This window comes from Shewanella sp. SP2S2-4, assembly GCF_031932025.1.
In the GTDB taxonomy this organism is placed as follows: domain Bacteria; phylum Pseudomonadota; class Gammaproteobacteria; order Enterobacterales; family Shewanellaceae; genus Shewanella; species Shewanella baltica.
On sequence record NZ_JAUOER010000033.1, the window covers coordinates 1 to 57671 of the forward strand.

The window sequence follows — 57671 nt, forward strand, 5'->3', positions numbered from 1 at the left end:
CTAGATTTCAACGGTAAATTTAAACCTTACAATTTGGGAATTGAGATCCGCCGTGTGCTCGATTGTATCTTCCTAGAAGACGCTTTCGGATAACTTTTGGTAGGGCAATGGCACATTAATAATTTGTGAATGAGTTCAGACTCTAAGTAGAAATGGGGCAAAAATTGGTTAGCCAGAAGTTCATTAAAAATGATCGTGTGCAGGGCGTGAACCAGACTAGGCAAGTCTGATTCACGGATTTAACGAGGCTAGATGTATACGCAGGTCTTAACTAGATTAAGCACTCGCATGGATGTGACCGTCCGCGGCATGGATGCCACGTTCGAGCATACACGGACGTACTTGCTGCGAGTCACAGTAATGCGAGTGTTTAATCTCCGAGTCTGAGTTCAAGTCCCTACGATTTTGATTTTAATAAGCCACAAACTAACATTCTAAATCCCCTATCGACTCCCAACTTTTTCCTTGTAATATAACGCTTTCACTCATGTTGAAACCCAAGGACGATAATGTATACACCTAAGAATATGGCGATGACAGATCAGCAGGCCATCACAGCCTTTATCACGCAAAACAGCTTTGGTTTACTGGTTTCGAGCTCACTGAATGCGACCCATATTCCTTTTGTCCTCGATGCAACTGTGGGAGAGAAAGGCGTGTTGTATGGCCATGTTTCGCGAGCAAACGCACATTGGCAAGAGCTTGAAAGCCAGCGGGTATTGGTGGTTTTCAGCGGCGCACACGCTTACATTTCACCGACTTGGTATGACGCTAAACCTGCGGTGCCTACATGGAATTATGCGGCGGTGCATTGTTATGGCGTCGCAAGCCAGCTGAGTGATACCGAAACTCAAGACATGTTGGACAAGCTAATCACAAAGTATGAACCCAAGCTATTGCAAGATAAACAAATTATGCCAGATGAGTATCAGCAGAAACTGCGCCAAGCTATAGTCGGCTTTAAAATTGTGATTGATGAGATTCAAGCAAAAGAAAAGCTCGGCCAGCATAGATCCATTAGCGATCAACAGGGTGTGTTCAACGGCTTAAGTGCCAGCCCCAATGCCGATGCGGCGCAATTAGCCCACTATATGAATCAACGAGATATTGGCAGGGGTAATAAATCAGATAACTAACCTCGCCTTACTCAGTTTCAAATCTGTTAGCTTTTCCGTATATAGGCTCTATAAATAGTCTCTAAGTAGAATCACGCTGGCCAATCAATTTACCGCCAACTTGTTGAAATACGCCTGAGGCAAAGGACTTAAATTACTAGGCTGTCTATAAATAGACTCAGCCAGTCAGGAATGAGATTGTGGTGATTGATAGCCTGATCTTGGAAGAACAGGCTATCGTTTCATTTGAGCAGTGTGTTAATTAATGCCATCCGAACTAGATGCGAAAGAGTAAAATGCCTAAGAAAATCGAGTTAATTTAGCACTCTCTGCTCATCATCTGCTTGATGATAAAACTTAACTTCTTTAATCTTTTGCTCTGACTCTTCTTCCGTTAGCACTTCTTGTTTAACTAGCCATTTGAATTTGTTGATCTCATTATTCAACTCATTCTCAGGGTTGATATCTGCATACCAATGGGCAAGCTGTGCTTTGCGGCGCGCCATTAACTCTCTAATCAACGCATCATGATGTTTGTCTTTGATAATAAAGATATTAGCGCCATCGGCTTTAAATACTGTGTAAGTTACCTTAGTCATGAGTGCCCACGTTAAGCAGGAAGCCCCAATAAATATCCACATGGGGTCAAAGTAAAAAGCACCTCGCGTAAAACTGCCATAGCCACTTTGAAACAGGCCAAGCAAGATCCACAATACACCTACGTTTCTAAGCCAATCATTTTGCTCAATTTGTTCGGAGCGCTTAAGAGGCAAATCACCGTAATAAATCTCAGCATCTCCTTTACCTGACGCATCTTCATAGGCGTATTCAAACTGTTCTTGCCCTAAACGAAAGGTATGTTTGTTTTTTCCCTTTTTCTGTATAACTTCCATTTTTTATCCTTTTATCATTCGCTTATCCAAAACAAAGAGATTTAAGCAACTTACGCATCGAGTCGTCAACAAGTAAGCAATAAATAAATGCTTTTCAACATCCAACAAAAACGATAACAGTGACTTATAAATTGAGCAGACTTAACCATCCCCCCAATAAAACTAGCAACAAAAATTTTTGCGGTTTGGTTGCAATAAACTGCTAGGATAACCGTTCAAATTTGAGCTTGATCACACTAATCACGGATTAACACTTGAGGTATAGGTTCAATAACGGATTTGCCTCAATGTCTTTGTATGAGTAACCCGATGAAAAGAATAATAAATGCGTTAATGCTGGCCATGTTAGCAACAGGTTGTAGCGATCCAAACCCAACGCAGACCAATCAAACCACCGAGCAAGCCAAGGCCGAAACCGTTCAGGTCCTGAGCCTTAAGCAGCAACTCGCGCCAATCACCCAGCGTTATTTTGCCCTAAGACCCGAAATCGCCACCTATTATGGCGTGGCCGAGAATGAGGCAGGCAAGGATGTGCTTTCTAAGCTGACCGATTACAGCCCATCGGGGGAAAATCATCGCCGTAAAGTGCTTAAGGCCATATTAACCGAACTCAATGCTATCGATGCCAACCAGCTTAGCGCCTCGGAGCAAGTGAGTTTAGGCTCGATAAAATCTGAAATCGCCGGCGCCCTGCTGCCAGCCGAAACCGTGGCCTATGGCACTATGCTCGGTGAATACGGTGTTTGGTTTTTACCATATGTTGTCAACCACTTATCTGGATTACATGTTGAATTTCCGGGGTATATGGAAGATAAGTTTGCGGTCTCCACCCCAGAACAAGCTAAGGCCTATCTCAACCGCTTAACCATGTACCCAGCCGCCATGGGCACAGTTATCGATAAGCTGGATCAAGATGTGCAAATGGGGGTGATCCCACCCGACTTTATTATCGATAAGACCATAGCCGTGTTGCAGCAACAGTTAGTGCACCATGCTAATGAGCATCCCTTAGTCAGCAGTTTTAAAGCAAAATTAACCGCCGCCCAAGTACCTGAAAGTGAGGCGTTGGCGAACTCTGCCGCCGAACTGGTGGAGACCAAATATTACCCTGCGACGCGCCAGTTGATTTCCGCACTGCAAGCCGTTCGCCTTAAGGCCACCCATGTGGCGGGACTCGGACACCAACCTCAAGGCGCTAAACTCTACAAGGCGATGATTAAACACCTCGCCAATTCGGAGATGACCCCAGATGAGATCCACCAACTAGGATTAGACGAAGTTGCGCGCATTACCGCCGAGATGGATGTGTTACTCAAACAAGTGGGTTACCGCAAAGGCACAGTTGGCGAGCGCATGCAGCGATTGCTCAAGAATCCTAAATACATCTACCCCAACACCGCCGAGGGTAAACAGCAATTAATGACGGACATTCACGGCTATCTCGCCAAAGTGAATACCAAATTGCCGTTATGGTTTGGGCTGTTACCGAATCAAGACGTCGCGATTGAAGCAGTGCCCGATAGCCGCGCCGCCGCGACCAGCGGCGCATTTTACGATGCGCCTTCACAGGATGGTTCGCGTAAGGGCACCTTCTGGATAAGTCTGTACGATATGGCGGCGCTGCCCTCCTATTCGCTGCAAACCTTAACCTATCACGAGACCAACCCCGGCCATCATCTACAGACGCTCATCGGTCTGTCGGATACCTTGCCGCTGCTGAGTACCATTTTTTACTCTAATGCCGCAGGAGAAGGTTGGGCGCTGTATGCCGAGCGCTTAGCCGCCGAGATGGGAATGTATCAGGATAATCCAATTAACGATCTTGGCCGCTTGCAGTCTGAGCTGCACCGCGCGGTGCGCTTAGTGGTCGACACGGGTATGCATGCCAAGGATTGGAGCCGTGAGCAAGCCGTTGATTATGCGGTGGCTACTGAGGGAATACACCTCTCTGAAGCCACGGGTGAAATCGAGCGCTATGTGGTTTGGCCTGGGCAAGCCTTGGGTTACAAGTTAGGTGAACTGAAAATTATCGAACTGCGGGCCAAGGCCAAAAAAGCCTTAGGCGATAAGTTTGATATTAAAGTCTTCCACGACAGGCTGCTCGAAAACGGCGCCTTGCCCTTAGATCTATTAGAGCAAAAAATCGATCAGTGGCTCGAGTCTGCGAAGGCGGCCAATGCTGCCGTAGAGACCAAGGTTTAGTTCGGGTAAAACCGCTCACATCATCTCAAATCGGGGCAGCTTAGGCGGCCCCTGTTCTTTTTACGGCTCCCTTTGTTTTTACGGCTCCCTATGCTTTTACGTTTCAGGTTAATCCGCAAAACGACGCTGATACTTGCCGCTTAAATAGCGGATCACCACAAAACCGACAACACCAGGCAGTGTCCACGACAGCAGGCGCAAATTGCCATGGTCGATAAACAAGCGGCTGCCACCAAAGGCGAAAAAGGCGGTGTAGCAGGCGATACCCGAACCAATCATGGCGCCTAAATGCTCAATCCACCATTCTAATTTGGTCAGGGTCGCCTTAAAGCTATAGCGTAGGAATCCCGCCCCAACTGTTGTGCCTAACAGGCCGAAAATCATCGCAAGGATCAGCTTTTCTTGGTATCCCCATAGCGCCATCACAGGGCCAAGTAGCGTCAAGGTAAGCATTAACGACAAATGCAGCGGCGATTTTAATTGCTGACGCTGCGCCTTATAACGCAGAACCAACACGCCATGCCTAACGGTCACTAAGGTTAATAAGCTGATATAGATGAGAAATATCCAAGCATTTTTACGATCCGCAATCTGCGCTGCTAAGGCGTCCGCGCTGGCCGCAGGCTGTTTAATCACGGCGAGCGGATCAATGAGGCCCGTCGTTGCCATCGCCACACCAGTCGCTGCCACTGTATACATGGCATAGACATAATAACGGCCAAAACGACTATGGTTCGCGCTGCCCTTTTTCAGCATGGCAGGCATCCAAAATAACACTAATGCCAGTGCGCCGGCGGTAATATGCACAAATTGCGACAGGGTGAAAATCGTGTTCATCATCTTGCTCCATCAAAGTTTGAAGCTTGATATTAACGAGCGTGGGAGTCACCCATAAGTGCCAAAAGTCATGTTTTAGGGATTAGCAGAAAGCAGCCACTGGGTGTGGCTGCAATTGGGGCGCTTATAGTCCGGTATGTTTATCAAGTTTTAAAGTGTCGATGATCGAGAAGGTGTAACCTAACTCGGTAAACATTTGCTCGATATTACGCTTAAAATCGATGGGGCGATCTAAATCGAGTTGATTAATAAAGAAGTGGTGTTTTGTCGGGATCTTAATCAGCAACTGTTTTTGATAAAAACAGGCTTCAACCTCGGCATTTAACTCGCGGCTCAAAGCCAACAAATTTTCCATCATCAAGGGATTGAGTAAGTAGCGCGCCTCGACTTGGTCGCTGCTATAAACCTCAAAGCGCCGCTCGAACCTTACGTCCTCAAGCTTGACGCGCGACAGCTTAGTCTTAAAACCCTCAAGGCGATTTTTTAAACTGCCCTTATCTGTGACTAACAGCGTAGTACTATTGAATCGCTTAGGAATATTGCAAACCAGTAGCACACCATTGAAGATGATCTCCCGCTGAACCGAGCCATTATCGTTCGCTTTAGTGTTATAAGCATCGACCTCATAAAACTGGAACGGCACCTTGTTATAGGTTCCCTTAAGGCAATTTTGCGCATACTGCTTATCGGTTTTAGGCAGCAGCCCCAACTCAAGGAAGGGAGAGAAATCGACCTTAGGCTCCCTCGTTAGCGCAAAGTCATCGCCAAAATACTTAAGGCTAATGGGATAGAGTTTTTCAAAGGCGGCATTATAGAGCTCATTGCTTTCCTTACCCGAGGCAATGACCGCTAACGCTATCACGGGAGCGGGCAAGAACGCGACAATCATCAAAGGCACAAAATAATCCATAGGCACCAGCATAAACTGGACCCCGAGCAGCCCGGCGAAGGCACCCAAAATAATAGTGATACCTATGTAGTAGATTGGGGTGGTGAACTTGGCATTTTCACGCCGCCTTTGGTTCACGCCTTCACGTTTAGCTTCAAACGGTGCGCATTTAGGGGCGACTTTTTGTTTGTAATACTTCTGAAAAGCAATACGGTGATCTTCGGGAATATCAAATTCAATCGAACTCATTGGCTCCTACTCTTACGATTCAAATCCATTTAGGCCAATGATTTTACATAATTTAGTGACCGAAAAACAGTTAAGCAGCCTGAGGTATATGCTGAACTAATCGTTAACCGTGGCTAAAGACAAACGACGTGCTCTACGCTGCAGTAACCAGAAGATGACTAATACCCCAAAGGAAGCGGCGAAGGTGGTCAGCGTCAGCGCAAAATCTTTGAATGATAATAGGTTTAAGCTAAAACCGTCTAACGCCAACACAGCTAAACCCAGTGGCATTTGGATGAACACAGCGGTGAACCAATCGAAGGGAAGTTTTGGAAAGATCCTGTGATAAGCGTAAAGCACTAAACCTGCTAGCAATATCAGCAAACTCGCATCGTGAGCCCCTAACAACAGGTACTCCACACTGTTCGGCGTAATCTTGGGTACAGCACTTAACATATCTAGCATATAACCCGCGCTAGCAACTAATGAGAAACTGATAAAACTCAATAACGCTAATAAGATACCAAAACCAAATGCGGGTAAATATTTCATTTATCTCTCTCTATTCGCAGCTGAAAATACGCAGTCTCATCTCCCAAAAAACCACTGCATGTGAGGCATAAGGTAGAAAAGAGACTTAAGTTACAATAGCAGGCTAAATTTCCCTTATCTATTAAGACCATAGTCTTATGGCTAGCACAAACCCGTGCGCGATATACGGTGAGCAAACAGGTAAAACGCAAGCGCCAAATGTTAATTCACTTATTTATCCGCCTGATATTCAGCTAACTGTTTACGGTATTTGTCTTGGAAGAATGGATGGTCCGTTAACTCAAGCGCTTGCTTTTCATACTTAATCGCTTCAGTTCGCTGACCTTGGCTCGCATAGACACTTGCCAATGCATGGCTGGCCTCGAATGCTGTTGGGATCGCCTTTAAGGTTTGCAGATAAATGTCGATAGCTTTGGCAGGATCAGTCGTCTCGCAGGAACTTGCCAACGCGATAAGCGAATCGATAGCGGGCACGTCAAAACCATATTTGTCGTTCGACAGGGTTTTATAATGCGCCAAAATAGCGGCTACGCCTTGACGTGATATGGTCGAGTCAGGCTTAAGCACTTGGTGTACATCGTTAAAAATAGCTTCAATACCATAAGCCGTCGCCAAAATAGGTTGGGTCATATAGTAAGTGCCATCGAAGCGCTTGATGCGGTAGTCGAGAGAATCCGTGGCGTTCGCTTTGATGATGGCTTCAAGCTTGGCAAAGTCAGCTAACTGATTTTGTTCGAAATCACTGTCGCTAGTGCTCATAAAAAGGAATCTTGGCTTCCCTTTCATCCCTGCGAGCTTCTTTGCAGCATCTGCCATTACAAAAGCGTAGTTATCATCCAGTACCGGACTTGCGGCGATGTAAGCATTAAATAAGCTTGGGCGATTCAAAAGCGTGTAGAGGCTAAAAGTGGCATTGCCAGTGAAGCCATTAAGGATCCGAAAACCATTTGTGCGATATTGTTTGTCGATGGCGGGCAGTAGATCTTGTTCCATAAAATCCAAAAACTGCTGATTTTCTTGCTGCTTAATGGCTAAAGTTTTTAACTCACCTAAGCCTGCATGACCATCTGGCGCCGTCACGATAATGGTTTCCAGCCAAGGCCAGCCACCGTTATGACTCATCCAGTCTTCCATTCCAGCGAGATAGCCATGGCTACGAGGGTGTAAATCCACCAGCACCACATAGCGTTTATCCGCTTTCGATTGGTAACTCGCTGGTAATGTCACCTTAAAGTCAGCAGGCTCAGTTAACAGGCTCGAACTGACCTTTAACATCTGTGGTTGAGCGGGAAAGGTATTATCGGCATTTGCTGACACACTGAAGAATGCAAAGCAGTAAATCATCAGCAGAATTAATAGCGTACGCATAAATTTCATTCCTTGAAAATCAACTATATAAGTATCAGCCGAAGTTAACACCCGTATTCTTGAAAGTAAATCCGATATCACGGCCTAACCCTTTCGCCAAACACATACCCAATATTAGCCATTCCCATTTTGGTTGTGATGGCGGTGGTAAGACTCGCGAAATAGACTAGCCAATTTCACCAATAACGCTTAGGATCGGAGTTGCATTTTTAAGCCAACATATTGTGGAGTATCAAAACATTATGGGTATCAGAGCCATAGTCGTAGACACAGCAGGCACCACGACAGACCTAAACTTTATCCAAGATGTACTATTCCCCTATTCTGTCAAAGCCTTACCAGACTTTTTAGAACAGAACCAACACAATGTATTGGTTGAAAACTGTATTTGTGACACCCGAGATATCGCCCTAGAGCCAGATGCGGACTTAGCACGCGTGACTGAAATTTTGCAGCAGTGGGTCAGCGAAGATCGTAAAGCAACACCACTCAAAACTCTGCAAGGCTTGATCTGGAAGCAAGGCTACGCCCATGGCGAATTTAAGGGCCATATCTTCCCTGACTTTATTGAAGCAGTGAAACGCTTTAGCGAACAAAATCTGCGTATTTATAGCTTTTCATCGGGTTCGGTCGATGCGCAAAAACTGTTGTTCAGCCACAGTGACGGCGGTGATTTAACCGAGATGTTTAACGGTCATTTTGATACCCGTACCGGCAACAAATTAGATAAACAGGCTTACTGCAATATCCTCAACACTATCAGCTTAAGCCCTAAGCAAGTGCTGTTTGTGTCTGATGTGATTGAAGAATTAAAGGCTGCCGACGCTGCAGGCATGATGACCTGCCAAATGGTACGCGATAGCAAACAACGCACGGGTGAGTTCCGCACCATCAGCAGCTTCGATGAGCTACTGATTGAATAACGTGATTGTTGAATAACGTGATTGTTGAATAACACGATAGTCGACTCACTCAGCCAAGCTGATTTAGCCAAAATGAAAGCGACCTTATGGTCGCTTTTTTATGGGGCAGCTTATTTGCCCTTTTCCGTCAAAGGAAATGCGGCCGAGATACACTTTTTCACCTCAAAACGATAACCATAATCCGCTTTCTTATCCGGCGTTATCTGCAAAATCTCATAGTCATTTAACTCGATCACATTCGACTCGGCTGGCTTTTCACAACGCGAACGGCTATTGGCTTCAAGCGCAAAGGCAAACGTCGCTAACCACTGCCGCACGAGATACTGATATTGCGCCCGCACCGACGCATAGGTTTGCTTGCGTTCCGCTTCTTCGCGCTCATCGGCGGTTTGTTTGTCAGCCGGTTTGTCGGCTTCAAGCTCGGGCTTAATCTTAGCTAACTCAGCAATCGGTGCCGTCAGCACATCGGTCGTATGCGGCATAAGCCCTAATGCTGGCTCGACGGGATTATGTTCAGAGGCTTCTTGAGTTGTTGTAATAAAGTCCGCAAACGAGGTTTGAAGGCGGGTTTCTAAATCAATCAGTAAGCTCAAGTGATACAAGACCACAGCCGCCAACACGATACGGATCGTAAAGGTCGTTTTACGAAATGATGTATGTGAGGTGATCCGTAACGATTTGACACCCAAAGGTTTAAGCAAAAAAATTAAGACTAAATAGATGGGAATAATCAACTGCAATGCCAGCAGCACAATTGCGCTCACCATTAAAAACCAAGCGGGCATATAGAGTAAAATCGCTAAGTTATGGGTGTAATCCAGATGACTTGCCGACACCCCAACCACTTCATTGACTATGGCGCCAGACCAACCTAAGGCAAAGTTGGCAATAATAGCGTAAAACAGTAACAACACAGCCTTGCCTGCCAAACTGTGCCAGACCCGCTCGAACACTGGCCAAAACTCGATGGCCATCGCGATAACCGCAATCACGGCGACCACACCCATCAAGTCGGTACTAAAGGCCAATATCAAGGCAATAAGATACAGCTTTTGCGCAAAGGATAACTTAGCAAACCCTTGGCTTAAGTAGCGCCACAACTTGCTCAACCCTAGCTGGAGCTCGCTAGGCAAAGGCTTGATGACTTGCCGTAAGTGCTGGCGGGCAGATTCAGTGTAACGACCTAAATTCATTATAATTTTAAATTCCGGTTACGATTAAGACACGCTTGAGTTGCCGATGTAAGCTGCAAAATCTATGGCGACACTCGCGTCACCTATGCCAGTGTAGCGACTAACTTTGGCAATTCACTAGCAAAATTTGCCGAGTCCTCCCTTACGGCGAAATGAATCTCCCACGAGATTCTATGTCGATGATGCGGAGCAGACATATCGTTTAAAGGGATTTAGAAGTAATAGCTATGAGTAAATCAAAGCGACCTTAAGAACACCCCATAAGGTGTTATGAACCTAACTCAGAATAGATTCAAACGACACTTAACTCCCGCTCGGCAAAGACAGCTTTCGCGACAAACATGCCATTCAGTGCTGCGGGGAAGCCAGCATAAACCGACATTTGCAGTATCACTTCGACGATTTCCTGCGGCGTACAACCGACATTCAACGCGCCGTTGATATGGACGTTAAGCTGCGGCTGGCAATGCCCTAATGCTGTGAGCGCGGCGACAGTGACTAACTCCCGCGTCTTAAGATCGAGTCCTTCACGCTGATAAATATCCCCAAAAGGATATTCGATAATGTACTTGCCCAAGTCGGGGCAAATATTTGCCAGACTGTTGATCACTTTCTCGCCCGCCTCGCCGTCGATTTCTGTCAGCTTAGCTAAGCCCTGCATATACCTTTGATTACCCATTTTTAACTCCTGTTGGATTGGACCACAGAAGTCAGCTTACGCCTTAGAGTTAACTCTAAGTCAACGGCTGATTGATGAATAGCATAGGCAGCCCTTTGATTGAAGTAAAAAGACAACAGAGGCAGATATAAGTTAATACTATTAATAAATTATGACCTAAAAACACAACTTAGCGACTCAGCCGAATCTCTAAGCTTAATCACTGAAATGCGTTTGGTAATAACGGATTTTTTGCTCAAGGGCGCTTAGATGCGCCTGCTCTTGGCGAATACGCTCAGCCAATTGTGCGGCATGTTGCTCAAGTAATTGCTGCCGCTGTCCTGCGGTTGTATCGCCTTGAGCACGCAGCTCGGCATAGGTCAAAATCTGCTTTAGCGGCATGCCCGTTTCTTTTAAGCGATTGATAAACCCAATCCACTGCGCCTCTTTCTCAGCATAATCGCGGTGCCCGCTCGCATTTCGCACCACAGACTGCAGCAGGCCGATTTTCTCGTAATATCTGAGCGTGTGCGCCGACAAACCTGTGAGTGCAGCAAACTGACCTATGTTCATAATCTAACGATCCGCAGGATGATTAACACCATCATTAGTAGGCACCTCACCCAGTTCATAGGGATTCACACCTTCGAGGCAACCAATATTGTAACCATATTCATGCGGATTGGAGCGCCGCTGGTGATGGGTGTAAATGCCACAAACGGAGCAGAAGTAATGCTTGGCGGTTTTGGTATTAAATTCATAGCATTTCAGCACATCTTCACCCTTGAGGATCTTAATCCCCGCCAGCGGAACCGAGCCGACAATCGCGCCCTTACGGCGGCAGATAGAACAATCGCAGCGGCGAGGATTTTCAATGCCATTAGGCAATGACAATTCCAATACCACAGCACCACAATGGCAAGACGCTGTGTGTTTTGGCTGAATAAGAGTATTGCCCACTTGTTTAATCACACTCGACTCCTTGTTTCGCTTAATGTTATCGCTAAATGTCCATAACGCTATGGCTTGTCGCTTGTTCTTTATGCTGCTAGTCTGACCATCTTAAACGAGCGTTTCAACTCGCATTTTTAGATGGACAATTCAATGCCAAACACAATGGAAAAGTTTCTCGCACAGCACCCTATAGTGACCGAAATCCCTGTGGCTTGGGGCGAAATGGATGCGTTGCAACACGTCAACAACGTCGTCTATTTCCGCTATTTTGAAACAGCCCGTATCGACTTCTTCAATCGCCTCTTCCCGCTAGATACCCTATATCAATCAGGTATTGGCCCAGTTATCAGCGAAAATCAGGCCCGCTATAAACGCCCAGTGACTTTCCCCGATACTCTATTAGTGAGTGTCAGCATTAGTGATATTCACAGCGATAGATTTACCATGCATTATCAAGCTTTTAGTAAACAGCAGCAGGCAGTAACCACCTTAGGCACTTCAGTCGCGGTAATGTTTAACTTTAAAACCGGCAAAAAAGCCGAGTTACCCGCAGAACTGCTGACGATTCTCAAACAGCACGAAGTCGCTTAAGCTATTCAAATCGATAACGAATTGCCAGCACACTTTAGGCCATACCTTGAGGGAAGCATGTATGTCAGATAACGAAAATATCGAGATAGCCATTGAACATCAACAGGATAAACAGCGTTTTATTATCCCTGTCGATGGCTATGAAGCCGTGTTGGAATACCGATTATCAGGCCAGGATATCGATTTTAGCCGCACCTTTGTCCCCAACGAACTGCGCGGTAAAGGCCTTGCCGAACGCTTAGTTCGCCACGGGCTTAAATGGGCCAAAAGCCAAGATTTGACTATCCAAGCCAGCTGCTGGTATGTGCAGAAGTTTTTGAAAAACTAAATCCAATACACAGGGTAATGGCGCTTGGGATCGGTGGAGAGGTTATTGACCACCAGCGCGACCAATAAGAGTAATACTGAGCCGAGAAATACTGGCATTAGCGCGTAGAGAAAGCCGAGTTGATGCACGTTTTCACCGCCAATCACAGCGATCAATGCCGTTGCGCCACCCGGAGGATGCAGAGTGCGAGTCAGGTACATGAATGCGATAGACAGGGATACCGCTAAGGCACTGGCCAGCACTACATAATCGCCACATACTTGGTACACGGCGACCCCAATTAAGGCTGATAACACACTGCCACCAATCAAGTTGCGCGGTTGAGAAAACTCCGCCAGCGGTGCGCCGTACACCAGCACAGCAGAAGCGCCGAATGAGCCAATCACAAACATAGTACCGACGAGGTTTTCGCTCATATAATTTGCGAGACTCGCGACCAAGTAAATGCCACAGAAAGCCCCAATCCATGACCACACAATCTTTTTAAGTGGCTGTCTTGGTGGACAAATGTCCTTCGAGCGCATGCGGGTAAAATAGAATCTCATGATTAATCCGAACCGATAAAAAGTAGGCGATACAGGTAAGTGATCTGCATCACAGTTAGCGGGTCGACAAATTAACGCTTCAGCAGCGCAATTGCAATTGCGCTGACCGAGAGATAGGGCAGATTAAGCGCTTTCACCATTCAGCTTAGCGAGCATTTCGCGGATATCTTCAGGAATAGGGCGGCTTTTTTCGTGGCTGTAGTCGTAATGTACCAGTGTAGTTTTCACTTCAGCGGTTTTATTGCCGGCTTGCCAACAGGTTTGAGTCAGTTCGAAACTGCTGTTGCCGATGCGGCTGACAAAGGTTTTCACTGTCACGCTTTTGCCGTAATAGGTTGGCGCGATAAACGCCACGGTAAAGCCCGCGACAATTAAGTTCCATTGCTGCAAATCCAACTCTGGATTAAAAATCTCGAAAATTGGCGTGCGCGCGGCTTCGCACCATACGGGGATCACTGTGTTGTTGATATGGCCTAGACCATCGGTTTCTGTGAATCTTGGGTGGATTTCGAGGCTATATTCAGTAACTGACATTCGGGCTTCCTTTTTATTGTTATTCTATAAACTGATGAATTTAATGCTTATCGCGATTAAGCTACCCGCACCAAATTCATCCTTTATCCCAAGCCTACCAGACCCTAAAGGCTAAACAAACCTAGACCTTAGAATTGGCAACTGGCAGTTTCTGCCGTTTGCTTGCCATTGGCATCATACTTTTTAAAGCATCCCGCCTTACCCATATCATAAATTTTTTCATATTCTAACTTGCCACTACGATAGGACTTAAACACACCATGGCTTTTTGGGTTTTCTAGGTGATAAATTTTGCGCCCTTTGGTCACATGCGAATAATCGGAAAAACCCGGCTCTTCCTGATAAATCACCCCATTGATATAGCGCTTATGGACCACATGTTGTTCATCGATACGCAGCATTTCACTCGATAACTTGCCATTGATGTCGTAACACACTTTATCTACGGCATAATTGCTATCTAACTCTTCAATACAATTCACGGCACCATTATCAAAATACTCCCGCTGTATACCACAGCGCGCAATGGCGTTATCCCAGTAGTAAGGTTCACCGTTCCAGGTTTCGCCTTCTTGCTGGCAGTAGTTCCAAAAATGCTTTAACTGGCCATTCGGATAGAAGCTGTAATGGGGGCCAGAGAGACGGTTATTCACCAGCTGACCATATTGAGAGAGTGAGTATCCACCATCTGTGGAATAACTGATACTTGGGCCATATTCCTTACCCGCTTTAAAGGCCTTCATATACTTTAAACGGCCGTTAGAATCGAATCGATATTCTTTATCAACTGACCCATTAGTGTAATAAGTTAATTCGGATAGTAGACCGCCGCGATACACGCGCTGCTCACCATCTTTAATCGAGCTAGTCTCAGCATTTTTTGAGTTTAACACGCCCTCACAATCGCCTGTGTAAGGCTCTTTTCGCATCATGCATTCATCCTGCGAGGGTTTAAGCTTAACGGCAGCATTAAACTTATACTGACTCAACTCATTGAGATCGCCGTTAGGCTCGAGCCACATTTGTGGGCCATCTAACTCGCCATAACGATAGTTAGCAACATTGCTGACGGCATTTGGGCCTGAATACCATAAGCTTTCACCGTGGAGTCTGCCCTTATCGTAATGTTTAAGGGAGAACATAAAATTATCTTTATTGAATAACTTAGCCTCACCTTGGCGTAGGCCGTTCTCATAGTTGACTTCGGTCTTGTAGAGGTAAGTCACTGATTGCTTAGTGGTAAAAGCATCGTTGGCATCTGGCGTTCGGATATATACCCAAGGGCCTGAACGTTTGCCATCGAGGTAGTTGCCTTCACCCGTTTGAAAGCGATAGTCCCCTTGGGTGACCTTTTCCACCCAAGCACCTTGTTTTACGCCCTTTTGGTATTGGCCTTTACTGCCATCGGACTCGAGCCACTCGCCATCTTTTACGCCATTGAGATAAATGCCCTTTTCGGACAACTTCTTCGCGCCTTCTGTGCTGGAATCGTAATCTGGGGTATAGATTTCACTCGGGCCATCGGGCACGCCCTTGTTGTAGTGAATAAAGCCGTAGTTATCGGCGTCATCCATCATGGACTGCAACACCCATTTACCCTGTTTTTGGCCGTCGAGGTACTCGCCTTCCCAATAGGTTTCACGGCTGTCGGCTTCAATCCACTTACCCACTTGCTTACCTAGTTTATAGTCACCGGCATACATCACACTGCCATTACGGGCATCGTAGGCGGCAAAGTGACCATCAAGCTCACCTTGCACATAATGGGCTTCACTGGCAACGCCAGCCCAAATACTGCCCATGCTCATATATTCATAGAAAGCGCCAGTACGCGGAATTTTTTCACTGCCATTTTTAAGCCAATCGATGTCGTCGGCCTCGTAACCAATGGCCACCAGCATAAAGCCGCCATCTTCTTCGACATAGGCACTGCGATCAAAAGTCGCGACTAGACTGTATTTTCGTTCACGCCCCTCGGCATCTTTATCGGTGCGAGTCACGGGATAACGCAGCTTGTATTCCACTGCGGTTTTCACATCCGTCGACGTACCTTCAGAGTTTCGATAACCGATTAAGGTTGGCTTGAGCTTAGATGACCCATCAAGAATCGCTTTGATGTCAGGATCTTGGACACCCTCAGCCTCATAGGTCATACGGTATTGCTGTGGCGGAATTTGGCTTAGCACTTTACGGACGCCGCCCACGGTAAATGTGGTAATGGTCGGTGCCACTGCATCGAGCACAACTTGTAGGCGCGGTAGTTTAGTCAGCTCTTCCCCCTCAAAACCATAGCCGCGCAGATGCTGACCATCTTCATCCTTGAGCATGACGATCACTTCTTTGGTGCCACCCTTATCGAAGTCATAGTAAAACACCGCCACAATTTCAGCGCGGCCGTAATCGTCAATGCGCACGCCTGGCGCATCGCCGTAGAGCATTTCGCTCCATACGTGCTGGTCTTTTTGGTAGAAATCGAGCCATTGGCCGTTAGGAAGATCCACGGGACCGTGAACCACTTTGTCGAAATCCGCCGCCACCGCAGCAGGAATGACCGCAAAAGAAGAAAGTAACACAGCACCGACAGCGGCGCATAAATGACGAATCGAAAGTTCCATTTAACTATCCTTTACACCGACACCTTGCGCCTCGTGCGCACCAGTAAACGGGGCGAATTTTAAGCTAAGTTAGGCGCTTCAGGAAGTAGCAGAAACAAAAAAGGCCGCAATAGCGGCCTTTAGTAACAATGACTTAACAATCAGTTGTTATACATAGCATTTATTTCATGGGCATATTTATGGTAAATCATTTTGCGGCGCAACTTGAGCGTTGGGGTAATTAAACCCGCTTCCATCGAGAAAGCTTCAGGCAAGAGGGTGAACTTTTTAATCTGTTCAAATCCCGCCAGCTCATGCTGCAACTGCTTTAAGCGCTGCTCAAAATGTTCAACCACATGACTATGGCGCAGCAATTCTAAAGGCGACTCATACTTCAGCCCTTTGTCCTTCGCCCACGCTTCCAGTGACTCAAACGCTGGCACAATTAAGGCGGTCACATAGTTACGCGCATCGGCAATAATCGCCACTTGTTCGATAAAAGGACAACAGCCCACGGCGCCCTCAACCCGTTGCGGCGCAATATATTTGCCGTTAGAGGTTTTCATTAACTCTTTGATACGGTCGGTAATAAATAAGTTACCTTTCGCATCGAAACGCCCTGCATCACCGGTTTTTAACCAACCATCTTCAAATGCAGCAGCGGTATCTTCAGGACGATTGTAATAACCACGCATCACAGTCGCGCCACGAACTAAAATCTCATCGTCCTTACCCAGCTTAATTTCGATTTCAGGTAGGACTTTACCGTTTGATCCGGCAACACGATTGTCCAAGGTGTTACAGGTCACGGTGGCGTTGGTTTCGGTCATGCCGTACCCACAAAGTACAGGAATATTAATCGCATGAAAGAAACTGCCAACATTCACATCTAATGCCGCGCCACCGCAGGGCATAAACTTCAAACGTCCACCGAGCACAGCTTGCAACTTGCTATACACAAGTTTGTTAGCTAAACGCCATTGCAGCGATAACCATAATCCGCCCTTAGCACGACCTTGGCCGACTTCGAACTGACGCCCGCCAACGCGCATAGCCCAAGCAAACAGCCTCTTACGGCCATCGGCTGACTTGGCGACTTTATCTTGTACGGCGCTGTACACTTTTTCGAGGAAACGCGGCACCACACACAAGGTATGTGGACGTACGGCGCTAATCGCCTCTTTCACTCTTTGGGTATTTTGCAGATAAACGTTATGACCGCCACGGCACAAAACGTAGAAACTCCAACTGCGCTCAAATACATGACTTAATGGCAAAAATGCCAAAGACACATCGCCAGCTTTAAAAGGCAAAATATGATCGTGTTGACGTATAGTCGAGGCCATATTGCGGTAATCCAGCATCACGCCTTTAGGATCGCCCGTGGTGCCAGAGGTATAAATTAAGGTCAGTAAATCATCGAGATTAGCCGCCTGTAAACGCTGGTTAAGCTCAACTTCTTGTGTCATCGCTTTCGCATCGCCCGCTAGCAGGGCATCTAAATGCCAATGCTGGAAAGCTTTGTCGGCTGCGAGTGCCACGCTGGCATCAAAAACAATCACATGCTCTAGGCTTGGGCATAAGGTTTGAAGCTCGCAGGCCATAGCATATTGCTTAGCATCGTCGACAAACATAACCTTCGCCGCGGCATCGTTAACGATAAAGCTTGCCTGCTCGACGGTACTGGTGGGGTAAATCGGCACCACAACGGCGCGACTTTTAAGCGTCCCGACATCGGCACAGGTCCACTGTGGGCAGTTTTGCGCCAAAATAACGCAACGGTCTTGCACTTGTACGCCAAGTTCGATCAACACTTGTGCAATTTTACTGCTAATTTGGTCAAAGGCCTGCCAACTCACCTGATGCCAAGGAGCGGCCATTTCAAAACCTTCCAGCGCTATTGCGTCTTTTAAAGACTCGCTCTGCTGCTGTAATAGTCGAATAACATGATATTGATCGAGAGACATAAGAGACTCACCTTTTAGCTTACAAGTGTACCGCTTTTGCGCCATTCTACCTGAAGGCCAGCCAAAAACTAAGAGTTTTTGCTCTAATCTTGTACAAGCTAAGTCCCAATATCGCAATCTATATCCGTTTAGCCGCTAATGACATCTCCCTTCCAGAGGGTTTTCTTGCCCCAAAACAGGACTATGCTCCCAAGTATCATTAAGAGCATATCCCAGATAAACCAATCACCTAGATTGCCGCCATCGCGTAACGATGCAAGGCTGATGGACACCCACAGGGAATGCCCCGCAACAACCGTCATAGTGAGCGTGACATGCAACACTCGGCGACACATGCAGCCAAAACCTAAGGTCAAAGCGCAGGCCCAGTAAGTGCTAAGCACCAGATGACCTACTAACTGCATATTCAGATCACCACTGAGCCAACCCAGCAGCAGACTACACGCCAGCATAATGCCGACCACCACATTCAGCAGTCGTTGCTGCCCACGGCAAAAAGCCGCTATGAGTCCTTTTCGACCATCAAATCCTGGCATCAGCAATAAGGTTTCTGTCGAGCGCGAGCGTTGCACTCGGCTCCAATGCACCAGCGAACACATAATCACGCTGAACTGTGCCAACAGCAGTAACACGGGGAAATTCTGATGGAATTGGTGCGACAACACCCCAAGCACTAGGCAGACTGCCGGTATGAGCAGCAGTAAAATCGTCAGCATGGGGCCGATAAAAAAATTGGTGGGATGCAGATAACGCTCAAAGCGGCTCAAGATACGCATCGATTGCAAATTGGGCAGCCAGAACCAGCCCATTTCGAGGCCATTGAGGTACACAGTTCTCGCCTCAGCACGCCAAGGTAAAGCGCGGCAGATACGGATAATGAAAGCACCTAACGCCACCAGTGCAATCGCGCTTAACCATAGGGGGATATAACCTGTAATCAAGGAGATAAACGGCACTAAAACAAACAGTAAGAAGGAAGCATAAAACCACTGAGTGCTGAGTAAACACAGGTAAATAAAGGCAAGACTCATCACCAAGGCCAACACTAAGGTGGGTAGGCTAGACGTTGAACCCAGAGCTAAACAGAACAATACGCTTATGCTAAACACGCAGGTTAACACCACTGCGCTTTGGATATAAATATGGCGGCGATAATGGGGAATTAACTGGGCGCATTCACTCGCCATCAAGCGTATGAGTTGCCATGCTACCGCCGCCGAGCTTGAAACTATTCCCATAGAAAACAACAATTCAGCACTGTCGCTTTTGCCCTGCAACGCTGTAATGCAACCTAAGATCATTCCCAGTAAGCCAGTACCTAAAAAGCTCACACTGCCGACGTCAAAACACCAAAGACGCAGCATGCCATTAAATGGATTCATCAACCGCGCGCCTTTCATCTTAGCCGTCGGCGTGATGTTTAGTTCTGGCGCACTCATCTGTGTAGCTCCATAAAAAGCTGTTCCAGATTAAGGGCTTCGTTCTTTAACACGCACGATATTGGCGCGCTGTGCTCGCCTAAATCCACCAGCACTGAATCACCGACACGACTCAACACAGTGGCCGACTCAGGCAAAACCGTTTCGGGTGCGAGTGTGAGTAAACGCACTTGTTCCCGTAGGGCATCGATTTCTTTAAACAGCACTAATTCGCCGTGTTTAATCAGCGCCACATGACTGGCAACCCGCTCGATATCTGAGGTGATATGGGATGAAAACAATACAGCTGAACCCGATTCGAGGGCGAGATCGAACAAATCGACCATAAATTTACGCCGTACAATCGGATCGAGACTGGCGACGGGCTCATCGAGGATCAATAGCTCAGGGCGATAGGCCATCGCCATAATCAAGGCTAGCGATTGCCTTTGCCCCACAGATAAACGTTGCACCTGTTGAGTCACATCTAGCTCGAACCGTACTAGCCAATCTTGCTCTAATTGCATGTCCCAATTGGGATAAAAACTGCGGTGTAAATCGAGGGCGCGTTCGATGGTAAAACCTTCATAACCAAAAGGTTGCTGCGGCACATAACCTAAGCGCTCCTTTGCCTTTGAGGTTAAGTTTTCGGGCGTTTCGCCTAAGGTAACAATACTGCCTGAATCCGGCATGAGCACACCCAAAGCGCAGCGCATTAGGGTCGATTTACCCGCCCCATTTTGCCCTAATAACCCGACCACCATGCCCGCCGACAAGGTTAACGATAAATCCTTAAGCGCCCACTTTTCACCTGCGCCTTTACCGCGAAAGACTTTATTCACTTGGCTAAATTCAAGTATTGGTGTGCACGCTTGGTCCATCGAATATCATCCTTTTTTATTCTATTTTATCGATAAGTGACAGTAGGTTAACGCTAGTCTTGCCAGCGTTCATTTATCAATTGCATTAACTCGGGCAGGCTGACGCCTAACTGTTTAGCCTGCGACAACAAAGCATCGAGCTGGGGTTCGAGCATGCTCGCCCCCGATGCCATAGTCTCAGTGCGCAGCGCGACTTTTGTCGCTTGGCCGCGGCGGCGCTCGAGCCACCCCTGATCGACAAGCTGCTGAATCGCGCGGGAGACAGTCATAGGATTCACCGCAAGATACTCGGCAATCTGGCGCACAGAGGGCAAGACATCATCCACTTGTAGCTGACCGCCCACAATTAAACGCACGACTTGTTCGTGTAATTGCTTGTAAATTGGTTCACCACTACTGGGGTTGACATTTAAAAGTTCTAACATTAGCCTCTACACACTGTATTAATACATTGATACACCGATACACTGGTAGTTAAATTAACACACTCGTCCTGAAATGCAAAAAGGAAAGCGCGCATGATAGATAGCATGACACACAGGAAGTTAAGCAAAACCGCTCAACGCCCTTCGCCAACTCGGCCACGGCATGGCGCAACTAATGCCACATGGTGCAAGCGTATTTTAAGCACACGCATGTTAAGCATGAGCGCACTTATGCTGGCGATGGCAAGTACGGCGACGTGGGCGAGTGATGTGAAAAGCCAACAGACACAAGCGGCTGATATAGCTAGGAACATGGCTAATAACACCGACACTTGTTATGTGGAAGGCGTATCCGATCGCCTAAACTGCGGTTTTGTGACTGTGCCAGAAAATCCTAACAAACCCGATGGCAAACAGATCCAAGTGCATTACGTCGTCTTGCCTGCGGTGAAAAACGTCAACCATGAAGAAGCCTTGCTCGCCATTGCTGGCGGCCCAGGACAATCGGCCATAGACAATGCCGCGGGTTTCGATGCCATGCTGAGCAAAGTCCGCCAACAGCGGGATATCTTGCTGATCGACCAAAGGGGCACAGGCCGCTCGAATCTGCTGACCTGTGATGAAGGCGCACAATCTCCACTGTCATTCGATGATGACAATGCCGACACTTTAGCCGAAACCCAAAAATGCTTAGCCAAAATCGATGCCGACGTCACCCAATACGGTAGCCTCAATGCGATTAAAGACTTCGAAGCCGTGCGCCAGCATTTGGGCTACAAAAAATTGCATGTTTACGGTATATCCTACGGCACGCGTATGGCGCAGCTTTACATGCGTTTATACCCTGCACACTTAGCCACAGTGACCTTAGACGGCATAGTGCCAATGCAGCAAAGCGTGTTAGAAATCGGCGCATCGATTGATCGAGGCTTTGATTTACTCTTTAAGGATTGCCAAGAAACCACCGCTTGTCATACGCAATTCCCTGAGCTTAAAGCCGAATTCGACCAAGTCGCGGCCTCACTCGCCAAAGCGCCTGTGATGGAAAACGTCTACGATCCTGTCACAGGTGAAAAGACTATGCTGACAATGACGCGCGGTAAGTTCTACGGCTCCATCCGCATGGCGCTGTATCAAGCCAATGTGCGCGCCTTAGTGCCCCATGCAATTCATCAAGCCGCAAAACACAACTTCCAACCCATACTCGGTTTGTATTCCCTCACTATCGACAATGCTGGCATGGCGATGGGTATGCACGCATCCGTGGTCTGTGGCGAAGATATGCACCGTATTACGCCCGCCATGCGCGAGCAGGCTCAGCACTCCTTTATGGGCAAAACTATGCTCGAAGGCTTAGAAGCCACGTGTGAAGTATGGAAAGTCCCCGCGGTCGATGACAGCTTTAGCGAGCCCATCAGCAGCGATATTCCGACATTGTTGTTATCCGGCGAAATCGACCCTGCGACACCACCGAGTTGGGGCGAGTTAGCGATGGAAAAACTCACCAATGCCAAGCACTTTGTCGCACCCTATGCGACCCACGGCGTAGCCTATCAATCCTGCGCCAATAACCTGATTGCCGATCTCGTTCGCTCGGGTTCCGTTAAGGATCTCGACGGCGAATGTTTAAAGAAAGATGTGCGCCGCAGCTTTTATTTGAATGCCAGCTCGGTAGAACCGCTTGATGCGACCAGCACAAAAACCACAACGACTGATGATAACGCCAGCACTGGGGCCAAGGAGTAAGCCATGATCAAAGTATCCAACCTTTCCAAGCGCATCGGTGACGTACAGGCGCTCAATGACTTAAGCTTCGTCGCCCAAAACGGCCAAATCACAGGATTACTCGGCCCCAACGGCGCGGGTAAAACTACCTGTTTACGCACGATTTTTGGCTTGCTGAAACCCGATAACGGCAAAGCAGAAATCGAAGGCATAGATGTCGCCATCGACCCTATCGGCGCTAAGCAGCAACTCGGATTATTCCCCGACCCTTTTGGTCTGTACGAACGTTTAACGCCACGGGAATACATTCGTTATTTTGCCGAACTAAGCGGCTTATCACCCAAAGAGGCCAAGGAAGCCACCAGCCAAGTGATTGCGAAATTACGTTTGGAAGACATTAGCGATCGCCGCTGCAAAGGCTTTTCCCAAGGACAAAGGATGAAAACCGCCCTAGCACAGGCCATAGTCCACAGCCCGAGCAATATTATCCTCGACGAACCAACCCGAGGGCTGGATGTGATGAGCACTCGCCTGCTGCGTGACATTCTTATTGACCTTAAGAATCAAGGACATTGCGTGCTGTTCTCTAGCCATGTGATGCAGGAAGTCGCCGCGCTATGCGACCAAGTGATCGTCATGGCCCAAGGCAGAGTCGTCGCCATTGGCAGCCCCACCGAACTGTGCACCCAAACGGGTAAGGACTCACTCGAAGAAGCCTTTATTCAACTGATCGGCACAGATGAAGGGATAGCGGCATGATGACCCAGCAGAGATCACGCCCGCAGGTTTTAACCTTTAAGACATTGATATGTAAAGGCATGACATTTAAGAACATGGTTAAAGGAATGACAGTATGAATAAAATAATCGCTATGGTTCGTAAAGAACTCATCGATGCCGCTCGCGATAAGCGCTCTGTGATGGCGGGGCTTTATTACGCCATAGGCACGCCGCTGATCATGTGCGGCCTGTTTATGGTGTTAATTGGTCAGCTGACGAGTCCAGACGATCTAAAAATCACTATTACCAACCCTGATAAAGCGCCGGATTTAGTCCGTTTTTTATCGAATAAAGGTATTAACAGCGGTGAAGCTAAGGACAGTGAACTTAAGGCCATAGAGCTTATCATCAGCACAGACTATGCCGCGCAAATGAACCAAGGCAAAGGCGCCGAGATCACGATTGTTGCCGATAATTCCAATGAAAAACTGCAAAACTCGATTCGCCGACTCGAGAAGCAACTGCAGTCCTACAGCACAGAAATGGGCAGTCTACGGCTGATAGCCCGCGGTATAGATCCCCGCGTGATGCAGCCACTGAAGGTCAGTGTCCACGACCAAGCGACCACAGATTCGAAGGGCGGGATGATCTTAGGTATCGCGATTTTCACTATGATTTACTCAGTGTTTATCTCGGGCATGAACCTCGCCATAGATACCAGCGCGGGTGAACGCGAACGTAACTCGCTAGCTCTGTTACTCAGTCATCCACTGACCACACGCCAGTTAGTGTTGTCGAAAATCATCGCTGTGAGTCTGTTTGCCTTATTAGGCTTAGTGCTGATTTTGCTGGTATCTAAAGTCGCCTACACCTTTGTGCCTTGGCAAGAACTCGGCTTTAGCGTCAACATCACCACGGAATTTATGGCGCTGATGTTAGTGGTCGGTATTCCCGTCGCGTTAATGGCCGCTTGCCTGCAACTGTTTGTGTCTTTTATGGCGAAAACCTTTAAGGAAGCCCAATCCTATCTGACTATGGTGTTGTTTGTGCCCTTAGCCTTGTCGATGGCCGCCAGCTACAACATAGCGCCAGACATGCTGCAGTGGCTGCCAGTCTCGGGTCAACAACAGGCCTTAATGGACTTTATCAAAGGTAAAGACTTGCCCATGTTGCAGTTACTGGTTTCGACCTTAGGCACACTCGCCATTGCGGTATTGCTGGCGTTTGGCATGGAAAGGTCGCTCAAGAGTGAAAAAGTGATCTTCGGTTTGTAAGGTAAATCGATTGCTCAACTTGGCGGCGATCGCCAAATCGTCTCCAAGTTGAAAACCTCAATAGCCACGGGAGTTTGTTATGGAAAACGAATATGTCTTAATGGTGATTATGGTCACCTTCATCATAGGTATGAGTGCCACTGAGATGTTTAAGCACTATCTAAAGGCACGCCAATTTGGAGTAGGCGCCGCAGACGATAGCCATCTTAAGGATAAAGTGACTCAACTCAGCCTACAAAACCAAGCACTGATCGAGCGAGTACAAGTACTTGAAAAAATCGTGACAGAGCCAGAGTACGAGCTAAAGCAGCAGATTAATCAGTTATGAGCCCTAAACGAACAAAACAATAAAGCCATTGAATTTCAGTGGCTTTATTGTTTTTACAAGCTAGATAGAAGCTTACTTAGCCTTAGGCCTGAATGGTTTGATTACCGACTCATTGCACTCTAAATACGGGCCTTCCATCAAATCGATACAGTAAGGAATAGCGGGGAACACGGCATCTAAACATTCGCGAATCGATTTTGGCTTGCCGGGCAAGTTCACAATCAAAGAATCCCCCCGTAAACCTGCGGTTTGGCGGGATAAAATGGCGGTGGGGACAAACTTTAAGGATTCAGTGCGCATCAACTCGCCAAAGCCTGGCATCATGCGATCGCATACGGCTTCTGTGGCTTCTGGGGTGACATCGCGTTTCGCAGGTCCAGTGCCGCCCGTGGTGACAATCAAGCAGCAATCCTGCTCGTCAGCCATTTTGATCAGCGTCGCTTCAATCACATCCTGCTCATCGGGGATCACTTGATAAATCGGCTCCCACTCGCTGGTGAGGTAGTCGTTGAGCGTGTCGATAATCGCCTTGCCTGAGATATCTTCATAAATCCCCGCGCTGGCGCGATCGCTTACCGTCACAATACCGATTTTTGCTTTGCTCATAGGAAATCCCCAGTGATGTTGAAATAAAACCCTGCCGAAATAAAAAATGTCGACATCAAGCATGGAAGAAGCCGCTGCATCTTCGACCTTAAGTCGCAGCTAAAATAGCATAAATGCTCGGAAAAGGGGGCGACTAAAACGTGATTGGGTTCGCGCTATGCTATTGAAAATGGTGGGCGGAAAATCTAAAAGACAAAAAATCCAAGGCAAACTCAACAGGCTCGCCTTGGATTTTATCGTTAATGCAGTCAGGTTTAGCTGACCTGCGCCAGTGTGGGCAAAGAAGGAAACGCGCCCTTTTGCCCGCAGGTAATCGCGCCGCAGCGAGTGGCAAATACCACCGCCGCCTCTAAGTGCGCTTTACTTTCGAGCCTTTGTTGCAGCGTTAAATACGCTAAGTCGTATTCTAACTCTAAGCCTAAGGCGAACAGAAAACCTGAGATAAAACTGTCACCTGCAGCCGTGGTATCGACGGCAGAGATTTTGGGGACGGGTACGCTAAACCTTTGCAACGCTGTGATGCATTGCACTGGATTGGCGCCATCGGTGACCAAAATCACCTCAACCCCTTGGGCGAGGCAAAACTGCAAATAGTCTTCGAAACTCTTATCCCGCGCCAGCGCTAAATAGTCCGCTTCTTCACGGCTCATTTTCAGCACTTGGGTGTAACGGAAACACTGCTCAACCCGCTCGGCCAGCAAGGACAAGTCTTGCCACAGGGATAAACGCAGGTTCACATCAAAGCTCACTAAGGTCGCGAACGCATTGGCACAACGCGCGCCATAAAGGCTAGTGTTAAAAATGGCGGTTTCGGTAAAGGTATTCGAGCAAAGGTGAAAGATATCAATCCCCTGCCATGGAATATGGTCGAAATGCTGATTGCTGTAGCGCATATCGGCAGTGCCAGTGCGGTTAAACTCAAAAGTGCGCTCACCCTGCTCATCTAAATTGACCAGTACAGTCGCGGTAGCGGCGCCCGGTACTTCGGCCAAATAATCGGTCGCCACACCCTGCTCCGCTAAGGCTTGCTTTAACATGACGCCGTAATGGTCGGCGCTGATGCCGCCAGCAAAGTAACTCTGACCGCCGAGTTTCGCGTAACCTACGGCCACATTGGCGGGCGCGCCACCGGCAATCGGCTGGTGATGTTTGCCCGTGGCATCGGTCGGCAGCAAGTCTACTAACACCTCACCGAAACTGAGTAATACCGTCATTTTCACTCCAACTTTGTATTCTATATTCTGCATTTTGTATCAGACAAAAAGCCCACTTTCATGGGCTGTTTTGGGCTTAGCATTTTTTCTGTATAAACAGTTTCTGTACCAATATCCGCTTAGAACTCGTATTTCAGCGTCGCACTCGTGGTGCGGCCATTAATGGTACGGGCACGGATGATATTGTTATCAGGGATTGAGCCTTCTTCCGCTTCAGTAATACCCGTGGCATTAAACAAGTTGTTGACGTTTAAAGACACACTCATGGCTTCGGTCAGATTGTAAGTTGCAAAGGCATTTACTTGGTTGTAGCCGTCGAAACTTAAGTCGTTATTATCTTGAGCATAAGAATCCGTGGTACCGATTAAGTTAACGCCCACTGAACCTTGGTCAAAGTTGTAACGGCCCATCAAAGAGTAGATAAAGTCAGCCTGTCTTCTTGGGGTATTGCCCACCACTTCTGGCGTCAATGCATCTTTAGCAATCTCAGCATCGGTCCAGGTTAGGTTGCCTCTAAAGTCGAAGTCACCGATAAAATAGGCCGACTCGATTTCGATACCTTTGGCTTTGTACTTACGGTCGAAGAAACGTTGGCTTGTGGCTTCAAAGTTTTGCTCTTCGGTTTCAGAGTAGAACGCTGTCGCGAACACAGACAAATCATCGTAACGGTATTTAACACCTAACTCGTACTGGTCAACGATATCAACTGCATCTTCCTTCGCCACTGAACCATCGGCACGCACCTTACCAAATAACAGACGGTCGGCATTGGCGCGGCCACCATGACTCAAGCGTGCAAAAGCAGCTAAGTCACTGGCAAACTGATAGTTAGCACCTAACGAGTAAGAGGTGTAACTCCAATCGTAATTTACTGGCTGAGGGTTAGCATTATCGATGGAAGATACACTCTGCTCAGGGATTGAAATCACCCCATCGAGATTCATATCCACTTGCGATTGGACGCTACCGGCGTAGTTACCGCTCGCATCACCACTGTCATAACGCACACTGGCATCGAGGGACAAGTCACCAAAACTCGAGGCTAACGCGAGGTAAGGCGCTTTAATGGTGTAGTCGGTATCGTAATTACGTTGGCAACAATTTCCCCAGTAAGGTACGCCATAACCATAGAGGCCATTGTCAGAATACGCAGTACCATCGGCGGCAACCACATCTAATAGCGCGGCATTATCGCCTTTTACTTCCATCAGATAAGAGTTCCACATCCAACTCATGCCGATGTTTTGGGTGGCGTTGTAATAGCCTAAGGTCACGCTGGTATCGTCGAAGGTTTTAGTCAATTTTAAGTCGTTTACGATTGAGCCAAAGTCATTCATCTGCACATCGAAGGTATTGATACGCATGGCTAAACCGTCCATCTGACTACCCGCATTAGGTCCATTGGCGTAAATCAACTTAGCGCCAGTGCCAGCAATACTGGTGGCAATGTCGCTACCGTTGGCCACTTCGGCTGGGAATGGCGCGATGAAGTTGCCGCTCACATCGGAGAAACGGAAACGGTTTTCGACCTGCCAATCGTTACCTAAATCGAATGAGGCTTCTAAGCCGACAGAATTAACCACAGGATTCATGCCATCGCGCATATCGCCACGGCGACGTTCGCCATCGGCACCTAAGCTCAAGGTTGATTGGAAATACGCGGATTGAATTGCATCGGATTTAGCATCAAAACCTGGGATTGAACTGCCATCTGAGTACATAGGCATAGGTAAGTAACCAATGCTTTTATCGTCTAAATGTTTGAAATACAGACGAACATAACCTTTATCAAATTCTTTGGTTAAGTTAGCTTTGATCTGGCCGCCTTTGTTTGCGTTATAGCCAGCATCGCGTGGGCCTTCGCCCGTACGCACAAAACCACCCACATGGAAACGCAGGCTGTCGTTGATGCTAGTGCCGTATTCAAAGTCGGTACGGAAGGTATCGTAATCCAGCCCTAAGGTGGTAGCCACACTGCCCGAATCCGAAGTACCGGTTTTACTGATCACGTTGATAATGCCGCCAGGGGCATTACTGGCCGCAGTCGATGCAGAGCCGCCACGGATAGATTCAATGGTTTGCACTGTTGAATCTAAGCGTAAAAAGATGTCTGCGTTACCAAAGGCGATATCGCCAAACTGTAGGATTGGCAAACCATCTTCTTGAATTTGCAGGAACTTAGCACCACCAGACGCCACAGGTAAACCACGCACAGCTATGTTAGCGTTACCTTCACCGCCAGTAGACTCGACCTTCATCCCCGGAATAATACGGAATGCTTCGGCCGATGAACGCGGCGTACTCACTTCAAGCTCAGCCAGTGACACACTGCTGACTGACACACTCGAATCCATAACACGAGTGCCACGGGCAACCCCAGTCACGGTAATTCTTTCTAAACCTAACGCGTCTTTCTTAGCTTCTTCCTGTTGTGGTGCGTCGGCTGCCCAAAGGTGAGAACTCACCAACACGGCCAATGTACTTAACAAGAATTTCTGTGATGTGCTTTTTATCATTTTTATGTCCCCACCCATATTTGAGATGCAGCCCGCTCTCCCCATAGCTACATCTACCGAATTGTGATTAATCGAAGAACCATCTTAGTGATTGTTCAAGGTCATATTGAACTGAACCCCGAATCAACTTAATCGATTAAGTTAACAAGTTAGCAACTTAATAACAAAAAGCAAGTGTGTTTTTTGCACAATTTTGGTTCGCACTCTGGGTGTACCATATCAACATATTGATTAATTGAAGAAATGTGACAGAAAAATATTTTCTGTCACAGCCCAAATTAGTGCGCATCGAAAGTTAACAAATGACGGGCAGGATCTTTAACGAGATTAAATCCGCTCAAGAGGCATAACAAAATGGCAAAACCAGTGGCGAGGTAGAAGCCATATTTAACATGGCCGAAAATATCGCCCACTAACCCCATCAACAAGGGCCCAACGGCAGCGGACACGGCAGTAAAAAACAAAATCACCCCAGCCACAGAGCCATGCTGATCTACGGGAAAACAGCTAATCCCCTTAGAATTAAGTGTGGGATACATCATCGACATAAACAGCCCAGACAAGGGCAACAAGACGACTGCCGCTTCAATACCGTAGATCATAGACCCAAGATAACAAGCACTTATCGCGAAGCTAAACCAGAACATTACTTGCTGCCACGGGAAGCGATCGAGCACCCAGCCACCTAAAAAGCGGCCACCCGCACGCAGGGTAAAAAAGATCGTTAGGGCATAAGCGGCCAAGGTGGTGTAATCGCCTTGATAGCTTTGCAGCAAGGTCGGCATCCACACATAAATCGCCACTTCGGTGGCAACATATAAACCTATCGCGAGTGAGAACCCTAATGCATAAGGGTTTTTCATCATCTTAAAGGTGCTGGCAAGGTTAATGGCATCCGTCGAAGAACGTTTGATTTGCGGATAATCCGCCCGATAAGCTAACCAACACAGTACTAAACAGAAGCAACCCGCGCCAAAATACAGATACTTCCAAGAGACGCCGCTGATCAGTAAATAACTAACGATGGCCGGCCCTATCATGGCGCCGACACCAAAGTAGCCCTCCACCGTATTCATAGTGCTCGAATGCTGTTTTGAGGAAGTCGAGATATCGCCAATAAGCCCCAGCGCGCCGGTTTTAAAGACGCCAATCGCCGTGCCGACAAAGGCGAGTAGGAACAAGAAATAGTAAAATGACTCCCCCAACGCGAACATGAAGCAGGCGAGCGCGAATAACAATAACCCTAATAGAATTGTTAACTTACGCCCTATCTTATCCGCCAAGAAGCCTAAAAACAGTCCACTCACCGCGATAAAAATCATCGGCATATAATGGAAGGCACTGGCCTGCGACATGGACAAACCAAACTGGGATATCAACTCAGGAATAATGACGCCCACGGCATCTGAGGTCATAGCGAACATGAAAAACATTAAATATGTGAGTACCCGAATACGGGTATGATTGCGGTTATCGCAACCTTTTGAATCACTTACCATACCATTTCACCTTATCGTTATTATACCTACTCGCTCTCAGCAGCTCAGTAACAGCATGCTGAAAGGGTTTCGGCTTTTGTGTACAGCAGTGAGCCAGCCTCCCCCAAAACTTGAGACTAACTCAAAAATCCAACAAACCACTTGAATAATGTTTCATATTGGTTAAATATACAACTTAATCGATTAAGTTTAGTTGTGCAATCAATTAAAGGATTGCCATAAACCTTTACTCTAAAAAGACAACTCAAGCGTGGGCAAAGTATGAAAAACCAAGTGCAACTGATCACCTATGTCGACAGAATTACCAATGCAGGGCTCAAGGAGCTCAAAGCACTGCTCGATGACGAGTTGCAAGGTCTATTCGGCGGCGTGCATCTTTTGCCTTTCTATTTTCCCATTGACGGCAGTGATGCGGGCTTCGATCCGATAGACCATGTACAAGTCGATTCACGGTTAGGCAATTGGGATGACGTTAAACGCATTGGTGATGACTACGACATCATGGCCGACCTTATCGTTAACCACATGTCCGCCGAATCGCCAGAATTTAAAGACGTACTCAAGCACGGCAAGCAATCGGCTTACTGGGATTTGTTTTTAACCAAAGACAAGGTATTTCCTGAGGGGTTAAGCGAGCAAGATCAAGCCGCTATCTATCGTCCGCGTCCGGGCAGTTGTTTTAGCACTTACACCTTAGCCGATGGCTCGACCGAAGAGTTTTGGACCACCTTTACCCGCAATCAAATCGATATCGACGTTCATTCCGTCGCAGGTAAAGATTATTTAAACCGAGTGCTGGCGCGTTTCGACCACAGTAAAGTGAATCTGATCCGCTTAGATGCTGCGGGCTATGCAATTAAAAAGCCCGGCACTAGCTGCTTTATGATTGAAGAATCCTTCGAGTTCGTGGATAAATTAGCTAAGCAAGCCAATGAGTTAGGCATGACAACCCTGGCCGAAATCCATTCGCACCACATGACTCAGGTCGAGATCGCCAAACGGGTCGACATGGTGTACGACTTCGCCCTGCCACCGCTCATCCTGCACACGCTGTTTAGCCAAGATTGCCAAGCCTTGACCCATTGGCTCGAAATGGCGCCGCGCAACTGCATTACCGTACTCGACACCCACGACGGCATCGGCATTATCGACGTCGGCCCTATGGATGGCTTGCGCGGATTATTGACCGAAAATCAAATCGATAATCTGGTTGAAACCATACATGGCAACAGTAAGGGCGAGAGTCTACAAGCCACAGGCGCGGCCGCCAGCAACGTCGATTTGTATCAAATCAACTGCACCTATTACGATGCCCTCGGTCAGAATGACCTAGATTATTTGATGGCGCGGGCGATTCAGTTTTTCGCACCAGGTATTCCGCAGGTGTATTACGCGGGACTGCTGGCGATTCCAAACGATATGGAACTGCTCAACAACACCCATGTCGGTCGCGATATCAATCGCCCTCATTTGAACCGTGAAAAAGTGCAGCAAGCAATGCAGAAACCTGTCGTTAAGGCGCTGACTCAACTGATTAAACTGCGTAATAGCAGCCCAGCCTTCGATGGCCGCTTTACGATGGCATCCGCAGAACGCACGTTAACCTTATCTTGGAAAGCGGCCGATTCGCAGGCAAGTCTCACCCTCGACTTTGCCAATAAAGAGGGCCAAATCATCCTTTTAGATAAGCAAGGTAAAGAGACACAAGTGTCGTTATCAAAACTGTTGGCTCAAGCATAAGCTTGCGTTCCTGTTCGGACTTGAGCTTAGGTTTAAGTTCAAGCTAAGCGGCATAGTGTTGAGATAGCAAAAAGGCGCATTGAATGCGCCTTTTTTAGTTAAAAGATGTAGAGACTAGCAGCTCTTACCGAGACGTAATTCATAGCCCAAGACTTCCGCATGCACGGCATCACTAACAAACATTTGCGCCGCTTTTCGGCCCTTCTGCTCAGAGTATTGATAGACTGTCGTTAACGGCGGATTTGAACGTGTGCCTTCATCTATGCCATCAAAGCCCACGACTCGCACATCTTCAGGAACATTCAGCCCCATGGCCTGCGCCTCACCGAGCACACTCAAGGCGATTAAGTCACTCATGCATAAAAACACATTCGGCCGTGGAGTCGAATTCAACGCTTCTTTTGCCGCTATCGCCGCATAGTCGGCATTGCTCTCGGGGATATTCCAAATGCGGTCCTGCCCCAGAATAACGCTCACTTCTTCAATCGCTTGCAAGTAACCCTGTAATCTTTGATGGGCAACTGAGGTGTCGATTTCTAACAAATTCAGATCATACACGCGGCACGTTAAGTGGGTATCGAGCAAACGTAGCCCCAAAATAGCCACATTGTCTGCGGGTGACTGCAATGCCAGTTTCGCCACTTCATAGGCGGCTAACTTATTGTCTATGCTCACTGATGCATTGCGGTGGATATCAAAATCGACGGTGACGACCTTTTTCTTGACCTGCTTTAACTGCTCGGCCAACAGGGCATTACGCGGGCGACCATAACAAATAAAGCCATCCACAAAGTCGGCCACCGCATTCACGCTGTCCGAACTGCCCGAAAACAGCAGCAAATTGAGCTTTTCTTGCTCCAAGACAGAGGCCACGCCCTTCATAAATTTACTGGCGACGGGATCGGACACCATGTATTCCACGCTGTCCGACAGTACCAAGGCGACAGTATCGAACTTGCCCTTACGTAGGGATTGAGCCGCTTTATTTGGTCCGAAATATCCCAACTTAGTGCAGGCAGCTAAAATGTCGTTACGACGTTTTTCAGATAATTGGTCGGGGCGATTAAACGCGTTAGAAACAGTGGCATTAGAGACACCCAACTCGTTGGCTATGCTCTTTAGGGTCCAGTGTTTTGTTGTTGTCATGCTTATGTCCTGGAATCGAATAAGGCCACAAAAATACGGCTCAGCGCAAATAGTACACGGCTTAAATGGGTCGTGCACCTGCAAATCTAGGCTTAATGCGCAGTTTCGCTATCGTGATCTTTTAATGCCGTTGCAGGGGATAAAAAACCGACTATCGCGGCACACAATGCCACACCCGCAGCGGCCATAAATCCGTACTGGAAGGCTTGATGCACCACCTCTGTCGGCAATGTTTTAATGGCGGCGATGCCAAGTTCAGAACCCGTGAGTGGCAACAGACTATAAAGCAGCACGCTAAACAGCGCAGTACCGATAGCTGCCCCCATAGAACGACACAGTGACACCATAGCCGTGATCTGGCTGAGTCGCGCCTTGCCCGACACGCTCTGCACTACGAGCTGCACACTCGGCATCACAGTCCCTAATCCTATTCCGACCAACACACCTAAGCCGCCGATCACATTGGCATTAGGCGGCACAAAGCTAATCAATAACAAGCCGATGAAAGCTAAGCCCATACCAAAGGTCGGCAACCACTTAGGCGCGACATCTTTACTTAATAGTCGGCCCGCAATCGTCGAGCCAGTAACAATACCAAAGGTCATAGGCAAGAGCAGCAAACCGGTTTTGGCGGGATTGGTGTGTAAACCCACTTGCAGATAAATCGGCAGGAAGAAGATCATCGCAAACAAACAAGCCGCAAACAGCGCTGCCGTTAGTAGTGGCATATACACGGCCTTCTTCGCCAGTAAATCTAACGGCAGAAACGGGCTCGCCAATCGCCGTTCCCACAATAACAAGCCTAGAATGCCGAACACCACGAAGACGGCAAAGCCTAAGCTGGTCGCAGAAAGCCAAGCAAACTCTTGCCCCGCCACAGATAACCAATATAACAGTGCGGTGATAATGGTCGGGAACAAGACCACGCCCACTAAATCAAACTTGCCTTGGCGTACGGGTTTAACGCTGCGCTTATGCAGCCCATTGAGTCGCCATACCGCCAGCATGGCCAATGGAATATTCGCCCAAAATAGCCAATGCCACGAATAGGCATGTACCACAATACCGCCAATAACAGGGCCGCCAACACTCGCGAGGGTAAACATAGCGGCAAAATAGCCTTGGAAACGCGCCCGCTGCCGAATGGGGACTAACTCACCAATCAAGGATTGAGACAAACTCATCAAGCCGCCACCGCCCATGCCCTGCAAGATACGTCCGGCGATCATATGATCCATAGTGCCCGCACTCGCCGAAACGATGGAACCCAGTGCAAAAATCACTATGGCGGTCATCAGGATTTTCGCGCGACCGAAGTTATCCCCTAACCAGCCATAAATCGGCACAGAAGCGGCCATCGCCAGCATATAACCGATAGTGATCCACGAGGCTTGGCGCAGGCCGCCAAGATCTTCAACTATGGCTGGCGTCGCTGTCGCGAGTAAGGTTTGATCGACCGCCGCCAAAAACATGGGCAAGAATACGGCCGAAAAAATGGCGAGAAAAACAGAAGTCGGTAAAGGGTCACTCTGGGATAACGCAGGCTCTAAGGACATATTGTCTCCGCTAACTCATCAGCCAAAGTGCATAAAGAAAGTGCATAAAGAAGATGTGCTAAATTCGCCGTGCATTCCAATACTTAGATGCCCAATAACTGTTATGCAGGCTCGAAATCTTCACCCCTTGGCTAGTGGAAACATGGAGAAAATTATCGTCTCCCACATAAATGCCGACATGGTGCGTGCTCCAACCTGTCTTGAAAAATACTAAGTCGCCCTTGCGCAGTTGATTTCTCGGCACGGGTTTCCCTAGGGCTTGCTGTTCTTCAACCGTGCGCGGCAAGGTCATACCCAACATCTTCTGATAGGCGACCGACACAAAGGCCGAGCAATCTATGCCCCGCTTAGTGCCACCGCCTAAACGATAGGGCACACCGCGCCACTCAGAATGCAGTTCGGAGATATTGCTATCGTTCCAAACCGTGGCGGGTTCAACTTGCTTTACCACAGGCTTAGGTTCTGGCGCGCTAGCACAAGCGCCAAGGCCTAAGGCTAAGATAATTATCAGTAATCGTTTCATAGCTTCAAACTCATTGCAGGCAGATTTCACAGTAACGTAATTTTGAGTTTTTATCAGGTAAATTCAGGGCGGCTGGGGATCAAAACGCCCAAACACCCGCGCACTCTAACAGACTAATGTAACCCAAAGCTTAAAACTATAACGCCGTCCACAATAAACGTACGCCCACCAGCACCATTAAAATCAAGATGATGCGCTTAAATAACCTGTCGTTAATTTTATCTTGAATAAACAAACCTAACTTTACCCCTAACCATGCCAGCGGCACCAGTAACAGGGAAACTAAAATATTCTCTTGGTTAATCTGCCCAAGCAAACTGTAGGGGATAAGCTTGACCAGATTTACCACAGCAAAAAATACCACAGCCGTGGCTAAAAATTCTGCCTTAGCCAAACGCAGCGGTAACAAATAAGCGTTGAGTGGCGGCCCGCCCGCATGGGCAACAAAGCTAGTAAATCCTGCTGTTAAGCCACACAAGCGCCCTACTAGAGGTGAAGGTGATGCTTGGGTTTTATCCCCCAGAATCAAACCATACAAACCAAAACCGAGGGACACACAGCCTAAAATCGCCCGTAGATATTCTTCATTCAACCTATCAAACAACAGATAAGCGATAAAAATACCCACTATCGCCGCGGGCAGTAATATCCATAAATGACGCGGATTATGTTGCCCCCACCAAGAACGCACGCTTAAAAAATCCATATAAATCAGCAGCGGTAACATGAGCGCCGCCGCTGTGGTAGGGCTAATGGCCAGCGCCAATAGCGGGACAGTTAAGCCGCCCACACCACCCGCAAAACCAGATTTAGAAATCCCCGTAATCAAGACTGCGGGTATCGCCACCAACCAAAAAAGAGGGTCCGTTAACATCAACACATCCTGAATAACGCTTTATGGCTATCAAGTTACCTGTTGTTGAGGTGATAAAAAAGCAAAAAATCCGCAGCCATTTAGCTGCGGATTTTTGTTTTAACTTTTGGCTAAGCCGGACTAGGTGTTTGTGCTTACGCCGATTCTGCCGTCATGTTCACTAAGCGCGGTGTACTCTTAGTGGCTTTCTTGGCTGACACTGGGGTTTTAGGCTCTGGCATACGTATGGTTAATGACATCACTAACGCCACCACCAGCAGCACTAAAATCACGTTGAAGGTCGCAATAAAACCACCGAATAACGAGGCGACAATCGAACCGATAATGCTGCCGACACCAAAACCTAAGTAGATAACCCCATAGTTTTTAGTCAAGTTATTCAGGCCGAAGAAGTCGCTCACCAGTGAGGGATAAACAGTAATAGTGCCACCAAAACTAAAGGCAACGCAGGCAACGGCAACGAAGAACAGGTTAGCATTCAAAGGTACAAACAGTAGTAACACCATACCTACTAAGGTGATGATCTGCGCCAGCGAAATAACCCGAATGCGAGGAATTTTGTCCGACAGGATACCCAGCACCAAACGACCACTGAGGTTCGCCATGGCAATTACCGCAACCGCATTAGCAGCCACCAGTACTGGCAAGTCGACCATCTTCTCGCCGATATCTTTCGCTACACCAATCACATACAAACCACTCATACAGGCAGACAGGAACATCAGCGCCAACATCCAGTATTGTGGCTTACGCATGGCTTCTGCGAGGGTGAAGTCGCGGCTTTCGGCTTGCTGACTTGCGGCTGATTGTGCAGGCGCATCTTTCATCAACATGCCGCCACATAACACCAGCGCCATGGCGATTAAGCCCCAAAGTTGGAAGGTAGTTTCAAGGCCAGTATTTTCGAGTAACAGCACGTTGATGTACTTAAATCCAAGGCTGCCTAGACCATAAGCGCCAATCGCTAACGCCGAAATCAACCCTTTGCGTTCGGGGAACCACTTCACGCAGTTAGATAAAGTCATCAAGTAGCCAGTGCCATCGGCAAAGCCCACTAAAATCCCGGCACACAGGTAAAGCATCATTAAGTTACTGGCTTGGGCTGTGAGTAAGAATCCCAGCCCGAGTAATAGGCCTGCGCCTAAGGTGACATTACGTACGCCGAAGCGTTCCTGTAATTTGCCCGCCATGGAAGATGCCACAGCCAAAGACAAACTCAGCAAACCAAATACAAACGCCACCTGGCTGACAGGCTCGTCGAGCTTCGCGGCCAACTGCGCATTGAACAGGCTCCAAGTGTAAACTGAGCCGAGTGCAAACTGGGTGATAATAGTACCAACTAAGGTCAGGTACCGAGTACGGTTCATCTCTTTAGTCATGATGCATCTCGCTTTAGGGGATCAGGAATTGAGTCCACTATAAGAGAGATGCCATTCGCGCCGATCAATTAAGGCATGAAATACAGATCTGCAGGAATGAATGACAATTACAGCCTCATCAGCTGTCGAAAAGCCTTAATATTACTACGGCTAACGGGCACCTCGAACGACAAATCATGCAAGCGGATCAGGTAAGTACTATTGAACCAAGGCACGATTTCGCGGATCTTGTTGATATTGACGCAATAGGAACGGTGGCAGCGGAAAAAGCCCTCGGCGGGCAAGCGGCTGACAAACTCGCTAATGGTCATCTGCATCACATAACGGTCGGTGCGGGTATACACATAGGTGAGTTTTTCATCGGCCTCGGCGTAATAAATTTGCTCGCAGGGCGTGACGATAATCCGCTCACCCTTGACTAAATTCACGGTACGACTGGCATTACTCGCCGCTTCATGTTGCGGCTTTGGCGCTTGTCGCCCCGCCTGTTCAATCTTCTGCAATAAGCTGATGATCCGCGGCTCATTGTAAGGCTTGAGAATATAATCGAAGGCTTCGAGCTCGAACGCTTCTACCGCAAATTCTTTATAGGCAGTCACAAACACCACATGGGGTGGATGGGTCGATTTATGCAGATTCTTCGCCAGCAATAGGCCATCGATGGACGGAATTTGGATATCCAAAAACACCACATCAACCTCGTGATCCTGCAGATATTTAAAGGCCTCCAAGCCATCCTCAAAGCTTGCCACTATGTCTATTTCACTGTGGCTCTTTACTAAATACTCCAGCTCCTCACGGGCCAGATATTCATCTTCAACTATGATGGCTTTTAACATACTTGCGCCTCATTTTCCGGTAAATAAAAGCTGACTTCAGTCCCAGGTTCAAGCCGTTTAAGCTGTAAACCTTCGCCGTACAATAACTTCACCCTCTGGTGCACATTCATTAGCCCAATACTGCTGCTTTCTATGCGACCCGCGGCGACGCCATCTATTACCTCCTGGCTGATGCCATAACCAGTGTCACGCACGGCCACGCGAATGCCAGCATCGAGTTTTTTCACTTCTATGGTCACTCTGCCCGGCGCACTACGTGGCTGAATGCCGTGCAAAATGGCGTTTTCCACCAGCGGCTGCAACAAGAGGCAAGGTACACAAAAATGCACATCGTCGACATCGAACACCACTTCAAGCTTGTCGCCAAAGCGCGCCTGCTCGATCGCCACATAATCGCGTACTTGTTTGACTTCCTCTTGGATATCAATCAACTCATCGCCCTTGGCTAGGTTATAGCGCAGATAATCGGCCAGATTGGCAATCAACTCCCGCGCCTGCTGCGGCCGAATACGGATCAAAGAAGAAATCGCATTGAGGGCATTAAACAAAAAGTGCGGGTTAATCTTGCTCTGCAGCGCAGTAAACTCCGCCTTGCGGGTCATCTCTTGCAGTTGCTCAATGCGCGACACTTCCATCTGGGTCGAAATCAACTGCGACAAGCCCACCGCCATTTCCCGCAGCGAGCTGGTAATCCGATAGTTATTGCGATAATAAATCTTCAGCGTACCGCTCACAGTGCCGTTTTCACGCAGCGGAATTATGATGACCGAATGAAAATCCGATAAATGATATTGGCGTAAGTCGTTGTTAATAATGTTTTGATCTAGCTCTATCGCCCTTTGAGTCATCTCGCTAATCGCTTGATGACCATCGACCTCGTAGTAATCTTTGCCAACGCCCATATAGGCTAATACATCGCGAGTATCGGTAATCGCCACGGCATCAGCATGGATTTCATTACGGATCACGGCGCACACTTGCTCTAAGGCATGGCGGTCAATTTTGCGGAAGAAAGGTAAGGTTTTGTTGGCAATATCCAACGCGAGCTTGGCCTGCTTGGCGGCAATGAGCTCTTTCTCATCATCGAGATCTTGCACTAGCTTAATAATCAGTCCGATACACACAGTGCCCGCAATCATGGGATAGGCAATATGGCTCACTATCTCTACACCTACTTGGTGCGGCTCTGTCAGCAGCCAAATCAACAACATGGTCAGTGTTTCGCACAACATGCCCGCCACAATGCCATAAATCCATAACTTAGATTTGGGGCATTTGTAGTAAATCCAGGTCGCCATTAGACCAGCAATAATGCTGGCGATTAAACACGGGATAGAAGTATCGCCATCCATATCAATCAAATATCTATGCAGCCCCGACAACACGCCCGCGGGAATGCCGACCCAAGGGCCAAATAAAATTCCACCGGAAATAATCGCAATAATGCGCACGTTAACCAGCGCACCTTCAACCTCAATACCGGTATAAGTACTAAACACCGCAAATAAGCAAAATATCGCCGCCACAGAGACCAGCTCTGCGGGGGTGTGATTACGCTTTTGGAATAAACGCTGGAACGGTCGAGTGCGGGTTAAAAAGAACAAGGTCATCAGCATCAAGGCCGCCCGTTCAAATACCGCCAGTAACATCATTTGATTTTCGAGCACGCTTTCCCCTTTGCAGATCTGACTTAACGCGTGAAGGATAAAAATCACCGAGACTAACCCTGAACTCGTCCGCTATTTACGGCTCGAGTAAAACATCAAACGCTAATGCCCCACATAAATACAGGCTTGCTAAAGTAAAGGACAGCAAAAACTCCCATACACGCGGGCTCAGTCACAGATTCACGTTTGAATTGGGTTAACAGAGTTATCCAAGGGCGATATTAACAGCTCAATTACCCAGCCATATGACAGCGTCGATTTGCAAAATCCACGGGAATACCCGAAGCTAAAACCTTCGGCTCGAATGCAAGGTGGGATCTGAAACCAGTTCAGCATGCCAGACTAACACTAACTAAGTGTGTCCTCGCAAAGGAATAAGGAGCGAACATGAGTGAAGTTCAAGCACAGTTTTATGGTGGCCCTAAGGAATGCCCTATTGAAAATGGCCGCATTCAAGTTCAACGAATTTCCCCCAAAATCAGTGATGTCGGCGGCATTCCCGTCGCACGGGCGATCCCACAAAAAGAGCGTCGTCTTATCGGCCCTTGGTGTTTCCTCGACCATATTGGCCCAGTCACCGACGGCCCTGAGCTAAACGTTGGCCAGCATCCGCACATTGGGCTGCAAACTTTTACTTGGATGCTCGAAGGCGAAATCATGCACAAGGACAGTCTCGGCAGCGCCCAAGTGATCCGCCCTAAACAAGTTAACTTGATGACCGCCGGACACGGTATCGCCCACACCGAAGAATCCGTCGCTGGCCATAGCACTATGCACGCGGCGCAGCTGTGGATTGCCCTGCCGCTTGAGCATAAAGATACAGCGCCGAGATTCGATCACTATCCCGAACTCCCCACGTGGCACGATGCGGGCGTTGATTTCACACTCCTAATCGGCAGTTGGCAGCATCAACAGGCGCCCACATTGCACTTCTCGCCGATTGTGGCGATGGATTTGTTTGCCGCCGAAAACACTGAGCTCACCCTGACTCTCGACCCGAGTTTTGAATATGCCCTCATGCCACTCGAAGGCTTTTTCCGTATCGATGACCAAAGCTTCAACAACAACGATCTCGCCTATCTGGGGATGTTACGCGAAAGCGTCACGGTCGAACTCGACGCGGGTTGCCGCATACTGTTGATTGGCGGCGCACCACTGGCCGACCCTGTCAGTATTTGGTGGAACTTTGTTGGCCACAGCAAAGACGAAATCGCTAAGGCTCAAGCGGATTGGGAAGCCAGATCTCCACGCTTTGATACTGTGCCAGGCTATGACGGCAAGCGCTTAGTGCCACCGCCGATACCTTGGTGATCTTTAGGCAGATAAATAGATGGGCAAATACTTGATAGCTAGCCCATTAGCATCAATCCGATAACGGCCCACGCCTAGAATGGCTTACCCCATGAGTCTATGGGGTAAGCCTGATTATTAGCTCGCAGCTTGATATGAGTGCGCGAGAACAGCCCGAGCAAACTGCACGCTAAGCCACTCACAGGGCTATAAATTTTACGGATTTTTTACGCGCTATCTTAAAATGGCTTTGCTAGAGTACAGACACTTTCTTTATATGCGTCTTTCTATCCATGACTTCATCCATAGCGGCTCCCATGACTCAATACTGGCGTTCGCACCCAACATTTTTTACCGGCACAGTGCTAGTTATCGCGATTTTTAGCAGTGCTTTTATCGATTATTTTGCTGGTTCCACCATAGCCGTGCTGCTGATCTTACAATTGGCCGTGGTCGCTGTGGCCCTGCAATGCAACGCTAACTTTGCCTATTTTGCAGCTGTGTTTGAGGCGACTAGCTTTAATTTTCTGTTTACCACGCCGCGCTATTCGCTACAGATGTTCAATCTTGAGGACATTCTCAATTTAACTGTGTTTCTACTTGTAGCCCTCACCACCAGCAAATTGGCCGAACTTTATCGCCGCCAGCAGGCGGCACTCGAACAGGCTCAGTTACGCAACAGCATCTTATTGTCGGTTTCCCATGACTTACGCACCCCGCTCTCGACCATTATCGGCACCTTAACGACCCTGAAGGAATACATGCCTAAGCTCAGTGCGTCGCAAAAAACTGAGCTGATTGATAGCGCGGCCGCCGAGAGTCATCGTCTGCATCAATATATCGAAAACCTGTTACAGGCCACTAAGTTACAACACGGCGCACTCAAATTTAACCTAGACGAAGCCAATCTGCGCGAAGTGTTACAGCGCACTATCGCCCGCTTTCAAACCGCGCAACCTAGGATCAAAATTCACAGTGAGCCAGAGCTACCACCATTAATGATTTGCAGCTCTTTGATTGAACAGGCGATTTTTAATGTGCTCGACAATGCCCTGCACTATTCACCCACCAGCCAACCTGTAACAGTCAATCTCTATCGCCACCAAGATATGCTGCGCATCGATATTCAAGACTTAGGACAAGGCATAGCCCCATCTCAAAAGGAGGCGATTTTCGAACTGTTTTACCGCCAACATCCTTCTACCGATGGCGGCGCAGGATTGGGCCTTCCTGTCGCCAAAGGCATTATTATTGCCCATAACGGGAGTCTCAGTGCCGAAAATGTTGCTCAAGGCAGTCTGATCCGCATCGCGTTACCGATAACGAAGGAAAATGTATAAATGGCTTACAAGGTGTTAGTCGTGGATGATGAGCCGCAAATTCATACCTTTATGCGGATCTCACTCGAGGCGGAAGGCTTTGAATACATAAGCGCCACCAGCATAGCCACGGCGCTCAAACAGTACCGCAGCCATCAACCGCACCTTATCGTGCTCGACCTCGGCCTGCCCGATGGTGATGGCATCGAGTTACTCCATGCGCTGCGCCAACAGGATAAGACCCCTGTGCTAGTACTCACCGCCCGCGATCAGGAGGAAGAAAAAATCCGCCTACTCGAGGCAGGTGCTAACGATTACCTGAGTAAGCCCTTTGGGATCAGGGAATTAATCGTTCGCATCAAGGTGTTGGTTCGCGACCTTGTGGATACCTCAAGCGGCGCCGATATGCTGCAATTTGGCCCACTCACTCTACAAAAGAGCAGCCATCAATGCTGGCTTAACCAGCAGGAAATCGCCCTCACCAAAAAGGAGTTTGCCCTACTCGTTCAGTTAATGTCCCACCCTGGGCAATTGCTGAAACAGAGCGACCTGCTGCGCAATATCTGGGGCGAAACTCACCAAGAAGATGGCCATTATCTGCGGATTTTAGTCAGCCAATTGCGTAAAAAGCTTAACGATAGTGACGAACAGCAACTGATCAAAACCGAGCCCGGCTTAGGGTATCGGCTCACTGACCTCGGCCCGCCCTAGGCCAGCTCGCCTCACTCTTTAGTTCAACCACACAAGGATATGAAATGGCGCATTTTACCGTTATTGGATTAGGCCGCTTCGGCGTCGCCGTGAGCCGAGAACTGATCCACTTAGGTCATACGGTTACCGGTGTCGATAATGACCATAAAGCTGTTGAAAAATATGTAGAAGTTCTTACCGAAGCCGTAATTTGCGATTGCGCCGATGAGGCGTCACTAAGGGAACTCGATCTTGCCAGTAGTGAAGTTGTGATTGTCGCTATCGGTTTTGATATGCAATCGAGCCTGCTGTGCACACTGGCACTGAAAAATCTCGGCGTGCAAAATATTTGGGTTAAAGCCAGCAATAAGGCGCACCACACCATATTGTCTAAACTCGATGTTACTCGGATTATCCACCCTGAAGAAGATATGGGGGTCCGCGTCGCCCAGTCGCTAAACTACCCTATGGTTAATAACTTTCTCGCTATCGGCGATGGGCTCTATATTGTTGAAATCCATATTAAAGTCCATTTACATCAAGTCACAGTTGGCCAACTGCTGGGGAGCTTGCAAGAGAAAAACACTGATGAGCAAACTAACGTGCAACGCAGCCCTAAGGGCAAAGTCGCACCGTTAATGGTCAAACGTGAGCAGAGCGTATTTAGCAAGATTGATAGCGATTTTACCTTGCACACAGAGGATGCCTTATTCCTTTGCGGTAGCCGTGCCGAGTTAAAACAGCTCGCGCCAAGGTTGGTGTAAGGTGGTTCAATGGCATCCTTCGCTCACCCTAGAGCACACTCCTAAAACTGGCAAAAAACTCTTTGGCGCTCCGCCCTTTATCTTAAGTGCAAGCTTTGCTCTGTTGATCCTCGTCGGCACATGTTTACTTAAACTGCCCATCGCCACTGTGTCACCCATTACTTGGCTGCAAAGCCTATTTACCGTCACCTCGGCGGTGACAGTAACAGGGCTTGTGGTCGTCGATACTGGAAGTGTGTTCACGCCCTTTGGCCAAGTGATAATCGCGCTGTTAATTCAATGCGGTGGTTTAGGCTTGATGACCTTTGCGATTGTCACCCTTATCGCCCTTGGCGGTAAGATTGGCTTTCTACAGCAAACCGTTGCAAAAGAGGCGTTTAATCAAACCGATACATCGACATTAGTCTCGACCGCCAAAGCCGTATTTGTGTTTTCGCTGCTGGTTGAAGCCGTAGGCATGCTGATTTTATCAGTGCATTGGAGCCATGAACTCGGCTGGCAAACCAGCTTATTCCACGGTTTTTTCTATACGATTAGCGCTTTTAATAACGCAGGTTTTGCTCTCAGTGCCGACAGCCTAATGCCCTATGTGGCCGATCCCGTGATCAACCTAACCATCACAGGATTATTTATCATTGGCGGTTTAGGATTTTCGGTGTGGATAGATCTTCGTAGGAACAAACGTTGGTCAAAACTCAGCGTTTACAGCCGCATGATGATCACCGGCACTATTGTCATCAACGCGGTCGCTGTGATTGCGATTTACTTTATTGAGTACAACAACCCCAACACCTTGGCGCCCTTAAGCGAACTTGGTAAATGGTTAGCCTCATGGTTTCAAGCCGTTACACCGCGCACCGCAGGTTTTAATACCCTAGCGATTGACCAACTCGAAGACGCCAGCACCTTGCTCATACTCGTGCTGATGTTTATCGGCGGCGGCTCATTAAGTACCGCCAGCGGCATTAAAGTCGTCACCTTTATGGTACTGATTTTGGCCACTTATGGTTATTTACGCCGCGACGAAGCCATCTATGTGTTTAAACGGGAGATCCCCAAAGATACCGTCAGCAAAGCCTTAGCGCTGACCATCATCTCTCTGGTCGTATCTTGGCTGGCCATCTTCATATTGGTATTAAGCGAGAAAGCGCCGTTAATCGATATCGTCTTCGAAGCCATATCCGCACTGGGCACAGTCGGTTTATCCCGCGGTTTGACAGGTAACTTAACTAGCCTAGGCCAAGCCATCATCATCTTTATGATGTTTATGGGTCGCCTCGGCCCACTCATGCTCGCCTATTTCCTCGCGAATCCAAGGGTGAAAAAACTGCGCTACGCAGAAACCAAACTGGCAATTGGGTAAAGAGATTGGTTGGAAGGCTGGCATTGCAAGTCAGTGCCGCCCTTCGAGTCTGTTCACGACAGTGACACGCCGTTCGGTTGTTTTATAAAAGTATCTTCACACTTGGAGTCATGTTCCGCTACCCACATTTTCCACTGTCGCTCGACCAACTCTTTCATTGGCTCATCCTGCGGTAGTGGGTGTATTTCGAAATCAGACAAAGTAGCTTCATAAAGCGTTTCCCCTCCATCAACAGGAGCGCGCAATCCAGCCACAAACACGTCTTCAGCTAATTTAACATCTCCCAGAAGCGCCAATGCATAAGCTCGATTGCCCAGAATTAAGCCGCTTAAACTTTCTGGTTCAAGATAAATTAAACCTTTATCGAAATACTCAAGAGCTTGCTTGAAATTAGCTTCTGCCTGCTCAACATTATCCTTCATCAAATGTTCTTTTCCATCAGAAAGCCGAGCAAAGCCAATGCCATTATATGCATTGGAAGCCATCTCTTTCAGAACCAACTCGGTCGCATTACCAAAGCGGCGAACCAGCTCGTTATAAGTCTCCATCGCAGCTTCGGGCTGCTTGAGCTTATATTGTGTACCACCTTTGTTTACTAGCGCTCTGGCAACCTGTTCTTTCAGTACCAACTCAGACGCACCATCAAAGCGACGTACCAGCTCGTTATAAGTCTCCATCGCAGCTTCTGGTTGATTGAGCTGACCTTGTTCCATACCTTTATAGAGCAACGCATTGGCAACCTGCTCTTTCAATACCAGCTCAGTCGCACCACCAAAACGACACACGAGCCCATTAAAAGTTTCTATCGCTGCCTCAGGATGGTTGAGCCGACCTTGTGCCACACCTTTGTTTACTAACGCTTTGGCAACCTGCTCTTTCAGTACTAGCTCTGTCTCGTCAGTAACACGACACACAAGCTCATTAAAAGTTTTAATTGCTGCCTCAGGCTGGTTGAGCCGACCTTGTGCCACACCTTTATTTAACTGTGCTACAGCAACTACTTTTATTAACTTCAGATCCGTCGTACGGTCAAATCGACTCACTAGTTTGTGATAAGTATCCACTGCAGCTTCAAGCAGATTTAGCTTACCTTGTGTCATACCTTTGTTCGCCAACGCGGCTGCGACTAGGTAATTAATCTTCGGGGACTCATCTTCGATGAACATGCTAACCAATTCTTTTGACTGACTATCTGCTTGAGCTACCAGTTTCTCTTTCAACTCAACTAGTTGTAATTGCAGTTGTTGAAGTTCTTTTTCAGCATCTTTCATATCGCTGCTGTTAAGTGTTTGCAGCTGAAATAAAGCTTCTAATCTAGCGCTTCGGTCTTGTAACTGAATAATCTGCGTAATTACCCAAGATTGCTCTACAACAGGCAGAGCTTCCGTTGATTGCTTTGTGGCAGCATAGGAAACATTACTGTGAATGCTAAGAAAACCGACTATTAACAGGCACTGCAGGTATATGCGAAATGGAAATAATTGAGACACAGCTATCCTTTGCAAGATCTAATTCATAATGAAATAGTTAATCTACTGACATTCATAAATAAAAACCACTTACTTGGCATGAATTTGAGTAAACTTGTGAGTCTTGAGCCAATTAATTTTTTTACTTATGCATCGTTCTTCGAAAATGATAGCGCCAATATCGGTTTATCATTCAAAGCCAGCTCGTGAATGATAAACCGAACAATTCCTCACAAAACCACAGACAATCTATTTTTCATTTTTAACCAAAGTGGCCTGTAATCTAATTTCATTATTCTCATTCAAATTAAGGACTAAACCGCCCTTCCTGCGGCGACGCCGGATGCCCAGGCCCATTGAAAATTAAACCCGCCTAACCAACCACTTACGTCCATGACTTCACCGATAAAGTAGAGTCCTGCGACTTTGCTGGCTTCCATAGTTTTGGATGACAACTCATTACTATCAATACCACCTAAGGTCACTTCGGCGGTGCGGTAGCCTTCGGTGCCATTCATCAATAATGTCCAGCGGTGTATATCATCGACCAGTGTTGCGCGCTCGGCGTGCACTAGTTGATTTAAGGCTTTGTTCAACAAGGCCTCATCGAATAGCACTTCAACCAAACGTTTAGGTAACCACTGGCTGAGAGTGTTACGCAGGCTTTGCTTAGGGTGCGCGGCGAATTGTTGCTCTAGCAATTGCGCCAAATTCATATTCGGCAAGAGATCGATTTCTATGGTTTCGCCTGCTTTCCAATAGTTGGAAATTTGCAAAATTGCAGGGCCGGATAAGCCGCGGTGGGTAAAGAGTAAGGCTTCGCTAAATGCAGTGCCATCTTTGGCGGTAATGCGGCTCGGCACGGCTATGCCCGACAAAGGTTCGAAACGAATTTTATCTTCACTGTGCCATGTAAACGGTACTAAACCCGCGTGAGTTGGTAGCACTTTTAAGCCAAACTGCTCGGCCAGTTGATAACCGTAAGGCGTGGCGCCGAGTTTAGGCATGGATAAGCCGCCGGTGGCGATAACCAGTGAGTCGCAGCTCAATTCGCCGCTAGAAGTGTTGAGCTCAAAGTGCCCTGCCTCGGTCTTTTTAACGGCCAGAATATCGGTGCGCAGCTTAATGGTAACGCCCGCCCATTCACACTCGGTCAATAGCATAGTGACGATCTCTTTAGCCGAGTCATTGCAGAACAATTGGCCGTGATCGCGTTCGTGATATTCAATACCGTGGCGCTCGACCAGTTCAATAAACTGCTGCGAGGGATAACGCGCGAGTGCCGACTTAACAAAGTGGGGATTACCACAGAGGAAATTTGCGGGCTCGACTTTAAGGTTAGTGAAGTTACAACGCCCGCCGCCGCTGATGAGGATTTTACGCCCGGCTTGCTTGGCATTGTCGAGTACGAGTACATCACGGCCTCGGTAACCCGCGGTCGCTGCACACATCAATCCCGCGGCGCCGGCTCCGATAATAATGACATCATGATGTTTCACGCTCTTACTCCACACAGATAAATTGATTGGTATTGACTGCCAACGGGCAGTTTGCTGACTCGCGATCCCTTAGCAAGCAAGTCAGCAACAGCTAAACGGAGCAAAGATAAGCTCAAACGTTAGGTACAAATCCCCTTTTTGCCCTCCAACCTTCATGGACGAAGGACATGCCGCCTGATATCGGAAACATCGCAGCCAACATCAAAGGCATGACGAACGGGCACAAAAAAGGGCGCTATTTTAGCACCCTTTCCTTTATTCAGCATCATTGCGGCTCGCGGTTTATTGCGCGGGCGTTTCTGATTTCTTTTCTCTGCTGAGCAATTCTTTCGCGGCGTCGACGGGCGATTTACCTTGGTACAAGACTTGGTAAATCTGCTCGGTGATTGGCATTTCAACCCCAAGGCGTTTCGCAAGTGTAAACACTTCTTTGGTATTGCGATAACCTTCAACCACTTGGCCGATTTCAGCCTGCGCTGTCATCACATCACAGCCTTTACCTAAGGCTAAACCGAAACGACGGTTACGGGATTGGTTGTCGGTACAGGTCAACACTAAGTCGCCTAACCCCGCCATTCCCATAAAGGTGGCCGCATTGGCCCCTAAGGCTTCGCCTAAACGCGTCAATTCGACTAAACCACGGGTGATCAGGGCTGTTCTGGCATTGGCACCAAAGCCGATACCGTCGGACATGCCCGCACCAATCGCGATCACGTTCTTTACCGCACCGCCAAGTTGCAGTCCGGTAAAGTCGTCGTTGGCGTAAACCCGCAAACGTTTAGGGCTGTGTAACAGCTCGACGAGATCGTTGGTGAACGTAGGACAAGTACCCGCAACCGAAATGGCCGTAGGTAAACCCATGGCTAATTCTTTCGCGAAGGTCGGCCCAGATAACACCGCCAGCGGATATTGCTCACCTAACACATCACGGGCCACATCTTGCAGCAAACGTCCGGTTTCAGGCTCGAGCCCTTTCGTTGCCCATACGATGCGCGCATCGCTACGGAGTAACGGTTTAGCCTGCTCAAGCACAGTACCAAACACATGGCTTGGTACTACCACTAACACATTGTTACTGGCAGCTAAGGCTTTGGCTAAATCGGCTTCGATCTGTAAACAATCAGGAAACGCAATACCAGGCAAAAAAGCTTGGTTGCACTTGTCTTGAGCGAGCGTTTGCATGTGGACAGGATCGTGTCCCCATAACAAGGTCTTATGACCGTTGCTGGCTAAAGAAATGGCAAGGGCGGAGCCATAAGAGCCCGCCCCTAATACCGTGATATCGGCAGAGTTTTTCATGTAATTAAGCGTTAGCTTCTTCGGCAGCTGGTGCAGTCGCAGCAGCTTGACGTTGTTGCACGTATTGGGCAAACAGCGCGTCGAAGTTAACTGGTGCTAGGTTCAGTTGTGGGAAAGTACCACGACCAACTAAGCTGCCCACGGTTTCGCGAGCATATGGGAATAGGATGTTAGGGCAATATGCACCTAATGAATGTGCCAGTTGTGGCTCAGTCAGACCAGTGATAGAGAAGATACCGGCTTGTTGTACTTCACATAGGAAAGCGGTATCGCCACCGTTTTGTGCAGTTACCGTTAAAGACAGGACAACTTCATACACATCGTCAGCTAATTTAGCGCTGCGCGTGTCTAAATCTAACTTAACTTCTGGGTTCCATTCTTTTTGGAATACAGCTGGGCTGTTAGGCGTTTCGAAAGACACATCTTTAGTGTAAACACGTTGGATGTTGAATTGTGGGGCTTGTTGTTCGTTGTTTGCTACTTCAGCCATAATTTCCTACCTATCCTATCAATGTTGTATCGGCTTTTCGTTGAAAGCCAATTATTATTTGAAAGCCAATTCATCTTTGAACGTAAATTGGCTCGGGGCTTATGTTACTCAAGGCCTGTATCAGATCTCGGTATCATCCCAACTTGCACCCATATTCGGGTATCGATCGAACCAGTCTAAAAACTTACATTAAGCCCTTAGCGACCGCAGGATCAGTATGCCAAACAATGATGACTGTATTGCTGCACTGCCTAAAGGATAGGGTGCAGCTTAAATCATAACTGCCGCCGACAACTTATCTTTTGCTTTTTGAAACAGGCATATTTGCTGCCTGCCATTCACCCATACCACCTTTCAAGTTGTACAGGTTTTCAAAACCTTGCTTACTCAAAAGCTGAGCGGCTTGAGACGAGGTCATGCCAGCATTGCATACCAATATAATGGGACTCGCTTTATACTTTTCAAGGGCAGATATCTGATTATTTTTAATATCTGCTAGCGTAACGTTAATTGCATCAACAATATGCCCCTTGCGGAACTCATCACTTGAGCGCACATCAACCACTTTAGCGTCCTGTCTGTTCACCATAATCGTCAGTTCTTGGTGAGAAATACTTTTGATCTTTGACATGCTCGATTTGATGAGACTCGCAACAAGCACAACAAATAATCCCACCCAAGCCAGACTGAGCATTGAGTGAGCTTTAAAAAATTCGATATATTCTTGCATGATGATTGCCCGCATAAATGGCGAAAATTCGATAAGGGCACAGAGTATACCGATTGCCTTGGCAGATTGCAGCAGTTTAGTCACAGTTCGAGATCGCACTTTTAGCGCAATTGGTCCAGCACTTGTCACAAGCCACTCACAGAATCGGGCGAATTAGTGATTCGATGACCTTAATCGGGGTAAAGCGCTTTTTCATACCCAGCTAACGTAGTAATATTTGACCAATTTCAGATTTCTATCGCTTCTATAAAACTTAAAGGTATCACTATGACGACAGCTAAACGTCCGCTCGCGTTGTTGATCCTCGATGGCTGGGGCTACCGTGAAAACACGCATAATAATGCGATTTTCCACGCCAACACTCCGGTACTCGACCGTCTCAACGCTCAATATCCCCATAGTTTGATTTCAGGTTCTGGCTTAGATGTAGGCTTACCTGATGGCCAGATGGGAAATTCTGAAGTTGGCCACATTAACTTAGGCTCTGGCCGTGTGGTTTATCAAGAACTCACTCGCATCAGTAAAGCCATTGCAGATCATGAGTTTGAACAAAATCCAGCCCTGTGCGATGCGGTTGATTCAGCCATTAAAGCCGGCGGCGCAGTGCACATTATGGGTCTGCTTTCTCCCGGTGGCGTTCACAGCCATGAAGAGCATATCGAAGCGATGTGCCGCATGGCCGTTGCCCGTGGCGCGACAAAGGTTTATCTGCATGCTTTCCTCGACGGCCGTGATACACCACCGCGCAGCGCTAAAGGCAGCTTGAGCCATTTTGATGATCTGTTTACTACATTAGGCCATGGCCGTATCGCCTCGATTATTGGTCGTTACTTTGCAATGGACAGGGATAATCGTTGGGATCGTGTGTCGCAAGCCTACGATTTGATCACTCAAGGTAAGTCAAAATTCCAATACGACAATGCCGTTACAGCATTAGAAGCGGCTTACGAACGTAACGAAAACGACGAATTCGTCTCTTCATCGGCGATCACAGATGCCAACGGTCAAGTTGCGACCTTGCAAGATGGCGATGCACTGATATTTATGAACTTCCGTGCCGACCGTGCCCGTCAAATCACCCGTAGCTTTATCAATCCAGATTTCGATGGTTTCGAGCGTGCTGTCGTGCCGAAAATGCACTTTGTTACTCTGACTGAGTATGCCGGCGACATCACAGCGCCTATCGCATATCCATCTGAAAACTTGGTGAACACCTTAGGTGAAGTGCTGCAAAAACAAGGGCGTACTCAACTACGTATCTCTGAAACGGAGAAATACGCCCATGTGACTTTCTTCTTCAACGGCGGCAAAGAAGAGCCATTCGAAGGTGAAGATCGCATCCTAATCAACTCACCTAAAGTGGCGACTTACGATCTACAGCCTGAGATGAGTTCAACTGAACTCACCGACAAGTTAGTGGCGGCGATTGAATCGACCAAGTACGACGTGATCATCTGTAATTATCCCAATGGCGACATGGTCGGCCACACGGGTAATTTCGATGCTGCGGTGAAAGCCTGTGAAGCAGTTGACGCTTGTATCGGCCGTGTAGTGGATGCGCTGGCGAAGGTTGGAGGTGAATGCATTATTACCGCCGACCATGGTAACGCCGAGCAAATGACTGACGAAACCACAGGTCAGGCGCACACAGCCCACACCAGTGAACTGGTACCTTTCGTCTTTGTGGGCCGCAATGCGACCATAGATGAAGGTGGTAAACTCAGCGATGTCGCACCGACTATCTTGACCTTGATTGGCGAAGCCATTCCAGCAGAGATGACGGGCAAGCCCTTAATCCACATTAAAGAGTAACCGTTACCTAGTGAGCACTCGACTCCTTGTTAAAGCCAGCATTATTGCTGGCTTTATGATGTTATCTTTCTCGGCCAACGCTTCTGATTTGGAGAAGCGTCAGTCCGAGTTGAAATCAATCCAATCGCAAATAAATCAACAACAAAGCGCGTTAAAAACCACCAGTAAACAAAGAGAAAAATTGCTGTCATTGCTGCGTAGCGATGAAGAAGCGATTGCGTCAGCGGCCAAAAAAGTCAACAGCACCAAAAATAGCTTAGCGCAAATCGACACGAAACTGACCGAGCTGAAACAACGTCAAGATGAGTTAGAAACGCTTAAAGTGAGTCAGCAACAAACACTGTCGAAACAGCTGTCGAGCGCCTATCTTGCCGGTAATCACGATTACACTAAGATGATGCTCAACCAGCAAAGTCCTGCGACTATCGAGCGTATGTTGGCCTATTACCAATACCTCAATAAAGCGCGGATGAAGTCGATCAACGAATTAAAGCAAACCTTGACCGAGCTAGATGAGATCAAGGTGTCGCAAACGAGTAAGCAAAAACAATTAACCAAACTCGTGGCCGAACAACAGGTCCAAGCTAAACGTTTGAGCCAAGAGCAAGCTCAGCGACAACTGACCATCAAAGAGCTGCAACGCACCTTAAATTCTAAGGGCGCTGAGCTGGAGCAGTTACAAATTGAAGAGGCCAGCTTAAAGCGCGTGGTCGAACAAGCGCTGCGAGCCATGAAAGACAATCCTTCGATGGAAGGTTTTGGTAAACAAAGTGGCAAACTCAAATGGCCAACTAAAGGTCGCGTCAGTGCCAGCTTTGGCAGCCAACGTTCCGGCCAAGTGGTATGGAAAGGCACTATGTTATCCGCACCAGAAGGGCAAAATATTCGAGCCGTTTCAGGTGGTAAGGTTATTTATGCAGACTGGTTACGCGGTTTTGGTTTAGTGATGGTTATCGATCATGGCAAAGGTTATATGAGCCTTTACGGCCATGCTCAAACCCTATTAAAAAGCCCTGGCGACATGGTAAAAAGCGGCGAAGCGATAGCTTTAGTCGGACGTTCGGGTGGACAGAGCGAGGCTGGCCTATACTTTGAAATAAGGCACAAGGGGCAAGCCGTCGATCCAGCGAAATACTGTCGCTAATCATAACGGTCCCCTCATCACAGGGGACGGCTATGAAACACATGATCCGCTATATCAGTTGCGTTGGATTAGGCCTGACTTTGGGCCTATCCATCAGCCTCTCTAGTCAAGAGAACGCTAAGTCCTATCGCAGTGATTTTGACTATCCGTTACTACAAGATGTGCTTGAAACCGTTGAAACTTATTATGTGAAAACCGTTTCAAAAGAAGAGTTAGTGCAAGCGGCAATCAAAGGTATTTTTGAGCATTTAGATCCCTATTCCAGCTTTTTGAATCACCAAGAATTACTCGATCTCAAAGACTCCAATCGCGGCGAATATTTTGGTTTCGGCTTCGAAGTCGCAACCCAAAATGACCACATCAACATCATCGCCCCCTTCGCCCATTCCCCTGCAGAACAAGCGGGAATACGCGCAGGCGACATTATCGTTAAGCTCAACGACACACTGGCGACCGAGACTAACCTCGCCAATATTCTCGCCGAGATAAAAAAACATAGCCTCAGCAATCAAAGCATTAAGTTAGTGCTTAAGCACAGCAATGACGATGCGACCTTTGAGGTGTCACTCAAGCCGAGCACTATCACTATCGAATCTGTCACCACTCAACTGCTTGATGGCAATATTGGGTATGTCAGATTAAGTAGCTTCCAAGAAAACTCGACCGAAGATATGGTGCGTTCACTTAGCCAATGGCAAAATAAACCGCTCACCGGGCTCATCTTAGATTTACGTAATAATCCCGGCGGCCTGCTCGACCAAGCCGTTAAAATTGCTGACCTATTTCTCGCCAAGGGGCGCATAGTCTCAACCTCTGGCCGCTTCTTCGATGCCAACTCCGACTACTACGCCTCACCACAAACCATGCTGACTAACGTGCCCATGCTAGTGTTGATCAACAAAGGCTCGGCTTCAGCATCCGAAGTACTCGCCGCCGCACTGCAGGAAAATGGTCGAGCTAAGCTGTTAGGTGAAACCAGTTTTGGCAAAGGCACAGTACAAAGCCTGATCCCCATCTTAGAAGATGGTAACGCGATAAAACTCACCATTGCCCAGTACAATACCCCCAGAGGTGAAAACATTCACAACATAGGAATCGTCCCAGACATAAAAATTGCCGCAGAAACTGGTTCCGGCGCGGGTAATTTGGCTATAATCGACGCCCTATCCGCCCATGCATCTCTGGCCCAAGATCATCAAGTGACCTCAGCCATTGCATGGATACAGCATCATGACTAATAAGAAGAAACTGTGCGCTTACTTTATTCCTTGGCCCTATTGGCCCTAAGCATTTCTCAAAGTCATGCTGCCCAGATTGCGCTCATTATTGATGACATAGGTTATCGTCATACCGATCAAGCCGTGCTGGCACTGCCCAGCACAGTCACGCTCTCTGTGTTGCCTCATACTCCTCTTGGCGAAGAACTCGCCAATGCTGGCCATAAAAAGGGCCACGAAATCATGCTGCATCTGCCTATGCAGGCGCTTAATGGTAAGGCGTTAGGGCTGGGTGGATTGACCAATACTATGACTGAGGCACAAATCCGCGCCAGTGTTGTCGATGCAATTAACAGCGTTCCTTTTGCTAAAGGTGCCAATAACCACATGGGGAGCTTACTGACTCAACTCGATGATCCTATGCTGTGGGTGATGGAAACCCTCAAACAAAAGCATCTGTATTTTATCGATAGTATGACAACAAGGTTCACTAAGGCGGGAGGGACAGCGGATCAGTTAGGAGTGCCGTTATTAAAACGCCAACTGTTTCTAGACAATGATATCAGTGCTAAAGCACTCGAAAGACAATTTAGCTTAATGATAAGTCAGGCACAGACTCAAGGTAACCTAGTGGCGATTGCCCATCCTTATCCAGAAACCATGCGCTTCTTAAAGGCCAATCTACAAAGACTAAAAACCGAGGGGATTGATCTAGTACCTGCATCAAGCTTGCTCCCCATCGGCATTGCACACAAAAATGGAACTAATCCAACTGTAACACTGAGATAGACATGTCAGGCAACAAGGCAAGTAACTCATCACGATTACTCACAATGTCCAGCAGAGTATATTGATCGAGCACATTCAAATACGCTTCAACTGCTTGTGCTAACACGCCTTTCAGCTTACAGGCAGGCGTGAATCGGCAGTAAGGTTTGCTGCAATCAATCGGCGCCAACGAGTTTTCTAATACCCGAACTAACTGACCTAAGTTAATCTCACTCGCAGGCTTACCCAAACGGAAACCGCCCATCTTACCGCGAATGGTTTCGAGGTAACCCATCTTGCCTAAATGATGCACTATCTTAGAGACATGATTTGGAGACAGATCAAATACCTGAGTAATTTCAGCAATTCTAAATAAAGTGGTTCTGTCTGGCTGAACCGCCAAATACATCAAGGTACGAACGCCAAAATCGGTATAACGAGTTAACTGCATATTTCACCTGTCAGCGATAAACTTAATGAGAGGTTTGAGCTTCGAGTTGGGTAATCAACCAAAGCGCCTCTTCGTTCGAATGACCACATACATCTTCCGATGCATCAAAATCACTACAAACCGCGGGACGATCGGGGGAGCCGAAGATCAAACATAAATTGGCATCACTCAGCTGCACACAACGCTCACCCGCAGCCTTACCATTTGGCATACCAGGAATACCAGGAATACCGCTGCTAATTGAAGGCGCAATACAGCAAGCACCACACCCAAGACGACAATTCATTTTCGTTACTCATGAAAGACATAAGGCATTATACCGTTTAATTTGTCCGAGATCAGTGTCACAGGTCAATACTGCCAAGTCGCGCACAAGCGCCATTCTGTGCGAGAAAGACATAATATGAAATAAGTGGGACAAACTCAGACAAAAGTAGCTGAGATTTAAATTTACTACGAATGGGTTGCAACCTTTGAAAAGGCTTTCATTCTATGCAGGTAGGAAACGATGAGCTTATGAACACGAAGCTAGGCTAGATCCTTGCAAAAGAAGCCGCGACAATAGAAATAGATAAATTCCAGATACGAAAAAGCCCTAACATTGCTGTTAGGGCTTATCGAAATGTTGGCGGAGCGGACGGGACTCGAACCCGCGACCCCCGGCGT

Annotated in this window: 53 protein-coding genes and 1 tRNA gene (1 of these 54 running past the window's edge); 19 read left to right on the forward strand and 35 right to left on the reverse strand. The window is 47.8% G+C overall.

Going from position 1 to position 57671, the window contains the following annotated elements:
- Positions 1 to 509: 509 nt before the first annotated feature.
- Positions 510 to 1136, forward strand: a complete 627-nt coding sequence (locus tag Q4Q54_RS19805; protein WP_311989359.1) for an FMN-binding negative transcriptional regulator — start codon at positions 510 to 512, stop codon at positions 1134 to 1136.
- A 293-nt stretch (positions 1137 to 1429) separates the two neighbouring features.
- Here the strand turns inward: Q4Q54_RS19805 and Q4Q54_RS19810 are convergent, their stop codons facing one another.
- Complete coding sequence (locus Q4Q54_RS19810) at positions 1430 to 2008, reverse strand: hypothetical protein (RefSeq protein WP_261271994.1); 579 nt, start codon at positions 2006 to 2008, stop codon at positions 1430 to 1432.
- Between the two features lie 309 nt (positions 2009 to 2317).
- Between Q4Q54_RS19810 and Q4Q54_RS19815 the strand changes: the two genes are divergently transcribed.
- Positions 2318 to 4210 (forward strand): DUF885 domain-containing protein, encoded by a 1893-nt coding sequence (locus Q4Q54_RS19815; RefSeq protein WP_311989360.1) that lies wholly within the window; start codon positions 2318 to 2320, stop codon positions 4208 to 4210.
- A gap of 108 nt (positions 4211 to 4318) precedes the next feature.
- Here the strand turns inward: Q4Q54_RS19815 and Q4Q54_RS19820 are convergent, their stop codons facing one another.
- The 4 genes from Q4Q54_RS19820 to Q4Q54_RS19835 all read right to left on the reverse strand — a co-directional run bounded on the left by Q4Q54_RS19820 (position 4319) and on the right by Q4Q54_RS19835 (position 8084).
- On the reverse strand, positions 4319 to 5050 hold the full coding sequence (locus Q4Q54_RS19820) for a hypothetical protein (RefSeq protein ID WP_311989361.1): 732 nt from the start codon (positions 5048 to 5050) through the stop codon (positions 4319 to 4321).
- A gap of 121 nt (positions 5051 to 5171) precedes the next feature.
- Positions 5172 to 6185: a DUF3137 domain-containing protein gene (locus tag Q4Q54_RS19825; protein WP_311989362.1), complete on the reverse strand. Its 1014-nt coding sequence runs from the start codon at positions 6183 to 6185 to the stop codon at positions 5172 to 5174.
- A gap of 96 nt (positions 6186 to 6281) precedes the next feature.
- A complete protein-coding gene (locus Q4Q54_RS19830) occupies positions 6282 to 6716 on the reverse strand; it encodes a hypothetical protein (protein ID WP_311989363.1) in 435 nt (144 codons plus the stop codon).
- Positions 6717 to 6926: 210 nt separating this feature from the next.
- Positions 6927 to 8084 carry an alpha/beta hydrolase-fold protein gene (locus Q4Q54_RS19835; protein ID WP_311989364.1) on the reverse strand — a complete coding sequence of 386 codons (1158 nt, stop codon included), beginning with the start codon at positions 8082 to 8084 and terminating at the stop codon, positions 6927 to 6929.
- A gap of 242 nt (positions 8085 to 8326) precedes the next feature.
- Here Q4Q54_RS19835 and mtnC point away from each other — a divergent pair, with 242 nt between their 5' ends.
- A complete protein-coding gene (gene mtnC, locus Q4Q54_RS19840; RefSeq protein WP_006084850.1) occupies positions 8327 to 9007 on the forward strand; it encodes an acireductone synthase in 681 nt (226 codons plus the stop codon).
- A 110-nt stretch (positions 9008 to 9117) separates the two neighbouring features.
- Here the strand turns inward: mtnC and Q4Q54_RS19845 are convergent, their stop codons facing one another.
- The 4 genes from Q4Q54_RS19845 to Q4Q54_RS19860 form a co-directional block, all read right to left on the reverse strand.
- Positions 9118 to 10200 carry a hypothetical protein gene (locus Q4Q54_RS19845; RefSeq protein WP_012586387.1) on the reverse strand — a complete coding sequence of 361 codons (1083 nt, stop codon included), beginning with the start codon at positions 10198 to 10200 and terminating at the stop codon, positions 9118 to 9120.
- A 292-nt stretch (positions 10201 to 10492) separates the two neighbouring features.
- Positions 10493 to 10879, reverse strand: coding sequence for a carboxymuconolactone decarboxylase family protein (locus tag Q4Q54_RS19850; protein ID WP_311989365.1), 387 nt, complete (start codon positions 10877 to 10879; stop codon positions 10493 to 10495).
- 195 nt (positions 10880 to 11074) lie between these two features.
- The gene (locus Q4Q54_RS19855; protein ID WP_311989366.1) at positions 11075 to 11431 is read right to left on the reverse strand and encodes a MerR family transcriptional regulator; all 357 of its coding nucleotides are present in this window, start codon (positions 11429 to 11431) and stop codon (positions 11075 to 11077) included.
- A gap of 3 nt (positions 11432 to 11434) precedes the next feature.
- Complete coding sequence (locus tag Q4Q54_RS19860) at positions 11435 to 11830, reverse strand: GFA family protein (RefSeq protein ID WP_311989367.1); 396 nt, start codon at positions 11828 to 11830, stop codon at positions 11435 to 11437.
- A 144-nt stretch (positions 11831 to 11974) separates the two neighbouring features.
- Here Q4Q54_RS19860 and Q4Q54_RS19865 point away from each other — a divergent pair, with 144 nt between their 5' ends.
- Positions 11975 to 12403, forward strand: coding sequence for a thioesterase family protein (locus tag Q4Q54_RS19865; RefSeq protein WP_311989389.1), 429 nt, complete (start codon positions 11975 to 11977; stop codon positions 12401 to 12403).
- Between the two features lie 61 nt (positions 12404 to 12464).
- Positions 12465 to 12731 (forward strand): GNAT family N-acetyltransferase, encoded by a 267-nt coding sequence (locus Q4Q54_RS19870; RefSeq protein WP_311989368.1) that lies wholly within the window; start codon positions 12465 to 12467, stop codon positions 12729 to 12731.
- Here the strand turns inward: Q4Q54_RS19870 and Q4Q54_RS19875 are convergent.
- The 7 genes from Q4Q54_RS19875 to Q4Q54_RS19905 form a co-directional block, all read right to left on the reverse strand.
- Entirely contained in the window at positions 12728 to 13276 is a 549-nt protein-coding gene (locus Q4Q54_RS19875) for an HPP family protein (protein WP_012586382.1), read from the reverse strand. The two genes, Q4Q54_RS19870 and Q4Q54_RS19875, sit on opposite strands and share 4 nt — an antisense overlap.
- A 123-nt stretch (positions 13277 to 13399) precedes the next feature.
- A complete protein-coding gene (locus tag Q4Q54_RS19880; RefSeq protein WP_107403147.1) occupies positions 13400 to 13810 on the reverse strand; it encodes a thioesterase family protein in 411 nt (136 codons plus the stop codon).
- 128 nt (positions 13811 to 13938) lie between these two features.
- Positions 13939 to 16425, reverse strand: coding sequence for a hypothetical protein (locus Q4Q54_RS19885; protein ID WP_311989369.1), 2487 nt, complete (start codon positions 16423 to 16425; stop codon positions 13939 to 13941).
- Positions 16426 to 16565: 140 nt separating this feature from the next.
- Entirely contained in the window at positions 16566 to 18371 is a 1806-nt protein-coding gene (locus Q4Q54_RS19890) for a long-chain fatty acid--CoA ligase (protein WP_311989370.1), read from the reverse strand.
- Positions 18372 to 18499: 128 nt separating this feature from the next.
- A complete protein-coding gene (locus Q4Q54_RS19895) occupies positions 18500 to 19810 on the reverse strand; it encodes an ABC transporter permease (RefSeq protein ID WP_311989371.1) in 1311 nt (436 codons plus the stop codon).
- Positions 19807 to 20670 carry an ABC transporter ATP-binding protein gene (locus Q4Q54_RS19900; RefSeq protein ID WP_311989372.1) on the reverse strand — a complete coding sequence of 288 codons (864 nt, stop codon included), beginning with the start codon at positions 20668 to 20670 and terminating at the stop codon, positions 19807 to 19809. Before Q4Q54_RS19900 ends, Q4Q54_RS19895 begins: the two co-directional genes overlap by 4 nt.
- 53 nt (positions 20671 to 20723) lie before the next feature.
- Positions 20724 to 21095, reverse strand: a complete 372-nt coding sequence (locus Q4Q54_RS19905) for a GntR family transcriptional regulator (protein ID WP_006084836.1) — start codon at positions 21093 to 21095, stop codon at positions 20724 to 20726.
- Between the two features lie 93 nt (positions 21096 to 21188).
- On the opposite strand from Q4Q54_RS19905, the gene Q4Q54_RS19910 reads away from it, so the two are divergent.
- The 4 genes from Q4Q54_RS19910 (at position 21189) to Q4Q54_RS19925 (ending at position 25141) form a co-directional block, all read left to right on the forward strand.
- The gene (locus Q4Q54_RS19910) at positions 21189 to 22841 is read left to right on the forward strand and encodes an alpha/beta hydrolase (protein WP_311989373.1); all 1653 of its coding nucleotides are present in this window, start codon (positions 21189 to 21191) and stop codon (positions 22839 to 22841) included.
- Between the two features lie 3 nt (positions 22842 to 22844).
- Positions 22845 to 23579, forward strand: a complete 735-nt coding sequence (locus tag Q4Q54_RS19915; RefSeq protein WP_107946174.1) for an ATP-binding cassette domain-containing protein — start codon at positions 22845 to 22847, stop codon at positions 23577 to 23579.
- Positions 23580 to 23673: 94 nt separating this feature from the next.
- Positions 23674 to 24813, forward strand: coding sequence for an ABC transporter permease (locus tag Q4Q54_RS19920; protein ID WP_311989374.1), 1140 nt, complete (start codon positions 23674 to 23676; stop codon positions 24811 to 24813).
- A 79-nt stretch (positions 24814 to 24892) separates the two neighbouring features.
- Positions 24893 to 25141, forward strand: a complete 249-nt coding sequence (locus Q4Q54_RS19925) for a hypothetical protein (RefSeq protein ID WP_311989375.1) — start codon at positions 24893 to 24895, stop codon at positions 25139 to 25141.
- Positions 25142 to 25213: 72 nt separating this feature from the next.
- On the opposite strand, the gene mog is transcribed toward Q4Q54_RS19925, so the two are convergent.
- From mog to Q4Q54_RS19945, 4 genes are all read right to left on the reverse strand, one after another.
- Positions 25214 to 25747: a molybdopterin adenylyltransferase gene (mog, locus tag Q4Q54_RS19930; RefSeq protein WP_311989376.1), complete on the reverse strand. Its 534-nt coding sequence runs from the start codon at positions 25745 to 25747 to the stop codon at positions 25214 to 25216.
- Positions 25748 to 26001: 254 nt separating this feature from the next.
- Complete coding sequence (locus tag Q4Q54_RS19935; RefSeq protein ID WP_311989377.1) at positions 26002 to 26961, reverse strand: carbohydrate kinase; 960 nt, start codon at positions 26959 to 26961, stop codon at positions 26002 to 26004.
- 119 nt (positions 26962 to 27080) lie between these two features.
- Positions 27081 to 29477 carry a TonB-dependent receptor domain-containing protein gene (locus tag Q4Q54_RS19940; protein ID WP_311989378.1) on the reverse strand — a complete coding sequence of 799 codons (2397 nt, stop codon included), beginning with the start codon at positions 29475 to 29477 and terminating at the stop codon, positions 27081 to 27083.
- 278 nt (positions 29478 to 29755) lie between these two features.
- Entirely contained in the window at positions 29756 to 30976 is a 1221-nt protein-coding gene (locus Q4Q54_RS19945) for a sugar MFS transporter (protein WP_212601157.1), read from the reverse strand.
- Between the two features lie 261 nt (positions 30977 to 31237).
- Here Q4Q54_RS19945 and gtfA point away from each other — a divergent pair, with 261 nt between their 5' ends.
- Positions 31238 to 32716, forward strand: coding sequence for a sucrose phosphorylase (gene gtfA / locus Q4Q54_RS19950; protein WP_311989379.1), 1479 nt, complete (start codon positions 31238 to 31240; stop codon positions 32714 to 32716).
- Between the two features lie 114 nt (positions 32717 to 32830).
- On the opposite strand, the gene Q4Q54_RS19955 is transcribed toward gtfA, so the two are convergent.
- The 7 genes from Q4Q54_RS19955 to Q4Q54_RS19985 form a co-directional block, all read right to left on the reverse strand.
- On the reverse strand, positions 32831 to 33862 hold the full coding sequence (locus tag Q4Q54_RS19955; protein WP_107946167.1) for a LacI family DNA-binding transcriptional regulator: 1032 nt from the start codon (positions 33860 to 33862) through the stop codon (positions 32831 to 32833).
- A 92-nt stretch (positions 33863 to 33954) separates the two neighbouring features.
- On the reverse strand, positions 33955 to 35418 hold the full coding sequence (locus tag Q4Q54_RS19960) for an MFS transporter (protein WP_311989380.1): 1464 nt from the start codon (positions 35416 to 35418) through the stop codon (positions 33955 to 33957).
- A gap of 58 nt (positions 35419 to 35476) precedes the next feature.
- Positions 35477 to 35941, reverse strand: a complete 465-nt coding sequence (locus Q4Q54_RS19965) for an NlpC/P60 family protein (RefSeq protein ID WP_014620907.1) — start codon at positions 35939 to 35941, stop codon at positions 35477 to 35479.
- Between the two features lie 136 nt (positions 35942 to 36077).
- Positions 36078 to 36815, reverse strand: a complete 738-nt coding sequence (locus tag Q4Q54_RS19970; protein WP_006084819.1) for a sulfite exporter TauE/SafE family protein — start codon at positions 36813 to 36815, stop codon at positions 36078 to 36080.
- Between the two features lie 134 nt (positions 36816 to 36949).
- Positions 36950 to 38194 (reverse strand): MFS transporter, encoded by a 1245-nt coding sequence (locus Q4Q54_RS19975; protein WP_006084818.1) that lies wholly within the window; start codon positions 38192 to 38194, stop codon positions 36950 to 36952.
- A gap of 107 nt (positions 38195 to 38301) precedes the next feature.
- A complete protein-coding gene (locus Q4Q54_RS19980) occupies positions 38302 to 39033 on the reverse strand; it encodes a LytR/AlgR family response regulator transcription factor (protein ID WP_006083764.1) in 732 nt (243 codons plus the stop codon).
- Positions 39027 to 40700: a sensor histidine kinase gene (locus tag Q4Q54_RS19985; protein WP_311989381.1), complete on the reverse strand. Its 1674-nt coding sequence runs from the start codon at positions 40698 to 40700 to the stop codon at positions 39027 to 39029. The genes Q4Q54_RS19980 and Q4Q54_RS19985 overlap by 7 nt, the downstream gene beginning before the upstream one ends.
- 387 nt (positions 40701 to 41087) lie before the next feature.
- On the opposite strand from Q4Q54_RS19985, the gene Q4Q54_RS19990 reads away from it, so the two are divergent.
- From Q4Q54_RS19990 to Q4Q54_RS20010, 5 genes are all read left to right on the forward strand, one after another.
- Positions 41088 to 42011 (forward strand): pirin family protein, encoded by a 924-nt coding sequence (locus Q4Q54_RS19990; protein ID WP_311890507.1) that lies wholly within the window; start codon positions 41088 to 41090, stop codon positions 42009 to 42011.
- A 272-nt stretch (positions 42012 to 42283) separates the two neighbouring features.
- A complete protein-coding gene (locus Q4Q54_RS19995; protein ID WP_011982014.1) occupies positions 42284 to 43330 on the forward strand; it encodes an ATP-binding protein in 1047 nt (348 codons plus the stop codon).
- The gene (locus Q4Q54_RS20000) at positions 43331 to 44020 is read left to right on the forward strand and encodes a response regulator transcription factor (protein ID WP_011982013.1); all 690 of its coding nucleotides are present in this window, start codon (positions 43331 to 43333) and stop codon (positions 44018 to 44020) included.
- Between the two features lie 44 nt (positions 44021 to 44064).
- Positions 44065 to 44763, forward strand: a complete 699-nt coding sequence (locus Q4Q54_RS20005; RefSeq protein ID WP_011982012.1) for a potassium channel family protein — start codon at positions 44065 to 44067, stop codon at positions 44761 to 44763.
- A gap of 1 nt (position 44764) precedes the next feature.
- Positions 44765 to 46126, forward strand: coding sequence for a TrkH family potassium uptake protein (locus Q4Q54_RS20010; protein ID WP_259563527.1), 1362 nt, complete (start codon positions 44765 to 44767; stop codon positions 46124 to 46126).
- A 53-nt stretch (positions 46127 to 46179) separates the two neighbouring features.
- Here Q4Q54_RS20010 and Q4Q54_RS20015 read toward each other — a convergent pair whose 3' ends face one another.
- The 5 genes from Q4Q54_RS20015 to Q4Q54_RS20035 form a co-directional block, all read right to left on the reverse strand.
- Positions 46180 to 47616, reverse strand: a complete 1437-nt coding sequence (locus Q4Q54_RS20015) for a tetratricopeptide repeat protein (RefSeq protein ID WP_311989382.1) — start codon at positions 47614 to 47616, stop codon at positions 46180 to 46182.
- A 293-nt stretch (positions 47617 to 47909) separates the two neighbouring features.
- Complete coding sequence (locus Q4Q54_RS20020) at positions 47910 to 49094, reverse strand: NAD(P)/FAD-dependent oxidoreductase (RefSeq protein WP_311989383.1); 1185 nt, start codon at positions 49092 to 49094, stop codon at positions 47910 to 47912.
- A 282-nt stretch (positions 49095 to 49376) separates the two neighbouring features.
- Positions 49377 to 50393, reverse strand: coding sequence for an NAD(P)H-dependent glycerol-3-phosphate dehydrogenase (gpsA, locus tag Q4Q54_RS20025; protein WP_012196477.1), 1017 nt, complete (start codon positions 50391 to 50393; stop codon positions 49377 to 49379).
- 4 nt (positions 50394 to 50397) lie between these two features.
- The gene (gene secB / locus Q4Q54_RS20030; RefSeq protein WP_006083777.1) at positions 50398 to 50883 is read right to left on the reverse strand and encodes a protein-export chaperone SecB; all 486 of its coding nucleotides are present in this window, start codon (positions 50881 to 50883) and stop codon (positions 50398 to 50400) included.
- A gap of 295 nt (positions 50884 to 51178) precedes the next feature.
- The gene (locus tag Q4Q54_RS20035; RefSeq protein WP_106651729.1) at positions 51179 to 51613 is read right to left on the reverse strand and encodes a rhodanese-like domain-containing protein; all 435 of its coding nucleotides are present in this window, start codon (positions 51611 to 51613) and stop codon (positions 51179 to 51181) included.
- 267 nt (positions 51614 to 51880) lie between these two features.
- Here Q4Q54_RS20035 and gpmM point away from each other — a divergent pair, with 267 nt between their 5' ends.
- Genes gpmM through Q4Q54_RS20055 form a run of 4 tightly spaced genes read left to right on the forward strand, consistent with a single transcriptional unit; the run spans position 51881 to position 56575 of the window.
- On the forward strand, positions 51881 to 53425 hold the full coding sequence (gene gpmM, locus Q4Q54_RS20040; protein ID WP_311989384.1) for a 2,3-bisphosphoglycerate-independent phosphoglycerate mutase: 1545 nt from the start codon (positions 51881 to 51883) through the stop codon (positions 53423 to 53425).
- A gap of 10 nt (positions 53426 to 53435) precedes the next feature.
- Positions 53436 to 54569, forward strand: coding sequence for a peptidoglycan DD-metalloendopeptidase family protein (locus Q4Q54_RS20045; protein ID WP_311989385.1), 1134 nt, complete (start codon positions 53436 to 53438; stop codon positions 54567 to 54569).
- Between the two features lie 32 nt (positions 54570 to 54601).
- Positions 54602 to 55807, forward strand: coding sequence for a S41 family peptidase (locus Q4Q54_RS20050; protein ID WP_311989386.1), 1206 nt, complete (start codon positions 54602 to 54604; stop codon positions 55805 to 55807).
- Between the two features lie 12 nt (positions 55808 to 55819).
- Positions 55820 to 56575: a divergent polysaccharide deacetylase family protein gene (locus Q4Q54_RS20055; protein WP_311989387.1), complete on the forward strand. Its 756-nt coding sequence runs from the start codon at positions 55820 to 55822 to the stop codon at positions 56573 to 56575.
- Here Q4Q54_RS20055 and Q4Q54_RS20060 read toward each other — a convergent pair.
- From Q4Q54_RS20060 to Q4Q54_RS20070, 3 genes are all read right to left on the reverse strand, one after another.
- Complete coding sequence (locus Q4Q54_RS20060) at positions 56550 to 57005, reverse strand: Rrf2 family transcriptional regulator (protein ID WP_006083784.1); 456 nt, start codon at positions 57003 to 57005, stop codon at positions 56550 to 56552. The two genes, Q4Q54_RS20055 and Q4Q54_RS20060, sit on opposite strands and share 26 nt — an antisense overlap.
- 22 nt (positions 57006 to 57027) lie before the next feature.
- On the reverse strand, positions 57028 to 57291 hold the full coding sequence (locus Q4Q54_RS20065; RefSeq protein ID WP_311989388.1) for a YkgJ family cysteine cluster protein: 264 nt from the start codon (positions 57289 to 57291) through the stop codon (positions 57028 to 57030).
- A 340-nt stretch (positions 57292 to 57631) separates the two neighbouring features.
- Positions 57632 to 57671, reverse strand: a tRNA-Asp gene (locus Q4Q54_RS20070) (it continues 37 nt past the right edge of the window).

What these genes read in the sequence shown, in the direction of transcription:
- Q4Q54_RS19935 (WP_311989377.1), bottom strand. Translation starts at nt 26,961, where the DNA reads ATGACGGTATTACTCAGTTTCGGTGAGGTGTTAGTAGACTTGCTGCCG.
- Q4Q54_RS19900 (WP_311989372.1), bottom strand. Translation starts at nt 20,670, where the DNA reads ATGGACCAAGCGTGCACACCAATACTTGAATTTAGCCAAGTGAATAAA.
- Q4Q54_RS19905 (WP_006084836.1), bottom strand. Translation starts at nt 21,095, where the DNA reads ATGTTAGAACTTTTAAATGTCAACCCCAGTAGTGGTGAACCAATTTAC.
- Q4Q54_RS19980 (WP_006083764.1), bottom strand. Translation starts at nt 39,033, where the DNA reads ATGTTAAAAGCCATCATAGTTGAAGATGAATATCTGGCCCGTGAGGAG.
- mog (WP_311989376.1), bottom strand. Translation starts at nt 25,747, where the DNA reads ATGAGCAAAGCAAAAATCGGTATTGTGACGGTAAGCGATCGCGCCAGC.
- Q4Q54_RS19835 (WP_311989364.1), bottom strand. Translation starts at nt 8,084, where the DNA reads ATGCGTACGCTATTAATTCTGCTGATGATTTACTGCTTTGCATTCTTC.
- Q4Q54_RS19815 (WP_311989360.1), top strand. Translation starts at nt 2,318, where the DNA reads ATGAAAAGAATAATAAATGCGTTAATGCTGGCCATGTTAGCAACAGGT.
- Q4Q54_RS19955 (WP_107946167.1), bottom strand. Translation starts at nt 33,862, where the DNA reads ATGACAACAACAAAACACTGGACCCTAAAGAGCATAGCCAACGAGTTG.
- Q4Q54_RS19810 (WP_261271994.1), bottom strand. Translation starts at nt 2,008, where the DNA reads ATGGAAGTTATACAGAAAAAGGGAAAAAACAAACATACCTTTCGTTTA.
- Q4Q54_RS19830 (WP_311989363.1), bottom strand. Translation starts at nt 6,716, where the DNA reads ATGAAATATTTACCCGCATTTGGTTTTGGTATCTTATTAGCGTTATTG.
- Q4Q54_RS19975 (WP_006084818.1), bottom strand. Translation starts at nt 38,194, where the DNA reads ATGACTAAAGAGATGAACCGTACTCGGTACCTGACCTTAGTTGGTACT.
- Q4Q54_RS19990 (WP_311890507.1), top strand. Translation starts at nt 41,088, where the DNA reads ATGAGTGAAGTTCAAGCACAGTTTTATGGTGGCCCTAAGGAATGCCCT.
- Q4Q54_RS19890 (WP_311989370.1), bottom strand. Translation starts at nt 18,371, where the DNA reads ATGTCTCTCGATCAATATCATGTTATTCGACTATTACAGCAGCAGAGC.
- Q4Q54_RS19850 (WP_311989365.1), bottom strand. Translation starts at nt 10,879, where the DNA reads ATGGGTAATCAAAGGTATATGCAGGGCTTAGCTAAGCTGACAGAAATC.
- Q4Q54_RS19940 (WP_311989378.1), bottom strand. Translation starts at nt 29,477, where the DNA reads ATGATAAAAAGCACATCACAGAAATTCTTGTTAAGTACATTGGCCGTG.
- Q4Q54_RS20035 (WP_106651729.1), bottom strand. Translation starts at nt 51,613, where the DNA reads ATGCAAGAATATATCGAATTTTTTAAAGCTCACTCAATGCTCAGTCTG.
- Q4Q54_RS20050 (WP_311989386.1), top strand. Translation starts at nt 54,602, where the DNA reads ATGAAACACATGATCCGCTATATCAGTTGCGTTGGATTAGGCCTGACT.
- gpmM (WP_311989384.1), top strand. Translation starts at nt 51,881, where the DNA reads ATGACGACAGCTAAACGTCCGCTCGCGTTGTTGATCCTCGATGGCTGG.
- Q4Q54_RS19855 (WP_311989366.1), bottom strand. Translation starts at nt 11,431, where the DNA reads ATGAACATAGGTCAGTTTGCTGCACTCACAGGTTTGTCGGCGCACACG.
- Q4Q54_RS19805 (WP_311989359.1), top strand. Translation starts at nt 510, where the DNA reads ATGTATACACCTAAGAATATGGCGATGACAGATCAGCAGGCCATCACA.
- mtnC (WP_006084850.1), top strand. Translation starts at nt 8,327, where the DNA reads ATGGGTATCAGAGCCATAGTCGTAGACACAGCAGGCACCACGACAGAC.
- Q4Q54_RS19825 (WP_311989362.1), bottom strand. Translation starts at nt 6,185, where the DNA reads ATGAGTTCGATTGAATTTGATATTCCCGAAGATCACCGTATTGCTTTT.
- Q4Q54_RS19960 (WP_311989380.1), bottom strand. Translation starts at nt 35,418, where the DNA reads ATGTCCTTAGAGCCTGCGTTATCCCAGAGTGACCCTTTACCGACTTCT.
- Q4Q54_RS20005 (WP_011982012.1), top strand. Translation starts at nt 44,065, where the DNA reads ATGGCGCATTTTACCGTTATTGGATTAGGCCGCTTCGGCGTCGCCGTG.
- Q4Q54_RS19965 (WP_014620907.1), bottom strand. Translation starts at nt 35,941, where the DNA reads ATGAAACGATTACTGATAATTATCTTAGCCTTAGGCCTTGGCGCTTGT.
- Q4Q54_RS19880 (WP_107403147.1), bottom strand. Translation starts at nt 13,810, where the DNA reads ATGTCAGTTACTGAATATAGCCTCGAAATCCACCCAAGATTCACAGAA.
- Q4Q54_RS19895 (WP_311989371.1), bottom strand. Translation starts at nt 19,810, where the DNA reads ATGAGTGCGCCAGAACTAAACATCACGCCGACGGCTAAGATGAAAGGC.
- Q4Q54_RS20065 (WP_311989388.1), bottom strand. Translation starts at nt 57,291, where the DNA reads ATGAATTGTCGTCTTGGGTGTGGTGCTTGCTGTATTGCGCCTTCAATT.
- Q4Q54_RS19875 (WP_012586382.1), bottom strand. Translation starts at nt 13,276, where the DNA reads ATGAGATTCTATTTTACCCGCATGCGCTCGAAGGACATTTGTCCACCA.
- Q4Q54_RS19915 (WP_107946174.1), top strand. Translation starts at nt 22,845, where the DNA reads ATGATCAAAGTATCCAACCTTTCCAAGCGCATCGGTGACGTACAGGCG.
- Q4Q54_RS19885 (WP_311989369.1), bottom strand. Translation starts at nt 16,425, where the DNA reads ATGGAACTTTCGATTCGTCATTTATGCGCCGCTGTCGGTGCTGTGTTA.
- Q4Q54_RS20000 (WP_011982013.1), top strand. Translation starts at nt 43,331, where the DNA reads ATGGCTTACAAGGTGTTAGTCGTGGATGATGAGCCGCAAATTCATACC.
- Q4Q54_RS19920 (WP_311989374.1), top strand. Translation starts at nt 23,674, where the DNA reads ATGAATAAAATAATCGCTATGGTTCGTAAAGAACTCATCGATGCCGCT.
- Q4Q54_RS19925 (WP_311989375.1), top strand. Translation starts at nt 24,893, where the DNA reads ATGGAAAACGAATATGTCTTAATGGTGATTATGGTCACCTTCATCATA.
- Q4Q54_RS19865 (WP_311989389.1), top strand. Translation starts at nt 11,975, where the DNA reads ATGGAAAAGTTTCTCGCACAGCACCCTATAGTGACCGAAATCCCTGTG.
- Q4Q54_RS19945 (WP_212601157.1), bottom strand. Translation starts at nt 30,976, where the DNA reads ATGGTAAGTGATTCAAAAGGTTGCGATAACCGCAATCATACCCGTATT.
- Q4Q54_RS20060 (WP_006083784.1), bottom strand. Translation starts at nt 57,005, where the DNA reads ATGCAGTTAACTCGTTATACCGATTTTGGCGTTCGTACCTTGATGTAT.
- Q4Q54_RS19995 (WP_011982014.1), top strand. Translation starts at nt 42,284, where the DNA reads ATGACTTCATCCATAGCGGCTCCCATGACTCAATACTGGCGTTCGCAC.
- gtfA (WP_311989379.1), top strand. Translation starts at nt 31,238, where the DNA reads ATGAAAAACCAAGTGCAACTGATCACCTATGTCGACAGAATTACCAAT.
- Q4Q54_RS19845 (WP_012586387.1), bottom strand. Translation starts at nt 10,200, where the DNA reads ATGAATTTAGGTCGTTACACTGAATCTGCCCGCCAGCACTTACGGCAA.
- Q4Q54_RS19970 (WP_006084819.1), bottom strand. Translation starts at nt 36,815, where the DNA reads ATGTTAACGGACCCTCTTTTTTGGTTGGTGGCGATACCCGCAGTCTTG.
- Q4Q54_RS19820 (WP_311989361.1), bottom strand. Translation starts at nt 5,050, where the DNA reads ATGATGAACACGATTTTCACCCTGTCGCAATTTGTGCATATTACCGCC.
- gpsA (WP_012196477.1), bottom strand. Translation starts at nt 50,393, where the DNA reads ATGAAAAACTCTGCCGATATCACGGTATTAGGGGCGGGCTCTTATGGC.
- Q4Q54_RS19870 (WP_311989368.1), top strand. Translation starts at nt 12,465, where the DNA reads ATGTCAGATAACGAAAATATCGAGATAGCCATTGAACATCAACAGGAT.
- secB (WP_006083777.1), bottom strand. Translation starts at nt 50,883, where the DNA reads ATGGCTGAAGTAGCAAACAACGAACAACAAGCCCCACAATTCAACATC.
- Q4Q54_RS19910 (WP_311989373.1), top strand. Translation starts at nt 21,189, where the DNA reads ATGATAGATAGCATGACACACAGGAAGTTAAGCAAAACCGCTCAACGC.